Here is a 57,671-nt window from a genome sequence, read left to right as displayed (position 1 = left end):
AATTCGGCCAGCTGAAACCGCCGCCCGGGGATACATCATGAAAACGCTGGCAAAAAGAATAAAGGAAAAAAGTACATGGAAAATATATTCAATGAACGCGATCAATGAGCCGACAGCCAGCTGGCCTTGACCAATCGCCACGGCGCCCTGCCAGATGATGACCCCGGTGATCACATTCAGTACCATCGAGAAACCAGGCTGCGCAAAAGCCATCAGGGTAAACAGTTTGATGGAGCTGTTGGCGTAAGCGTCGTTCACTTCACCAAAGCGGGCTTGTTCAAATTTTTCCCGCACAAAAGCCCGAATCACCCGGATACCCGATAATTGTTCCCGCATCCGGCCGTTGATGCTGTCTAAATTGCCCTGCTGTTTCTCCGAAAGCGGCTTAGACAGGACCGCAATCAGCCATACGCCGAGCAGCAGCAGCGGAATACCGGCAAACACCATCCAGGCCAAGCGCGGACTGGTGCGCACAATTAAAAAGGCACTGGCAATGATCATTAAAGGGGTCATGAAACCGGTGCGCAGAATCATCTGCAAGAAGTTCATGATCTGGAAGGCATCATTCGTCGTCCGGGTAATCAATGACGCCGTCCCCACGGCATTGTGCTCTTCATGGGAAAAACGAATCGTGCGGGCAAAAATATCGTCCCGCATATCTCGAACGACATTGGTGGTGATCCGGCTGGCGAAATAAGCCAGGCCAATCAGCCCAATCAAGCCGATCAAGGCCACCCCGACCATGACCATCCCGTAAAACCAGATTCGATCCGGGCGCCGGGTATTGATTCCCTCATCGATCATCCGTGCCAGCATCGTCGGCAAACCGAGTTCCAAAATAATAAAACCAAATACACAGATAAAGTTCCCCAAAAGCAATCGCTTATATCGAAGAACGTAACGTAACATCAGGCGCAAAAAAACACGCTCCTTTTCTCTAGTCTTTCTTCTCCTGAGCCGCCGCATCTTCCCGCGCGGCCCGCGTAATATCTTGCACGTATTCAATCGTGGCTTGGTTGATCTGGAAAGCCACGGAAAAATGCCGTTCATCCTGCCGCTGCCACACATCCACAATGGCAAAGGGCGGTACATCCATGACCGCGCCCACGATACCCTCCTGTTGGGCCGCTGCGTTGACGGCGTGCTGCAATTCGGTGCGCGCCGTGGCCGCGACAGTCAAAGCCGGACCGGTGTAGGCAAATTCATAGACCATGATCGCTTTGTGACCCCAATCCCGGGTATGGGCAATCGGGGTCAAAGGCAGATGCTTCTCCTGCCACTGACTCGTTGTCCCTTGTAGTTGACGCAGCGCCCGATTAACGACCCGGGCGGTGACCCGGCTGGTGTACGCTCGCATATTTTTCATCGTGCGGCGCCGGCGCCATATCCGAAAACCATAAAAGGCGGCCACGGCCGCCACCCCAATGACGATCAGGGCGAAAATAATCCACTGCATGGGCCCACTCTCTCCAGATTGCATCCAAACGATACTTACTATGGTAACCACTTTAGCAAAACTTGAAGGAAAACACCACAGACACCGGGGAAACGTCATGGCAGTGTAATGTAGACGACTGGACCCTCACTGCCGTGCCAAGTGCTCCGCTGGACATGCCTAAACGGGCGCCAGCCGACAGAGGCAAGGGCAGAGGGACAGCCGGCTTGCGCCCTCTAACTTGGCGCCCCCCTTGTTTTATGCTACAATTTTCTTTAATCGTTGATGTCTTGCATCAACCTCACGTGCGGAATTTAATGAATTCAGAAGGAGATTTATTTTTATGATCTACAAAGTATTGTACCAACCGAACTTGACCCAAACTCCCCGGCGGGAGTCGACTCAGACCCTTTATTTAGAAGCAGACAACCTGGTTGCTGCCCGTCAGCTGGTGGAGAAAAACACCCCCTATAATGTTGAAATGATCCAAGAGCTGACCGGTAATCATTTGGCGTACGAGCAAAAGAGCCCGGACTTCAAATTGACGGAGTTTTAATGTATGGCCATTCATATCAAGAATAATGAAGTTGCCGTTTTTGCCATTGGGGGATTAGGCGAAATCGGTAAAAACATGTATGGCGTGCAATTTCAGGATGAAATTGTGGTCATCGATGCCGGGATCAAGTTCCCCGAAGATGATCTGCTGGGCATTGATTACGTCATTTCTGACTATCAGTATTTGGTCAAAAACCGGTCGAAGATCAAGGCTCTGGTCATTACCCACGGGCACGAAGACCATATCGGCGGGATTCCGTTCCTATTGCAGCAATTACCGGAGATTCCTATTTATGCCGGTCCGCTGGCGCTGGCGCTGATTAAGAGCAAGCTGGAAGAACGCAACTTGTTGCGGAGCACGGAGCTGCATGAATTGAATGAAGACTCGGAGCTGAAATTCCGCAAGCTCAGTGTCACGTTCTTCCGCACCACCCACTCGATTCCCGATACCCTCGGGATCGCAGTGCACACGCCTCAGGGCATTATTGTCCAAACCGGCGACTATAAGTTTGATTTGACCCCAGTGGGCGATCAGCCGGCGCCGAACTTGCAGCGGATGGCGAAACTCGGTTCCGATGGCGTTTTACTATTAATGTCGGACTCCACCAATGCCGAAATCCCCACCTTCACCAAGTCGGAACGGTTTGTCGGCAAGTCGCTGCGCCATATTTTTGAAAAAATCGAAGGCCGGATCATTTTCGCCACTTTCGCCTCAAATATTTCCCGAATCGCTCAGGCCAGTGAAACGGCCATGGCGAATGGCCGAAAAATTGCGGTCTTTGGGCGGAGCATGGAAGCCGCGATCGTTAACGGCCGCGAGTTAGGATATTTGCACATCCCTGATGAAGAAATGGTGGATGTTAACACATTGAATCACCTGCCAGCCAACAAAGTCATGATTCTGTGTACCGGCTCCCAGGGTGAACCGATGGCCGCCCTCTCCCGAATCGCCGCCGGTACCCACCGGCAGATTCACATCCAACCAGGGGACACGGTGGTCTTCTCGTCCAACCCGATTCCTGGGAATACGACATCCGTGAACCACACGATCAACCTGTTGGAAGAAGCTGGCGCGCATGTGATCCACGGTAAGGTCAACAACATCCATACCTCTGGTCACGGCGGTCAGGAAGAGCAAAAACTGATGCTGCGGCTGATGAAGCCGGAGTACTTCATGCCGATCCATGGGGAATACCGGATGCTGCGGATCCATACCGATCTGGCTGAATTGTGCGGTGTACCAAAGGATCATTCATTTATTATGGAAAATGGTGACGTGCTCGCTCTGACCAAGGACTCTGCTCGCATTGCCGGCCATTTCGCCGCTGATGACGTCTACGTTGACGGCAGCGGTGTTGGTGACGTCGGCAGTGTTGTCCTGAAAGATCGCCGGGTATTGTCCGAAGAAGGTTTGGTCGTGGTCGTTGCCACGATCGACTATCAGCACGGCGATATTTTGGCCGGCCCGGATATTCTTTCCCGCGGCTTTGTGTACATGCGGGAATCCGGCGAATTGATCAGTCAAGCGCAGCGCCGGGTCTTCCGGGCGATCCGCGGTACTTTCAAGGGTGATACCCCGCCCAGTGAAGGGGCCATCCGGGATGCAATCACCGATACGTTGCAGGATTTCTTATTTACGAAGACTGAACGCCATCCGATGATTTTACCCATGCTGGTCAATGCCAAGTAAAGCGGACTCGTTCGTTGCCAATCAGCCTTCGTGCTGATTGGCTTTTGTTTGTCATTTTGCCCCCGCTGGGGGTCCAGGGAGAGGTTGACCAAGATTGGCGGATGCGCAACAGCCAACAGCACCAGTGCATTACGCAGTACTGGTGAACACCCATGCCGGCAACGGCAACGCCGGGAAAGTGTGGCCCACGATTTTGAAAATGCTCGAAGCCGCCGGGGTCTCTTTCCACGTTTATGAATCGCAGTACCCCGGCCATACGACCATCTGGGCCCGTTCTTTGACCCGCACCGAACAACCCACCGCTGACCGGCAAATGGTGCTCTTAGTTCTGGGCGGTGACGGTACACTGCATCAAACAGTCAATGGGGTCCAATCCGCGGTCCGGGATAACCCGCACTTGACGCCGCTGCCCATTGCTTATGTCCCATCCGGCTCGGGCAATGATTTTGCCCGAGCCGTGGGCCTGCCCCAAGATCCGGAAAAGGCCCTGCGCGAAGTGCTGGCCGTCACCCGGGCCCGGCCGTTGGACATCGGTCATTACGTAGATCACCGCCAACAGCGCCAGGAGTACTTCACCAACAACGTGGGCATTGGTTTTGACGGTCGGGTCGTATCGACGACCAACGATTCCCGGGTCAAACGGGCGCTGAACCTGATCCATCTGGGCGGTTTGGCCTACCCGGTACATTTCTTCGGCGCTCTCTTCAAACAACGCCCCTTCGCCGTCCGAATTACTACCGACACCGGTACCCAACGCTTCACCAAGGCCTGTCTAGTCACGACCACCAATCACCCCTTCTTCGGCGGCGGCGTGACCGTTTCCCCCACCGCCTCCATGCGGGACGGCAAGCTGGACTTGGTGGTCCTGGAACGCACAAGCGCCCTCCAATTTCTCGGCCTGTTTGCCTTGATGGTCTTGTTCCACAACCATTTGAAACGCAAACGCGCCCACCATTTCGTCACCAAGCAATTAGACTTAACCTTTGGCGAACCAGAATACGGCCAAGAAGACGGCGAAATCATGGGCCAGCAAATCTACGACTTTTCCTTCGACGTCTGCCAGCAACCCTTCTGGCTCCCGTTGGACAACTATGATCAACTATGAAAAAATCGTCTCCAGAGAAAATTCTGGGGACGATTTTTTAGATTGAAAAATAGTTTGAAGTATGACGGTGGTAGTGCCAATGCGTAGCAAGCGGAGCATTGGCACGGCAAGCAGAGATGTTGTTTTGTCCCGACGCTACATCAGAAGTAGTCCGAAAAATAAGGCGTCTGCTGCGGAATAACCTGCTCCAACTGCTTAATAGCCGCCTTTGACGCCGTCAACCGTTCAATCTGCGCTAAGTAAGAAGGCCGTTTGTAACTCATCAGCATCGTGGTCAGCGTCTGCACATCGCAGGTCACGCTTTCCCCCACCGGTCGCCGAGTCACGTGCACCCGACCATCCTTTTCCCAATAAATACCAAAGACCCCGTTGTTCCAATCCGCCAACGGATCACTGATATTAAAATGGAGCGGCGTCGTCCCCGGCTCAAAGGGAAACTGCTTCAAGAATTGCTCAACGTCCACAATGCGCCCCATGAAGTAAGGCTTGATTGTCTCCTTGATATCACCATCATCCAGTAAGAACGCCAGCGGCTCATCCTTATAGATATTGCCCCGCACATGGGTGATCATCGAAAAATGGGCGCCAATGAAATTCCATAACCCCATCCGCGCTTCCTGATTCAGGTAAATCATTTCTTTCACGTGGAAAACTTCATCGGCAATCCAATACATCACATAGCCGGTAGGCCGCTCCTGAGCATCATAATAAATACCCACGAAGCGTTCTTCTTCGTTCTCCCAACGCCAGTATTCGTCCCAATTCAGCTGATTACGGATCATTGCTCCGTGCGTCTGATGGGCAAAACGGTCATAGGTCTTGAACACATCGGGATCATCAATGTCGCCCCGTTCCACGTGTCCGGGCACCACTTCTTGTTTGGGCAATTGGGTGTCGCGGACGTCAAAAGTCAGATGATCAGAGATGATCTCCCAGCCCTTTTCGCGATAAAACGGAATGGAATACGGGTAAAGAAAAGAGATCCACTGCTCGTGCGCCCGCATATGGTTTAGTCCCACTTTGATCAGATCATGCATCAACCCGTGTCCGGAATATTCCGGGTAGGTACCCACTCCGGTCAACCCGGCCATGGCGTACAATACCCCGTGAATATTCACGGTACAGGGGTAAATGGCCATGGAACTTACCAGCTCTTTGTCCTTAAACCAGCCGATCACATCAGATTCCTTGATTACGGGCAATTTAGCCCGGACGATTTCCCCCGATTCATAACCGCTGTCCACCAGCTCCTGATCGGTGACTTGAAACACATACCGTAAAAGATCATTATACTGATCCACTTCGTGTACTGTGACGGGGCGTATCTCCAGTTGATTGCGTATCTCGTCCATGAGTTATCCTTCCTTATCTTCTGTTGCGTTAAGAAAATCCTGGGGCGTAATGCCCGTCATGCCAATCATCGGATCGATACGATGCTGCAGGATCATCTGATACGTCAAAGGCGGCTCTGGCAATTCGGCCGCAACTGCTTCATTAACGTCCGGCGCTGACTGAGCAGCCCGCTGAGCAGGTACCGTCTTGAACTGCGTTTGCAGCCGCTGGGGCAGCGTGGTCGCTCGGCGCGCCCCTGGCCGGTGAATTGCTTGGGTCACCGCTGATTCCTCCCCGACCATGATCAGCAGCTTTTCAGCCCGGGTGATGGCGGTATACAGCAGATTGCGTTCCAGCATCCGACCATATTCATGGACCACCGGCAAAATGACCAGCGGGAACTCGCTCCCCTGGGCCTTATGGATGGTCGTGCAATAAGCTCGCGTGATACTGTTAAAGTCCCCCCGCCCATACGTGACCTCCGTTTCATCGAAGGCCACGGTCAGCCGGTCCCGGTGATCGGTATCCTGCTTGGCCGGCGTCAGCGCGGTGACCCGGCCGATTTCGCCGTTAAAGACGTTATGCTCCGGATCGTTCACCAATTGCAGTACCTTATCGCCAATACGGTAATGGGTAGTACCCACTACGATCTCCTTGGGATTATCCGGGGCAGCCGGATTCAAAACTTCTTGGAGCACATCATTCAAATGAGTGACCCCAGCCGGACCGCGGTACATGGGCGCCAAGACCTGGATGTCCAGCGGACTGAACCCCTTATCCCGGGCGCGGGCCACAACTTGGCCGACCACTGCCGGCACTTGGTCGGCAGAAACAGCAAAAAAACTGCGGTCAGCCTGATTATTGAACAGGTCCGGCGGGATAATACCGTCATTGATGGCATGAGCCATTTGGACGATCGATGATCCGGCCGCTTGACGGTGGATCTTAGTCAAGTAGGACGCCGGCAAACTCCCGCTGGCGAGCAGATCCGCAAAGACCTGGCCAGGGCCCACGGAGGGCAGCTGATCCTTATCCCCCACCAGTACCAATTGCGTGCCGGGGGTGATGGCTCGAATCAGTTGACGAAACAAGAACATATCAACCATCGACATTTCGTCAATGATCACGAGTTGGGCACTGATTGGGCCGGGTTCCTTGAATAATTCGCCGGGATCACGCCCGGTCAAGCCCAGCAACCGGTGAATGGTGCCCGCCGGCAATCCGGTCAGCTCGCTCATCCGCTTCGCCGCACGCCCAGTGGGGGCAGCGAGTTGAATGGGAAACGGAGTGTCCGTGTAATCCCCCGGGTCCAGGGAAACGTCATGCAGATCCGCATAGGCATCGATCAACCCCCGGATGACCGTTGTTTTACCCGTGCCCGGACCGCCAGTCAAGAGAAAGACCGGTCGGGTCAGCGCAGTGGTTAGGGCTTCAACTTGACTCTCATCGTATGTCACCTGTAATTTCTTAGCCACTGTCGTGACTGCCGCATGGACCTTTTTCTGCGACCAGTCCGCGTCAATGTCGGCCTCATGGAGCTTTTTCAAGCCGCTGGCAATTTGCCATTCGGCTTCATAATATGTCGCTAAATACAGGCGGCCGTCTTCACTGATGACTGTTCTTTCCCGCACCATATCCTTCAACACGTCGCTCAGCACTGCCATGGGGGGCGTTGGATGCAAGACCCCTTGGGCCAGCACATTCACTGCGGTGTGCAGCAGTACCGGGGCCTGGGTGTAAATCGCCCCTTCGTCATTGTTGAGGCGATTGAACGCTGCCGAAATGGCGCTGCGCAGTCGTCGCGGATCGGTCGCCAGCACCTGCAGTGATTGGGCAATTTCGTCCGCTCGGCGGAAACCAACGCCAGTGACATCGGTCACCAAACGGTAAGGATCTTCCTCCAACTTGGTGAGGGTTTCCTCTTGATAGCGCTGGTAGATCATACTGGCCAAGTTGCTGGGGATCCCCCAAGTATTCAGTTGAAGCATCACCCGCTCCATCCCGTAGGTTTGCTTCAGCGTCGCGACGAATCCGTCCTGCACTTTCTGGGTGAGCCCTACCCCGGCCAAACTGCGGGGATCTTTGATGATCTTCGTAATGGCATCCAAACCCAAGCGGTCCACGATCCGCTCCGCGGTTTTGGGACCGATCCCTTTAAACTGCTTATCTGAAAGATAGGCAATCAAGCCGCTCTTAGACGTTGGGGTTTCCTGTTCGTAGCGGTCTGCCGCGAACTGCCGGCCATATTTAGGATGATTCACTAAATGACCGATGCAAGTCAATGTATCGTCTTCTTTGACCGTACCGAACGTTCCGGTGACCACGATCTCGCTTTCTGTCCAAGGCACCGAGATATGATCCACGTGCAGCAGCATGATCTTGAAGAAATTCGTGGGGTTTTGGAAGAAAATACTCATCACCTGCCCGGTGACTTCAGCTTCTTCCCCTTTATTGCGAGTCGCTGCCATGATCGGCTGCCCCCTTCTGACGCTGCATCAACCGGCCAATATCACTGAATAGGGTCAGCTGATGCTGGAAACGGGCCGGATCGATCTTTTCCGCCTGGGCCAACACTGCCTGGGCTTCATCCACCTGGCCCTGCCCCAGCAAGGCGACGCCCAAATCAAAATGCGGCTTGAATCCCTTGGGCGCCAGACTGGCGGCCTGTTGCAATGCAGGCACCGCCAAGGTCCAATTCTCCAGCGCACTGAGAATATCCCCATAGAGCAGCTGATATTGCGCATCGGCCCCATTGTGATCCACTGCCGTCAAAGCAAAGGCCAGTGCTCGGGGATATTGCTGCTGTTTGTAATAAATTTGGCCAGTCGTATAAGCCTTGTCGGCCGCCAAGACCGGATCGGTGACCTGGGCCAGCAATTTCTGAGCAATCGAATACTGACCCTGAGCCGTCGCCACCACGGCTAAATTGTATTGCAGCAAATCATCATCTGGGAACAGCCCCAGAGCCTTGGTCAGCAGCGTGCTAGCCTGATCCAGATCGTTTTGGGTCACTAACAGGTGGGCCAGCTCGATCATTGCCTTTTTATCCCGCGGATCACGGTCAATTTGGGCCACCAGCGTATGCACCCGCGCTGCAATGCGGTCCTTGGCAGTGGGTGCCGGTACAGAATCCTCGGCCACAAAATCGCGCTCCTTTCGCAACACCTAAATCGTATCGGTCTTCGTTAACTTCTTATGCAGATAATCAGTTTCGTTCCATTTCACTAACTGGAACGTTTTTCCTTGATCCTTGGTCGAGATGATCGTGGTCGATGTATTCGTCAAACCACCCTGCTTGCGAATATCCGCCAACGGCGTACCGAGCAAAGATTGAATTAAAGCAGTCAGCGCCGCGCCGTGGCTGACAAACAGCACCCGGGCTTGACCAGTACGGTCCCGCTTGACCGCTTTGGCGACAACGCCGCGCATCCGGTCGATCACCTCTGGAAATGTCTCCCCCTGAATGGGGCGCGGGTCGTACTTGGCCGGGGCCGTGCGAAAGGCGGCGATTTGACTAGGATACAGCCGCTGCACATTTGGGAAGCGCATGCCTTCCATCTTACCCAGATTAAACTCCCGCAAACCGTCGTCGACGTAAATCGGGAAGGTCTGGGCCAGCTGTTCTTGCAGAAAAATAGCGGTCATCTTCGCCCGGGGCAGCGGGCTGGTATACAGCGCTTGATAACGATGCGCCGCTAAAAATTTGGCTAATTGTTCAATATCGGCGTAACTCTCCGGCAACAGCGGCGAATCCCCATGACCGCCCTGGTAGCGCCCTTCCAAGTTCCACTTAGTTTTTCCGTGACGAATAAAATATAGTTCTGTCATTGACCAACAATACTCCTTCTCGTGAGTTGCTTTGCTTCCCATTATAACAGACATCCTGCCCAGGAAAACGAACAATCCCGCCAGCGGCAAGGATTCTGCCGGCGGCGGGACATGTTAACTCAAACTAGACGTACTGCAGCTTTTTTGTGTTGGCATAAGCGTGATCAATGGTCGCACCGCCCAAGCACTCGGCGCCATCGTATAAGACGACTGCCTGCCCCGGCGTGATTGCCCGGACCGGCTCGTCGAAGTCCACGACCATGCCGCCGTCATCCTGTAAATGGACGGTGACACTGACATCCGGCTGGCGGTAACGGAACTTCGCCGTGCAGCGGAAGTCATTGCCGCGGGTATTGGGGGCGATAAAGGTCGTCCCCGTCGCGGTCAGGGATGTGGCGTACAGATGCGGGTTATGGAAGCCCTGATCAACATACAGCACATTCTTGGTTAAGTCCTTACCAACGACAAACCAAGGCTCATTGGAAGTGCCGTTGCCGCCCAGGCCTAAGCCGGAACGCTGGCCGATGGTGTAATACATCAAGCCAGTGTGCTCACCTAATACGGTGCCGTCCGGCGTCTCCATCTTACCTGGCTGGGCGGGCAGAAATTCGCTGAGGAAGTGGCGGAAATTCCGCTCGCCAATGAAGCAGATTCCGGTGGAGTCCTTCTTGTGGGCTGTCGCTAAACCAGCCTCTTCAGCGATCCGCCGGACCTCCGGCTTCTCCAGATCACCGATGGGGAAAATGGCCTTGGCCAGCTGCTGCTGACTGATCTGGGACAGGAAGTAGGTCTGATCCTTATTTCCGTCCGCCCCCCGCAGCATATGGGCGGTACCATCTGCATCGACGGTCTTCTGCGCATAGTGGCCCATGGCAATATAATCCGCGTCCAGCTCCTCGGCATACTCCAAGAAGGCCTTGAATTTGATCTCCTTGTTGCACATCACGTCGGGGTTCGGCGTGCGGCCGGCCTTGTATTCCGTTAAGAAATATTGGAATACCCGATCCCAATATTCCTTCTCAAAGTTCACGGAATAATAGGGAATACCGATCTTAGCGGCCACCTTGGCCACATCTTCATAATCCTGGGTGGCGGTACAGACGCCATCGTCATCGCTGTCGTCCCAGTTCTTCATGAAGACACCCACGACGTCATACCCCTGCTGCTTCAATAACAAAGCACTGACAGAGGAATCAACCCCGCCGGACATCCCCACGACGATCCGGGTCTGTGCGTTTGGTTTTGTCATTCGTTCACCATCTTTTCTAGAAATACGTTACATTTCCACGATTTGAAGGTCGCAAAACGTTACGCTTGATTACTGCTCAACGGCGGCTAAAATGTCCCGTTGAATCAAATTATCAATAATAAAGTGATACTGTTCCACTGCGCCTTGGGTTTCCTGCTTTTGGAAAATGTTCACGGAACGCAGGCCCGAGACATCGGTGACGGTCATTTGCAGACCGGAAAAATCTTTAGCGATCGTAATTTTTAAGCGGAATGACGGGGAATAGGGTCCCTCCGTGCTCAGGGAACGATCAAATTGAAAGTTCCCGTTGCGGGTTTCTTGGAAGCCCACATCCATTAATGCATACCGTTTAATTTCTTTTGCCAGTTTATAGCTGACGGAATCGCCAGTGACTTTTGCAATTGGTTTAATTGCCATGATCAAACACGCCTTTCTCCATCGTTTATCCCTTTAAGGATACCATGGAATACCATCGGCGTGTTAGCGGCACCAAGCTTACCGGGCCGGGACAGCCTTAGCTTGGGTGCGTTGGGCGATCTTGGCTAAGGCGGCCGCAAAGGCCTCAATTTGAGTTGTCGTATTCACACTGCCAAAGCTGATTCGCACCGACTCGCGGATCCGAGGGCTGTCCGCACCGAACATAGCGGTCAGCACGTGGGACGGTTCCAAGCTGCCAGCGGTACACGCCGAACCCCCGGATACCGCGAAACCGGCCAAGTCCAGGTTGACCAACAGGGCATCCGTTGGCACGCCAGGCAGCCACAGGTTCAACACGTGCTGCAGCTCGGTGGGGGCCAGGGAACCATTCACCGCATACTGCACGTCCGCCGCCTGCAGCGCAGCAATGATGATTTGCTTGAAGTGAGCAAACGATTTTTGTCGGGCAGCCTTCACGGCTGGCGTCAACGCCTTGACCGCGGTGGCAAATCCGACCACCCCAGGGACGTTCTCCGTCCCAGCACGGCGCTTGCGTTCCTGATCGCCGCCCTTGATCAGCGGCCGAAAGTGTACGTTATCCGATTCATAGAGAAACCCCATGAATTTTGGCCCATTGATCTTATGCGCCGACGTGGATAACAAGTCGATATGATCGGCGGCCACATCAATATCAGTCAAACCGTAAGCCTGCACCGCATCTGTATGGAACCACGCCTGATGATCCTTCAACAAGTCACCGATTTCATGAATCGGTTGGCGGCTGCCTACCTCGTTGTTGCCTGCCATGATCGAGACCAGGATGGTATCGTCCCGCAGCGCATTGGCCACGTCAGCAACAGCCACATGCCCGGTCTCGTCCACGGGCAAATAGGTCACGTCAAAACCCAGAGTCTCCAAATACTGCATCGACTCCAGTACCGCCTTGTGCTCAATTTGATCGGTGATAATGTGCTTGCCCAAATTCTGCCGAGCCAGCGCCGTCTCCACGATAGCCGTATTGTCGCTCTCACTGCCGCCGCTGGTAATCACGATCTGCCCCGGCTGGGCATTGATCGAATCGGCCAGAACGATTCGGGCGTTCTCCAACGCTTGTTTAGCATGGCGGCCAAAGGCATGGGTGGAGCTGGCATTGCCCCAAGTATCCTGTTCTGCTTGAGCAATGGCCTGAATCACAGCCGGTGATGGCGGGGTCGTGCCCGCATTATCCAAATAAATTGGTTGCGTCATTTCAAAACTCCTTTCATTAGAGATAAAAATATCGTTAGCAAAAGTTGCTAACGAAAAATAAGTGTATCACGCGTTCGGTAAAAAGAAAACCGTCAAACCAGTTATACGCCCTGCTGTTCTAAGAAACGCAGGAAAGTGCTGGCCGATTGCCGCCCAGCGGCGACGATAAATTCATCGAAACTGGTGTCGGCCTCTTCGTTACCATTATCGCTCATCGCCCGAATCACCACAAACGGAGTCTGAAATTCGTGTGCTGTCTGCGCCACAGCGGCACCTTCCATTTCCACCGCCAAGGCTGCCGGATACATCGCCTTGATCCGCTTGATTTGGGCCTGGGAGGCGATGAATTGATCACCGCTGACGATCAAACCCATGTGCACTGTATGACCTTCCGCTTTTGCGGCCTGCGCAAAAGCGGAAGAATAATGGGCGTCGCTGGTAAAAATCTGGGGCATTTGCGGCAATTGCCCCGGCAAATAACCTGCTGGCGTCAAGTCCACATCATGGTAAGCCACCCCGGTGGAAATCACCACATCCCCCACCGCCAAGCCATCGCCGATACCGCCGGCTGAGCCCGTGTTGACGACCAAGTCCGGCTGAAAGTGCGCCAGCAGCAATGCCGCGTTGATACTCGCCTGGACTTTGCCGATACCGCTTTCGATCAGCACTACTGCGGTACCGTGGATCGTACCCGTATCAAAGGTACTCGTGCCGATCGTTTCTTGCTGAGCATTATCTAAATGCTCCCGCAAGGTTCGAATCTCTTCTTCCATGGCGCATAAAACACCAATTTTCATAAAAAAAGCTCCATTCTTTTCAAATTAATTAGTCAACAAACCACAATACCAGAAAAACCGCAATTAGGGCCAGGACTAAGGCCAAAATGGTCCAATTCAGCCGCCGTTTCAACCGCTGGCTGTGGGCTTCGGCCAGGTCCCCAGTCAGTGCCCGGGCTTCCTGGCGCTGCTTTTTTGCATACGCTTTTTCCACTGCGATACGTTTGGCGTCCCGGGCCTTGAACGCATCCCGCGGTCCAGGGGCCCCCTGGGGCTGGCTCGGCTTTTTCTTACCCCACATCAGGCGTCATCCTTCCTGTAGCGGCCTGCAGCGCCCACCAATAAATTGCCGTGATCGTTTTGGCATCCACGATCCGACCATCAGCCACGGCTGCTTGGGCATCAGCTAAGCTCAGCCAAGCGACTTGCAGAAACTCATCTGCATCCAGCGGCCGTTTATCGGCCACTGGGGCAATATGCGGGCCGAAATACAAATGGAGTTTCTCCATTGAATAACCCACACTGGAATAAAATGTCGTGATTGGTTCTAGCGGCGTCGTCGGTGCATAACCAATCTCCTCATTCAATTCCCGCCGAGCCGCCTCATCCGGATCATTTTCCCCCGGATCCAGCTTCCCCGCCGGAATCTCCACTGACAACCGCTGCAGCGGCTCCCGCCACTGCGTCACAAATGCGCCCTGACCAGCGTCGTTCAAAACCAGCATGGCCACTGCCCCATGGTGATGGATAATCTCCCGCTCCGCCACCGCCCCATTCGGCAACCGTACCTGCTCCACATGCAGTGATAAAATACGACCGTCATAAATGGTTTTATCCGATATTTTTGTTTCCTTAAATTTAGCGATTTCATCATCCGAAAACATGAATCAGCCTGCTTTCTTGCTATAATAAGTACAATGTACCCGATTTCATTGAATTGAAAGAGAATCTGGAAGGGAATCTTCATGCTCCGGCGTATCGAGTGCCAATGCGTAGTGATCGGAGGCTGATGGGGCTCAGCCATGGGAACAACACGGCGGCTCTGCCGCCGATGTTGTTAGGCGACTTTGAGACTGCGCAGCAGGCTCAAAGCGCCGTCATGGCTAGCTACGCCTTCGGCTTCGCACTTGCTGCGCGTCGCCAGCCCCATCAGTCGGAGATCACGGAGCATTGGCACGGCGTCCAAAGCACTTTTCCCCAACCATGCTGTTCCATTCTATCGTGGATCACCCAAACAGACAATGGACCAAGACGGAGGCCAAAATCCTTCTTTAGCCTGACCCCGCCCCCATTACTTCTATGCTAGACTGACTTTGATGAATCAGATAGGAGGCTTTGTCAATGAGCCACAAAAAACGCAGCTGGGGCTGGCTCAGCATCGTGCTGCTCATCCTCGCTGGCAGCACCCTCATCGCCGGCACAGGTCGTATGTGTGCCGGCATCCCTCATCACCCGATGTTCGGAATAGGAGTGATCATGTTAATTATGGCTTTCTTATTTAGAAAAAAACGCCGGCCGCCGGAACCCACCAGCGGTCAAATTCCGCCACTTTCCAACCGCATGCAGGCCCACTATCGCAAATTAGGAATGCAGGATGAAGATATTACTTTCTTCCGGGCCCAAATGGCTGAGGCGCGGGAAAAGATCGACCACTTGCAAGCCAATGTGGAAAAAAGTCCTAAGTTGAAGGCCGTGGATTTAAATTATGGCATGGTCCGCGTCTCCCAGGCAATGTTCCAAGCCATTGTGGATGACCCTATGCATTTAGCCAATGCCGGTGATTTTCTTTATCGCCATCTGCCCAGTTTGGTTAATTTAACGGATAAATATATTGAAATTTCGCACCATGTGGTGAAGACTAAGGATACGTGGACAGTACTCGCCAAAAGTATCGAAGTGATCACTCAGCTCAGCCAAACCATTCAGGCCGATTACACTGCTTTCGTGCATTCCGACCTGACCGATATGGACGCTGAGATGACCACCGCTGAGCGAGCGATTCACGAAAAAGACAGTCAGCCTCAGGATAACGACCAGGCAGCGGCTGATGGGAAGGATGATCACGCGTGACAGATGAGCCAAAGAAGCAAGATAAAACCGCATCGCCCGCAACGGATGATATGTTGGAGGGACTGCTCGCCGATCCTTTCAGTCAGCAAATGCAGGCCCCTGCCGCAACCGGCGGCCCTGACGAAAAAGACGCCGCGGTCGCCTTGATCGACAAATTACCAGAACAGGAACAAGCCAAAGCCCACGAATTGGCCAATCAGATTGATATTCATAATCAGGAGGCCGTCATGAATTACGGCGCTGCGGCGCAAAAGCAGCTGGGCCAGTTTTCTCAGAGTATGCTGAATCAAATTCAAAGCAAGGACACCGGCGCGATTGGCGATGCCCTGACGGATCTGATGTACCGCTTGAAAGAGGCCAATCCAGACGATCTGCGGGCCGAGGACAATAACGTCTTCCGCCGGTTGTTCGGTAAGATCAAACAATCGATTTATGAAACAACAGCGAAGTACCAAAAAATCGGGGCCCAAATCGACGGCATTGCTGGCAAGTTAGGTAGTGAAAAGAACGGTCTGCTCGCCGATAACCGGGTATTGGAAGAATTGTATCAAAAGAACAAAACGTATTTTGATGCCCTGAATATTTACATTGCCGCTGGTCAGTTGAAGATCAAAGAATTAAACGACACGATCATCCCGGAAATGCAAAAAAAGGCGGAAGACGGCGGCGACCAAATGCTGCTGCAAGAAGTCAATGACATGAACCAGTTCAAAGTCCGACTGGAAAAGCGGACCTATGACTTGCAGCTCGCCCGCCAAATCACGTTGCAGCAGGCGCCTCAGATCCGGCTGATTCAAAATACGAATCAGGCGCTAGCCGAGAAAATCCAAGCATCAGTCAACACGGCAATTCCCTTGTGGAAAAACCAAGTGGCCATCGCCCTCACCCTTCTGCGCCAGCAAAACGCTGTCACCGCTCAACGCCAAGTCTCGCAAACCACCAATGATTTGTTGAAGAAGAATAGTGAGATGCTGAAGATGTCGTCTATCGAAACGGCCAAGGAGAACGAACGCGGCGTGGTCGATATCGAAACACTGCAAAAGACGCAGAACGATTTGGTCGAAACCCTCAATCAAACTCTCCAGATCCAGCAAGAGGGCCGCGAAAAGCGCAAAAATGCCGAACGCGAACTCGACACCATGGAACAAGACCTCAAGAACCGGCTCCTCAACTACACCCACGGCCACCAATCCGACAACACCCACGGCACCAACCGCCGCGAAGTCTAACCCCCAGCCGCCAGTACACAAAAGTAAGCGGTCGTTAAACGGGTATATGGTTCGCGCCGTAGCCTCCTTGTATGCTTGAGTCATCAAGTGCACAAGGAGGCTTTTTATGGTTCAAATTAAAGATATTGTGCCGGTTCAAATGACAGATCGGACACCCAGCACTGGTGGGAAGCCCCAGATAGCTGCTCGAATCAAGCTCAAAGATGCCGAAGTGATTTTTTATAATGGTGCTGATCGGAGCACTCTGCACATCGTCTTACAGGAGTTGACTGGTAATGTTCCCCAATATCCAAGAACTTAACATCTACATCATCTGTGGCAAGACTGACCTCCGCAAAGGAATTGACGGTTTAGCTGCCTCACTGCGGGAACTCTATGGTGAGAACGAAGTCCCGTACGACCACTCACTATTCCTATTTTGCGGCAGTCAGCGGGACCGGTTCAAGGCCCTTTACTGGGATCGCAGCGGCTTCGTCCTCTATTACAAGCGGTTCGAGAACGGCCACCTGCAATGGCCCCGCAACCGGTCCGACGTACAACGACTAAGCCATTACCAGTTAAAACGATTGATCACTGGTCTAAGTATTATTGAGAGGCGTACCATTCATGACCGCAGGGTCGGATATACCAATTAAATGTGGAAGAGGATGCCAAATGAAATTTGGTATTACCTCTTCCTTTTTATGATCTATAAATGATATAATCCAATAATCAATAATTCAGGAGGGCCACACATTGGTCGACCCAAAAAATAGCATTGCACTCGCAGATGCCACCCCCGAGCAATTACGGACTATCGTCCAAAATTTACTCCACGAAAACCAACAGATGCAGGAGCAGCTGGCCGTATTGAAACGTGTTCTCTATGGTCGTCGCCGCGAATCCAGCCAAAATTTGCCAGATGGGCAAACCAACCTCTTCAACGAACACGTGCTCACCCAGGAAGAACAAGCAGCGGTCGCCAAGGCGAGTGGCGAAGACGAGCCAGTCAAGAAACGCCCTAAGAAAGTGGTTCACCGAAAATCGATGGACCTGAGTCAATTACCACAAAACACTCGCGACTATACTTTAGACACTGAAGATCAGATTTGCCCAGGATGTGGGAAGATGATGGCCGATATTGGGCGGACAGCCGTACGTAAAGAGGTCGACTTTGTCCCCGTTAAGTTGTTGGCCACCACTGTTTACCAGCACACTTACGTCTGCACTAACGAGCAGTGTTTACAAGACCACGGTAAGGTAATCACCAAGAAAGCAGACGTACCGAAGCCCGTGATCTCCCACAGTATGGCTTCAAATGCGGTCGTGACCGAATCAATCTTGACCAAATTTATCTATAAAGTGCCGGATTACCGGCAAGAAAAGCTCTGGCATAATCGTGGCGCAGATTTTACCCGGCAAGCCCTGTCTGGTTGGCCTATCAAGGCAGCCGAAGAATATCTGCGGCCGCTCTACAATTTGATGCATCAAGAACTGCTGGCCCAGGATATCATTCACGCCGATGAGACGCCCTACCGGGTGCTCGCCATCAAGAAGGCCAAGACCTATTACTGGGTTTACACCTCAGGCAAGTTTGCGGAGCATCAAATTATCCTGTATGACCACGGCGACACCCGCGGGTACGGCGAAGCTGAGCGCTTCCTTAAGGGATATACGAAATACCTGCAGACCGATGGCTATGCTGTGTATCCCCGGTTGCCGGATCTGACCAATGTTTATTGCTGGGCGCACGTCCGGCGGAAGTTCGACGAAGCGGTTACCGGTGGTGATACCGGATTGGCACCCATTGGTCGGCAATACTGTAATGAGATGTTCCACTTGGAACAGGGATGGCGTGGCCTGCCCGCAACTGAGCGACTTGCGCAGCGTAAAGAACACCTCCAGCCGCAGATGGATGCCTTCTTCAAATGGTTGTTTGAATTGGGTGACAGTTACTTACCGAAATCCAAACTTGGTCGCGCAGTTGAATACGCACTGGGCCATGAAGTAGGATTACGGGCGGTTCTCCAAGACGGCCGGTTGGAGTTATCCAATAACCGGGCCGAACGAGCCGTCAAAGAGCTGGTGATGGGCCGCAAAAATTGGCTCTTCTCACAGAGCAAACGCGGCGCCGTAGCGACGGGCATCTTATTAAGTGTGCTCAAAACTGCAGAGATAAATCACCTCGACCTTCGTCAATACTTGAACTATTTGTTTGCGGCATTACCTAATTTGCCGGTGCCCGGGGACTTGACGGTCCTACAGGACTATTTACCCTGGTCACCGAAAGTGCAGGAGATCTGCCACGAATAAATAATTCGAGTACAGCAGTGGCGCAATCCTTATGTTAGAGGGTTGCGCCACTTTTTCATATACGCCCGTTTAACGACCTCTTACACACAAAAGGCTCCCGAATCCAAATTAGGATTCAGGAGCCCTTTATTTATCTTGTTTTCATGTGGTGAAACGCATCTCCCAGTGTACCGAGTGCCAAGTGCGTAGCAAGCGGAGGCAAAATGGGCTCAGTGGTGGAAACCACACGGCGGCTTTGCCGCCGATGTGGTTAAGCGACTTGGAGACCGCGCAGCGGGCTCCAAGCGCCGTCACCACGTTCCAGCCCATTTTGCCGCAGCTTGCGGAGCACTTGGCACGGCAGGCAAAGCCCAGTTAAACCGTCGGCGCGGCCTTTTCATCATCCGTCATCACCGACACCTCTGCCGCCTGGGGACCATTCTTACCCTCCACAACGACGAACTGCACCTTCTGCCCCGTATGCAATGTCTTGTACCCCGCATCCACGATCCCCGTGAAATGCACAAAGACATCACCCTCCGTGGGCGACGTGATGAAACCAAACCCGTGGTGCTCATCAAAACTCTTAACGACGCCATACAACATCGTATTCCCTACTTTCTCTTATGCCTCTAAACCAGTCTGCTCAGTTTCCGGAAAAGCAGCTGCGACGATCTTCGCGCACCGCCCGCACAATTCCGGATAGTGCGGATCAACGCCGATATCTTCCCGTGTCATCCGGCAACGCGGGCAAACTTCACCCGGCGCGTGGGTGACCACAATAGCCGCATTCTCGTACGTATCCGCTTCATCCGGCTTAGCTGCATCCGGAGCCGCAATCGTCAACTTAGAAACGATCAGCAACTGCCGGACATTCGTGTTCAAGTCAGTCAGCAGTTTAGCCAGATGCGCATCCGGATAAACTGTCACCGCCGCTTCAAAGGACTTGCCGATGACCTTGTTATTCCGGGCCTCTTCCAAAGATTTCAAGACATTAGTCCGGAACTGCATAAATTCATGCCATTGGGCCAAGGTATTCTCGCTATCGGGATACTGCTGCACCACCGGCATATCGGCTAACGCCGCATAGTCGGTGTCTTCCTTCAAGAAAGTCCAGATTTCTTCCATGGTGTACGGCAGAATCGGGGTCAATAAGCGGGTCAGCGCATTCAAGGCGGCATACATCACCGTTTGCATCGCCCGCCGCTTAGGATCGTTCGCTGCTTCAATATAAACGACATCCTTGGCAAAGTCCAAGTAGAAGGCGGATAAATCGTTGGTCAAGAAGGCATTAACGGTCTTGAACACTTTAGCGAAATCATAGGCTTTGTAGGCATCCAGGGATGTCTGCACGACTTGATTCAACCGCAGCATCAGATATTGATCCACGGTCCCCAATTCGCCAAAAGGCAACGTGTCGTGTTTAGGATCGAAGTCCGTCGTGTTGGCCAGCATGAAGCGCATCGTGTTCCGAATCTTTCGGTAGCTCTCAGCCGTCTGCTGGAGAATACCCATGGATACCGGCACGTCAGCACTGGCATCCACTGAAGCAACCCAGAGCCGAATAATGTCAGCCCCCATCTTATTGGCCACATCCGTGGGTGAAATGCCGTTACCGGCCGACTTGCTCATCTTGTGGCCCTTGTCATCCATAACGAATCCCTGGGACACCAGTTGGCGATAGGGCGCATGACCAGTCACCGCCACGCCAATAATGATACTGGCGTTGAACCAGCCTCGATATTGATCAGAACCTTCCAGATACAGATCCGCCGGGAAGGATAATTCCGGTCGCTGATTCAGCACCGCTTGGCTGGACGAACCAGAATCGAACCAGACATCCATGATGTCCTTTTCCTTGGTAAATTTGCCATTGGGCGAGCCGGCGTATGTGAAACCGGCCGGCAGCAAGTCCTTTGCCTCGCGCTGGAACCAGATATTAGAACCGTACTGGCCGAAGAGATCTGCCACATGCTTAATGGTTTCCGGAGTGATGATTGGATCGCCGTTTTCGGCGTAGAAAATCGGCAGCGGCACGCCCCAAGCCCGTTGCCGGGAAATGACCCAGTCGCCCCGGTCTTTGATCATGTTATACAACCGAGTCTTGCCCCAATCCGGCAAATAAGTGATCTTGTCGATTTCATCGAGAATCTGTTGCCGAATCGGATCAATGGAGGCAAACCACTGGGTGGTCGCCCGGAAGATGACCGGCTTCTTCGTCCGCCAGTCATGGGGATAGCTATGGGTGAAGAAGCTAAGCTTCAACAGACTGCCATTGGCCTTCATCTTGTCGGTAATGACCTTGTTGGCATCATCGTAGAACATCCCTTCAAAGCCGGGGGCTTCCTTTGTGTAACGACCCTGAGCGTCCACTGGCGATAGGATCGGCAGGTGATATTTCATGCCGACGTTGAAGTCGTCGGTCCCATGACCCGGAGCAGTATGGACCAGTCCGGTCCCTTCATCCAGCGTGACGTGGTTGCCCAGAATCAGCAAGGACGTCCGATCGTAGAACGGATGCTTGGCCGTCATATATTCCAGCTGAGAGCCCTTAAAAGTCTTCAGGATCGAAACATCTTGCCACCCCAACTGTTCCTTCACAAAGTCCAACCGGCCAGCGGCGACAACATACTTTTTGCCGTCTGCATCAACTTGGACATAATCAAACCGAGGATTGGCGGCGATCGCTTCGTTTGCCGGAATCGTCCAAGGGGTAGTAGTCCAAATGATGAAACGGGTATCCTTGTCCAACAAGCCCTTGCCGTCAACGACATTAAAGGCCACAAAAATCGACGGTGATTTCACGTCGTGATACTCTACTTCAGCTTCCGCCAGCGTGGATTCAGAAGAGGGAGACCAGAAGACCGGCTTCTTGCCCTTATAAATCAACCCTTTGGCAAACATCTCGCCAAAAACCCGAATTTCTTCAGCTTCATAGGCGGGATGCAAGGTAACGTAGGGATGATCCCAGTCGCCTAACACGCCCAAGCGTTTGAAGCCAGTGCGCTGCAGTTCAATTTGGCTCTTAGCAAACTTGGCACAGAGCTCCCGGTAGGCGGCCAGATCCATGGTCTTCCGGTCGACGCCCTGCTTCGTCAATTGCTGCTCGATCGGCAAACCATGGGTATCCCAACCGGGTACATAGGGTGAGCGTTTCCCGTTCATTGCGTTGAAACGAACGATAATGTCCTTACTGATTTTGTTCAGGGCGTGTCCCATGTGGATCTCGCCGTTGGCGAAGGGGGGGCCGTCATGGAGAATAAAGGTTGGCTTGCCTTCGTTTTTCTTTTGGATCTGCTCATACAGATGGTTGTCTTCCCATCCCTTTTCCCATTCTTTTTCCCGCACGGGCAAATTGCCGCGCATGGGGAACTTGGTCTTGCCCAAATTCAATGTATCTTTGATCCGCATACTGTCGCGTCCTTTCTGAAATAAAAAAAGACCTTACGTCTAGGACGAAGATCTCGTGGTACCACCTATGATTCGGGAGGTCACCCTCCCCTCAAGTTGATGGATAATGGCATCGCCCGATATCGGTGACTGATCGCATGCGGGGCAGAGCCGGTTGACCTTCCACCAATCGTCAACTCGCTGTGCGGATGCCCCTTGCATGTGCTGGTTCACATCATTTATCACAAAAACTATTTACTTTGGCCGCCGATGGGTGATCTCGCCACCATCTGGAAATTCGATAACCGGCCCGTTATAGGTGCCGTCAGCGGTGAAATAATCCGGATCCATGGCCTGATTGTCGGCGTCTGGCTGCGCGGCTTGCGGGTCCGCGCTGCCTTTTGGGGTGGCATTCGCCGCCGGCTCTGATTGGTCTGGATCACCACTGGATGCTGCCGGGGCAGCACTGTCCGGCGCGGCTGACGCATCAGCAGTGGGCGCTGGCATCGGTTGCGGGGTCGCCGGAATCGGGCCCGCGCCATATTGGTTGTCGCCGCCGCTGGGTGTTCCATAATCCGGTGCGCCGGATTGACTCTCATCGAAGTTTAAACTACTCAGTTGGGGATTGTCAACCGTGTGCGGCGCATTGCCGGGTAATGCTTGGGGGGCCGGTGCCCCATTATCATCCGCTAAAAGATCATGCCACTCCGGGCTCTTGACGATTTCTAATTGGGATTCGAGCATCACTTGCAACCGTTGCCGGAATATGCGCGTCTGCTTCTTCAGTTCGCCCGTCTCTTGGGTGATCTGGCGCGCTTTTTCAGATGCTTCTTGGAGAATATGATTGGCCTTGTCCGTGGAGTCGTCAACCATGTTCCGGGCCTGCTTTTCTGCTTCGCTTTGAATAATATTTGCCTCGCGCTGGGCGTTGCTCTTCACCCGATCTGCCGCATCTTGGGCGACAATGATCGACTGGTTCAAAGCGTCTTTCAAGTCCGTGAAGTATTGGACCTTTTCATTCGCATCTTGCAGCTCTTTTTCCAGGTCCGCATTCCGTTTCAACACATCTTGATAATCGCTGATGACTTGATCCAAAAACGCGTTGACTTCATCAGTATCATATCCCCGCAGTTTTTTGCCAAACTTCTTATTATGAATGTCCAACGGTGTTAGTGCCACAGTGATCCCCTCTTCATTTCCATTTATTTCCGCAATACGTTAACCGCCAACTTGATGCGGCCTTTCTTGGTCTGACCGGCCAGATCCGTGATTTGGATGCGGCCAAACCCGCGGACCGACACCACGTCCATCAAGCCGACTGTAAAGTCAGGTTTGGCGAACGTTTCCCAGTTCAGCTTAACCTTGTCACCCTCGATCAGTCCTTTGGCCCGTTGCCGAGACATGTGGTACACCTCACTGATCAAGGTATCCAGCCGCAAAGACGACACCGTGGCCGACTCTGGCGCCCAGGCATCCTTGGGTGTAATCAGCGCAGTGTAGTCTGCCGGTTCCAACTGGACGTTGATCTTCCCTACCTTGGTGATTTCGTTTTGCACATAATCCGCCAAACTGGCTTCCGTGAAGAATTGCCAGTTAACGCCGTCAGTCATAATGTCGCCGAAAGCGTCCCGCTTCAAGCCAGAATTCACTAATGTCCCCAGAATCTGGGAATGACGCAGGGTAGCAAACTTTTGTGGATATTTAATATTAAACAATTGAACAGCAAAGTCGTCCTGCTCCGGGGTGAAATATTCCGGCGCAATGATCCCCCGCCGCCGTTCCGCAGCGCCATAACCGCCGTTGAAGAAATAGTGGACAATCCCGTGTTTGCCCACGATATCTTCGACAATGAACTGCTGGCGCGGATCCAGAAAATCGGTCAATATCGGCCGGTATTCCATATTGGCCCGCTCCATCCACTCGGATACATTATCGATGAATGGGGCCTCTTCCTTGCGGAAATGCTGATAAACAGTCGCATCCATGATTTTTCTTTACACTCCTCGCGTGCTTAGTAACCCACTGCTAGTTGCAAAATCCACCTAAAAATGATGTTCAATCCCCGGCCGAACAGGACTAGGCCGAGCAAAGCAAACAATGGCGCCATGGAGATCCCGAAGATGGGCGGGATGAACCGGTTGAAAAAGTTCAAGTACGGTTCCACGACCCGGGCAATCAGATTACCCACGCGCGTATTGAACACACTGGGAATCCAAGTGAGCAGCGCGTAGATAATAATCAAAGCAGAATACGCATCAATGGCATATCCGACAATCGTGGAAATAATGTTAAGAACATTGATGAGCTGAACCAAAGGCGTCACCTGCTTTCTGTACTGTTAATTATAATCGCTATCAAAATCGGTGTCAGTCCCGGCCACCAGGGAAGCAATATCGCCATCGACCTGGAAGCGCGGCGGGGTGACCAGAAAGATCTTATCGCCGACCCGTTTGATCTCGCCATGAATGGCAAAGGCAACACCAGTCAAGAAATCGACGATGCGGGCAGCGGAGGGTGCATCCACTGAATCGAAATTCACGATTACCGCCCGATTGTTGAGCAAGTGATTGCCAATTGTCTTGGTATCCGAATAAACTCGCGGTGCAAAGAGCACGATCCGGCTGGCAGTCTGCGGCTTAGCACTCAGGGCAATGACATTGCGATCATCACTCCCCGCCGCTGGCGGCGTTGTCCGCTCAGCTGTCTGATCGACGGGGTCATCAGTCTCCTCGTCATCTTCCGAGACACCGAAAAAACGATTCAATTTATCAAAAGCCATGGGGAAAACCTCCTTTCAGGAAAGCAGTACCGCTGCCATTACTGACGGTTGCGGCGTTTGAAGAACGGCGGCGTGTTGTCGTCATCGTCATCGGTATTATTCACATTATTTTCCGGTTGATGAAAAATATCGAAGGCCGGCTTGTCGTCGTTCGTATTCCGGTTAGCCCGCCGGTTCGTATGATTCAGCAGATTCCAATCGGACAAGGGATCTTCCTTCTCATTGACCCGATCAGTGTCATTGGCCGCGGCGGGGGCTGCCGAATCATTTTGCGCTGGCTGTTGCGGTGCGGCGGATGCGTGCTGGGTGTCCGCGGCCGGCGTTTGCGGCCCATGAGCCGCCCGGCTGGCGCGATTGCCGCCCCGCCCCATTTGGGCATCCTCTGCCTTTTCTTTGGCCTGCAATTCCTTATCGTCAATTCCCGTAGCAATGACGGTGACCACGACTTCATCGCCCAAATTCTCGTTGATGGACGTCCCGAAGATGATGTTCACATCACTCGTTGCGGCGTCGGAGACGATGCTGGACGCATCTTGCGCTTCAAACAAGGACAGATCAGGGCCGCCAGTGATGTTCAGCAGTACCTGCTTGGCGCCATCAATGGACACTTCCAATAACGGTGAGGAAATGGCTGCTTTGGTGGCTTCCACAGTCCGGTTTTCGCCGGTGGCTGATCCGATCCCCATCAACGCGGACCCCTGATTCTCCATCACGGTCTTCACATCCGCAAAATCCAAGTTCACATACCCGGGTGACGTGATCAAATCCGAGATCCCCTGGACCCCTTGACGCAAGACGTTGTCCGCATCCCGGAAGGCTTCCAGCAGCGGCGTCTTCTTATCCACTGTTTCCAACAGACGATTATTGGAAATAATCACCAGAGTATCGACACTGGCTTTCAAATTAGCAATCCCTTCAGCGGCATTTCGTCCGCGTTTAGGACCTTCGAAGGTGAAGGGCCGAGTGACCACCCCCACGGTCAGCGCACCGGAATCTTTAGCAATTTTCGCCACAATCGGCGCTGCTCCGGTACCGGTACCGCCGCCCATACCAGCCGTGACAAAGACCATATCCGACCCCTTCAGGGCATCGGCTAAGACTTCTTCACTCTCGGCCGCGGCCTTTTGACCAATCTCCGGATTGGAACCGGCGCCCAAGCCGCGGGTCAGCTTCGGTCCGAGTTGAATCTTGGTTTCTGCCTTAGCGGCACTCAAAGCCTGAGTGTCCGTATTGGCGACAATAAATTCAACCCCTTGCACGCCCTCATCGATCATGCGGTTCACTGCGTTACCGCCGCCACCGCCGACGCCAATGACTTTAATCTTGGCGCTGGGGACTTCAGTATTTTCCATCTTGTAATCCATACGTGTTCCTCCTAATTATCTCGGCGATTAATCGAAAAAGTTGGTGAAGAGGTTTTTGAGCCGCTGACTCGTTTTCTTCTTCTTTTTCTTCGGTTCTGCAGGGGTATGAGCCGCCGGTTGACTCTGGGTTCGGGCCGGCTGGCTGGACGCCGCTGGGCGCTCTGTCGGTACCGGCCGGGATGGTGCCACGGTGGCCGGTCGACTGGGACTGCTCACCGGCCGGGCGTTGGCCGTGACAGGATCCACCACCTGTCGAATCAGCGTATCAATCTCCCCCAAGTGCGCAATATACGAAACAATGCTCAAACCCTGCGCGAAAGACGGATGCCTCAGGCCCATTTGATCCGGGATATACCGCTTCACTGGACGTTGATAAACCTTTTGCACCAGCTCGGTGACCCCGGGTAAAGCAGATACCCCGCCGGTGACGACAATGCCGCCAGGCAGGTTGAACGCGTGGACCTGGCTGAGACCCGTACCCAAACGTGCCAGAATTTGTTCCACTCGGGCTTGGATGATCTCGGCGAGATAGTCTTCGCCCACCATCTGGGGGTTGGTCTGACCAACGATGGCTACTGGAAATTGGTCGTCGCCGGTGACAAGTTCCGCGTCCGCGTTGCCGTATTCCCGTTTTAACCGTTCCGCGTTGGCCAAGGTCGTGTTCAATACGACGGAGATATCCTTCGTAATATAATCGCCTCCCTCGGGGTCTACGTGGGAGAATTTCAATTTATGATCATGAATAACGGCCGCCGTACTTTGACCGCCGCCCAGATCCAGAATGATCGTGCCAAAATCGGCTTCACCATCATCCAAAATCAATTGACCCAAGGCCATGGGATTAATAACCAAGCCAGCCAGCTGCAGCCCGGCTTGGGCCACTGCCTTGCGGGTATTGTGGATCACTGTCTTGGCCGCGGTAAACAGAATACCGTGGAACTCTAACCGCGTCCCAACCATCCCGCGGGGATCCTTGATGCCATCGAACCCGTCAACAATGAACTCTGATGGTAATACATCCACGATCTCCCGTTCTGGCGGAAGATTCCGAATCAGTGCTGAATTGACCACTTGGGCAACGTCTTGGGCCGTGATTTCACGGGATGGTTCCCCTACCGCAAAGATGCCGTCGCATTTCTCAATATTCAGCATGTTGGCCGGAATCCCTGCATAAACGGCATTGATCGGGACATTGGCCTTCTTCTCGGCGTGGGCAACAGCACTCTTGATGGAGGCGGCCGCCTTATCGATGTCGATGATCACGCCCCGGGATAATCCTTGAGACCGCTCACTCCCCACACCGATCACGTTCAATTGATTCTGAATCGATTCCGCCACAATTACCTTGATTGACGTGGTACCAATATCGAGTCCAACGATCACTTTGGACTTGTCCATGAATTGTGGCCTCCTTATTCTCCTTGTTTTTTGCGATTCATTGACTGTGTGTTGAAAGCGGCTTAACGCCCGCTGGACAGAACACACTTACTATATGAAATTCTAACACACCGCGCTGGCGGTAAGAAACCAATACCACTGATATTACGGATTCTTCGTGTCTTTTTCACTGCCCTTGGGGACGGCATAGGCCCCGACCTCCAGATCAACGATGCCGGCACCCTTCAATTGGGCCTTCATCGCCGGATAGTACGCCATCTTTTCCTTCAATGTGTTCAGATCGGCAATGACCTTGTTTTGATCATTCATGTACAGCATCACCCGATTCGGATTGGCCTTATCGCCGATGTCGTGAATCTCAGAAATATCGCCCTGCACGTGGGCGGCCAACGACGCATAAACTTTGACCGCCAATTTGATGTGCTGATTGCTGGTAAAATCAGCATACACCGGGTAATTCCCCACCGGCTTGCTTTGCCCGGCCGTGAGGACCACACCAGTGCTGAGAATCGGATAATAAATCCCGTTCTTGACCGTGTAACCCACCACCGGATGCTCCTTGACCCGCAGGACGATATCATTGATCCCGACACGATCAATGGCCGCGCTGCGCAGCAGGGGCATCCGCTTCAGTAAGCGGCCAGTATAGTCTTGCCGGTGCAGGAACAGATGAACCAGCCCGGCACCGCTGCGAATGCCGCTTTCATCAATGACGGCTTGATCCGCCGCAATGTTGGTCCCGGTGACTGAAATCTCCCGAACCCGGCTGAACGGCGTGAGGAAGTATCCGGCACTAGCCCCCACCGTCAACAGCACGGCCAGCACGATGAGGGTGTTTTTTACCAACCGGCTGAGCCGAGTCCGCTTGAGTTTCGGCAAGGTGGTCGATACATGCAACGGTTTGCGTTCCTGCCGTTGCGCTGTTTTTTGTGCTTTGACCTGCTCTTTGTGCAGATATTCTTCCCAAGGCTTGATCGTTTGCTGCGGATCAACCTGGGCGGGCTTTTTATCTCGGTGCGGCCTCATTGTGCTTACCCCCTTCCGCCGTGGTGGGCTAAATCGCTAATGAATCAAATCTTGCATGATGGCAATGATGTCATCAGACGCCTGGGGATGACCCAGCGCCAGTGTTGCGGTGTGCATCTTCTTTTGCCGATCGTCGTCTCCCATAATCACAGTGATTGCATTTAACAGTGACTTGCCGGTCAAATCTGATTCCGGCAGCAGGACCGCTGCGCCTGTACTCGCCATACTCTGGGCATTCTTGGTTTGATGATTGTGCGTCACATAGGGCGACGGCACTAGGATGCTGGGAATACCCAGCGCTGTGATCTCGGCGATACTCGTGGCGCCAGCCCGGCCCACCAAAAGGGTGATGTCAGGCAGGATGGCTGGCATATTATCAATGTACGGGACCACTTTGACGTTGCCCGGCACTTTGATTGCCGCCAGTTTTGCCGTCACGGCCTCGTAATGGGCATTGCCGGTAACAAACAAAACTTGATAACTTTGGCCGGCAAAATCAGGGACGGCCTCAATAACCGCATTGTTGATCGGGGCGGCGCCGCGACTGCCGCCAAAGACCAAAACCGTCGAGCGGTCCGGACTCAAAGCAAACTCACTCAACCGATCATTGGGCTGCAGCCCCGCCACCTCCTGGGCACGCGGATTGCCGACCAGCGCAATTTTTTGCTGCTGATGCTTGAATTGGCCAGCGGCATCGGGGAAAGCAATCAGAATCTTGTCCACATAGTGGGCGAGAAATTTGTTGGTCACCCCAGCGATGGAATTCTGCTCATGAATCATTGTCGGGACATGGGCGCGCGCCGCCGCGTAAACAATCGCCGAGCTCACATAACCGCCAGTGCCGATCACGATATCCGGTTTGAAATCCCGGACCATCTGTTTAGCCCGGCGCACCGCCTGGATAAACAAAGTCACCGTGTGCACATTGTCCCACGTGAGGCGGCGCCGGAACCCTTGCAGTTCAATGGTCTCAAAGGGAATCCCGGCGGCGGGTACAATGCGGCTTTCCAGTCCCTTAGGTGTGCCGACATACATGACGGCATCCAGCAGCTGCCGTTCTTGCAGCCGTTTGATCAAGGCGAGGGCCGGGTAAATGTGACCGCCCGTACCGCCGCCGGATATCATCACTCTCATGCCGGATTCTCCTTAATGAACTGATTAACGTCAGCGATAAAGCGATCGCCCCGCTCTTCAAAAGTATGGAATTGATCCCAGCTGGCGGCCGCCGGCGAGAAGAGAACGACATCACCGGGCTTGCTCTCTTTCAACGCCACAGGCACCGCTTGATCCAGCGTATCCACGATATGCAGATCCGTGATCCCAGCCTTTTTCGCCACATCGGCCAGGAGCTGTTTCGTTTGGCCGTAAACGACCATCGTGTGCACATGGTCTTTCAGTAAAGGCAGCAATTTTTCAAACGTGAAGCCGCGATCCAAGCCGCCGCCAATCAACACCACCGGCCCGGGGAACGAGCGCAGCGCCACTTCAGTGGAGACAATATTGGTTGCCTTGGAATCGTTATAGATCTTCCGAGACTGCCACGTCTCCACGTATTGCATCCGGTGCTTGACCCCGGGGAAGGTCTTCAGCACATGGGCAATAGCAGCATTATCGGCTTGGCCGGCTAATTTAGCCGCCGCAATGGCCGCCAGGGCATTCTCCACATTATGGGCCCCGGGAATGCGAATCTCGTCCGCCTTAATGATCGGTGTACCGCGGAAATACAACGTGCCGTTTGCTAAGTAAGCCCCGTCCTGGGTCAGATTCTGGCGGGAAAATGGCACCACCTGGGCCTTGGTGCGCTGCGCCAACGCCTGCCATTCTTCCCGGTCCCAATTCACGACGAAATAATCAGCGGCGGTTTGATTGGCGACCATCTTCATTTTTGCATTGATGTAATTGGCCCGAGTCTTGTGGTAATCCAAGTGCGCAGAGTAAATATTCGTGAGCACGGCGATATGCGGGTGCAGCTGAGTCGTACCCGCCAATTGGAAGCTGGACATCTCAACCACCATCGTATCGTCGGGTCCGACCTTCTCTGCCACGGCGCTGGCCGGAATACCGATGTTGCCCGCTAAATAGGCTTTGCCCACCGACCGGTCTGCATTCAGCATCTCAGCGATCAGCGTAGTCGTCGTGGTTTTGCCATTGGTCCCGGTCACTGTGACCCAGGGCGCTTCAGAAATTTCATAGGCCAATTCCGGTTCCGTGATGATTGGAATCCCCAATTTTTCTGCCTTATCAACAAACGGATTGTCGTAAGGAATACCTGGATTCTTGACCATTAACGAGAAATCCTCGTCCAACAGCGCTAACGGCTGTTTGCCAGTGATCACCCGCACGCCCTCATCCAGCAAGGACTGCGCGGCGGGGTTCTGATCAAAAGGCTTAATGTCTGTTACCGTCACAAAAGCGCCCAGCTGCTGCAATAACCGGGCCGCATTGGCGCCGCTCTTGGCCAACCCCATCACTAATACTTTCTTGTTTTGATACTGCGTTACCGTCTTCACGAAATTCGCTCCCTCTGCTACCAAATCATTAAGTATACAATGCCGCCAATGGCCCCCACTGTCCAAAAAGTGAGGACCACACGCCATTCGCTCCACCCCAGCATCTCGAAATGATGGTGGATCGGAGTCATTTTAAACAATCGTTTGCCGGTTAATTTGAAGCTGGCCACTTGGAGAATCACACTGGCCGTTTCTAAGACAAACACGATACCCACTAGGAGCAGCGACCATTCACGATGGAGCATGATCGATACAGCAGCAAGTAAGCCGCCCAAGGCCAAAGAACCGACATCACCCATGAAGATCTTGGCCGGCTTGTGGTTGAAAATCAGAAAAGCGGCCAACGCCCCGATTACGGCCAAGGTAATGTACAGCACATCGAGACGCTGTTCCTGCCAGCTGATCCAAGCATACACTGCGAACGCAATGATGCCCAACCCGCTGACCAGGCCGTCCAGCCCATCCGTCAGGTTGACCGCATTGGAGAAGCCCACGAGCCAAAACAGGCTGAACGCGGCGAAGAAGACGGCACTGCTCACCACCCCCAGAAACGGAACATAGAGGCTGAAGGGCATTTTTTCATTGAAGTAAACCCACAGGAAGACGGCACTGATGATGATTTGTCCCAGGAGTTTTTGCCAGGCCTTCAAACCCATATTCCGTTTATAAAAGAGTTTCAAGCCATCGTCCGCAAAACCGATCAACCCGAACCCCAGCAGAACGAGGAGCAGCACCAGCAAGGTGCGCCGCAGTTGGTGCGTCCAAGCGGCGACACCAATCACGGTGAGGCAGATGGTCACAATAAAGCCGATACCGCCCATTGTGGGGGTGCCGCTCTTTTTGGCGTGCCATTTGGGACCTTCTGCGCGGATCTTCTGACCTTCGTGATGGCGCCGAAAATAGCGGATCAATAACGGTTCCGCTATTGCGGTCAGCCCAAAGCTCACCAGTACTGTCAATAATGCGTTCATGATTCTCTCTCTCCACCTATCGGGGTTGTAATGTCACAGAAACGCGGCTGTTCGTCGTAATCACTGAATTCGCCGGGATGCTCTGTGCAACGGCGTAGCCAGTACCCGTAAAGTTGACCTGGATACCGGTAATTTGCGCCAGTTTCAAAATATCATTTTTCGACCACCCTGTCACACTGGGCATCAACGCGGCACCATCCGTTAAGAGAACCGCTCGCTGACCGGCCAGTACACGACTGTTTGCCTTGGGCAGCTGCTGGACAACTTCAGTGCCGCTGCCCACCAGGACTGGTGTCAAACCAGCGTTGGCCAAAGCCTCTTTGGCTTCCGCAGTCGAATGATTGGTCACATTGGGCATGGTCACTTGTTTCGTGGTCGCCCCGCTGCTGGTCTGACCGTAACTTAAGACTCGGGTCATCAGCGGTTTGAAAATACTCGACAGGATCGTTTCAGCCGGGGCGGTCATCTTTTGGGGCTGCTGCATCGTGATGTACAGGATGTATTGCGGGTCGCTGGCCGGGGCCATCCCGACCACCGAGAAAATGTAATTGCTGTCGCCGGTCAAATAGCCGCCGCCCTTAGGGTTGGCAATTTGGGCCGTCCCAGTTTTCACAGCTAAGTCTACCCCCGGCAGCTGATAAGCTGTCCCGGTCCCAATTTGTTTATTGTTGACGACCTGGCGCATTTGGTCCAAGACGTTAGCCGCCGTGGCGGCAGAAATCGGTCGGCCCACTACTTTGGGCTGATACGTTGTGGTTTTGCCCGTCAGCGGATTCTTGATCTTGCTGACAATTTGCGGCTGGACCATCTTGCCGCCATTAGCAATGGCCGAGAAGGCCTGCATCATTTGCATCGCGGTGACGTTGATGCCCTGGCCGAAGGCAGTGTTAGCCTGATCGATGGCCCGGCTGAACTGATACATGCCGCTCACTTCGCCCGGCAAGGTGATACCGGTCTTTTGGCCCATGTGAAAACGCTCCAGATACTTTTTCCACGTCGCCGCGCCCATCAATTCTTCCAGATGGACCATCCCGACGTTGCTGGACCGGGGCATCACCTGACTAAAGGGAATCGTGCCCCAGCCGGAATAGTTCCAGTCGCGGACGGTGCTGCCGTCCAAAGTGACCGCCCCGGATTGGTAAGTGGCATTGGGATTGTAGTGACCGGAATCAACCGTAGCGGCCATGGAGATAACCTTCATCACCGAACCAGGCTCATAGGCGTCTTCCACGAGGGTGTCCCGCCAGACATTGCCCAGGCCCTGCATCGTCGCGGCGTCAAATGTCGGCCGCTGACTGGCCGCAAGAATCGAGCCCGTCTTGGCGTTCATCAAGACCGCGTTGAGCCCCACCGGTTTGTACTTATCCTGAACGTTTTGCATCAGCGTCTCCAGGTTGTTTTGCAGCCGGGCATCGATCGTCAGGGTCATATTGTCGCCGTCTTTCGCCTTTTTGGTGACGATCTTGGACATGGGCAGTTCATAACCGTTAGCATCCGTTTGGATCTGCTGCCGGCCATTGACGCCGGTAAGCTGGCGGTTGAAGTATTTTTCGATCCCCATAACCCCGGTCAGCTGCGCATTGCTGTCCTTAGCTGTGTCCTTGGCATCTTTCAATTGGGCAATCCCAATGATATGGCTGGCAAACGTGCCATTAGGATACAGCCGTGCTGGTTGGGCGCGGAAGTAAATCCCGGTGAGCTTTTGTTTGTCGATTTGATTTTTGGTGGCTAAATCAATATTTTTGCCGGCATTGCCGAATTCAACCTGAAATGCTTTTTTGGATTTCGGTGATAGAATCTTTTTGATTTGTGCAGCGGAAAGGCTCAAGTATTGACTGAGTACTTGAGCGGTTTTAGCTTTATCCTGAACATAAAGCGGTTTGTCATCAATGCTCACATACTTGCGATCTACCACGGCAAAAATGGTATAGACATTGGAATCTTCGGCAATGACGTCTCCGTTGCTGGCGTAAATTGTGCCGCGTTTAGCCTTCAAAACCGTTTCCTGCGTGTACTTGCGACGCGTCCGATCAGCCAGATTGACCCCATCGATCTGCCCGCTCACCGTGATATAAAAAAAGCGAAAGACGACCAACCCGAAGAAAAGCAGGATCGCAGCCAGCAAAAGGATGCCGACGATTTGTCGATTGCGCCGTGTCTTCGGGTTCGGGGACTTTCGTTGCGGATTCATGGGCTTCATTTACCGATGTTCCTTATATTGCCCTCAATCAGCGTCAGACCGTGGGCTTTGGCAAATTCATTCAACCGTTGTGAACTCGTTAATTCACCGATCTCTTGCTGGAGGTCATTATTTTGACTCTTTTTATTATTGATTGTCGTGGTTAAGTTTTGATATTGGCGCTGGGTGGTGGTAAGACCCACCTGAGTGCTGACGAGGGTGATCATGAAGAACCCGCAAACTGCGGCAATTGTCGTAATCAAGACCCGTTCCAGCCCGCTTAACGGCACCCGTTTCGGGATTACCTGGGGTTGGGCCTGCGGCTGCTGGTGGGGGGTGGGTACTTCTTTTCGTTGGGGTACCGCACTGCCCTGCCCCCAATTGAGATCCTTCTGTTCAATCATCATCAACAACTCCTTACACCAATTTTGACTGGATTAATCCTTTTTTACTTTTTCTGCGATTCGTAAACGGGCGCTGTGAGCCCGCCGATTAGCGGCCAGTTCTGCAGCATTGGGCCGAAACGGTTTGCGGGTGATCATCTTGAGATCCACGTCCGCTGGTGTTCCCAACACCGGCAGGTCAGGCGGCAAATCGCTGGTGGCGTGCCGCTGCATAACGTGCTTCACGATTCGATCTTCCAGCGACTGGAAGGTAATGACGCTTAGGCGGCCGCCCTGCCCCAACACGGCGACTGCCTCTTCCAAGGAATCTTCCAGTGCGCCCAGCTCGTCATTGACGGCGATCCGGATCGCTTGGAAGGTCCGCTTGGCTGGATTGCCGCCCGTTCGCCGGGCAGCTGCCGGAATAGCTTCCTTGATCACGTCCACTAATTCCCCAGTGGTCGTGATCGGCGCACTCTCTCGCCGGGCGACGATGCGTTTGGCAATCGCCCCGGCGAAACGTTCCTCACCATACCGATGAATGATGCGGCTCAATTCCCGCTGCGACCATTCGTTGACAATGGTTTGAGCCGATAGTGCCTGACTCTGATCCATCCGCATATCCAGCGGACTGTCGAAGCGGTAGCTGAAGCCGCGGCTGGGATCGTCGAACTGGGGCGATGAAACCCCCAAATCATAAAGTACGCCAGCAATCGGGGCAGTGGTCACTTGATGGAGCACCCGGGCAAGATGACGAAAATTATCATGCACCAGTACGAGCTGGTTCGCCGCGATTTCTTTGGCAAATCGATCTTTGCCTGCCGCAATAGCGGCTTCGTCTGCGTCAAAGGCAATGACTTGGCCGGTGCCGGCAAGAGTGGCTAACAGCAGTGCGGTATGTCCGCCCCGGCCGAAGGTCGCGTCCACGTAAGTGCCGCCTGCCTGGACGGCCAAGCCGTCGACCGCTTCCTGCCGTAATACGGTGTGATGCACAAAAGTCACAGTCCGTGGCTCCTTTCTCAAAGATCAATATCCATCAGGTCTTCGGCTAATGTATCAAAATTGTCCGCCGATTGGGCCATGTACGCGGTCCAAGTCGGCGCATCCCAAATTTCGATTCGGCTGGAGACGCCAACGAAAACACACTCTTTCGTTAATTTGGCGAACCCCCGCAGGGTATCCGGCACATTGATCCGGCCTTGTTTATCCAGCGTGACTTCCGTCGCGGCGGAATAAAAGAAACGGGTAAATGCGCGGGCGTCCTTTTTATTCGTGGGCAAATGAGCAAGCTGCTCTTGGATTCGCTGCCATTGGGCCAGCGGATAGCCGAACACACATTGGTCTAAGCCCCGGGTGACAACGAAAGACGCGCCGAGTTCCGTCCGGAATTTGGCCGGCACGATCAATCGTCCTTTGGTGTCAATTGTGTGGTGATATTCACCCATCAGCACGCACATCACCCCCAGATAACCCGATGTTTTCAGTTTACCACAATCCCCCACTTGCCACCACAATCCCCCATAAAATCAGGCTTTTTTTCCAATTTCGGAACATTTTACCGTTCATTCGTGTGAACATGCGCACATATGGTCGTTTCCCGAACGATGACGGATTTTTTTCACTCCCTGTGCTGCGCCGATTCGAAGCAATGGCCTGGGAGAAAACTATGACTTCTTGATACCCCTGTATCCGAAAAGAATGCTGCCCCAGTGACAAAAAAAGCCAGCCAGCTGATTGCTCAGCCGACTGGCAAAAAACGTTCTAGATACGGTCAATGATCCACAACACCAGCGCAAAAACATACCACACCGCACTGAGCAGCGCCAGATAGCGCCACAAACCGCGGAAATACTCGCCCAGCAGCAGATCCCGATCACGGATGATGCGAATGACCAAATAAATCAAGCCAAAAGCCACCCCGGTCAAGACACAAATCGGTAACAAACTCATCCCGATGCCACCGGTGGGATAAGTCAATATAAAAACACCGAGAAATTGGGGCAGCACCAGCCAATTGACTAAATGCACGGGCCGCCCCTGCCACCGTGCTGAAAGATAGTTATAACCGCCTCCGCCGACGACCAGCAGCACCGGCAAAAAACCAAGGCTGACCCAATTACCCATGACGTGCCCTCCGAAATTGAATTGAAAGTTCTTTCAATCAATAGTAAACTAAGCCCAGCAAGAAAAACAAGGTGGGATATAAGTTGAAAAAAGAACGCAGCACGTTTGACAAGATTTTACGCGTATTTATTTGGTTGATGCTGCTTTTCTCCGTCGGCTCAGTCGTCATCGGAGCTGTCTACTATTTGGCTAACGCGCCAAGGTAGGCGCGACGACCGCGGTATCGCCAAACCACTTCTTGGCTAGCCGGGTGATCGTGCCATCAGCCGCCGTGGCCCGCAAGGCGGTATTGATTTTGCGCCGCAATTGGGTATCCTGTTTGCGCATCCCCACAGCGAATTCTTCGCTGGGAAAGCCGCTGGTCAGGACCCGGTAAGCCTTGGGATCCGCCGAATGGGCAATGGTATACTCGCCAAAGACGGAGTCTAAGACGAGTCCCTGAATACGGTTTGCTCGTAAGTCAATAAATGCATCATTATAGCTGTCGTACAGGATGGGGGCATTGCCCTTGATCCTGTTTTTTAGTATCTTCGGCTGATCGTCAATATCTTGGGCAGCTGATGAGCCGGTTTGGGCCCCGACGACCTGCCCCTTCAGCTGGGCAATCGAGCGAATACCGCTCTTTTTAGTCACTGCCACCACCTGCTGATTCACGAGATACGGCAACGAAAAGGCCACGTGCTGTTTTCGCTGAGCCGTTTCGGTATAGCCGTTCCAGATGAGGTCGATCGTGTGGTTGCGCAGCTCAGTTTCTTTCATATCCCAATCAATCGGTTGGAACACCATCCGCAAATTAATTTTTTTACCCACCGCCTTGGCCAAATCAATATCAAAACCGGTCAGCTGGCCATCCTTGGCCCGAAACCCCATGGGAACAAACGTTTCATCCAAGCCCACAACGACGGTACCCCGCTGCTCGATCTGCTGGGTAGCGTCTCCCTTAGGAATGCGTCGGGCGCAGCCGCTGAGAGTCCCCAGCAGCATCCCGCCCGTCAGTAAAACCAGCAACCAATTACGCAGAAACTTGGGCATCGTCATCCCTCCCCACTGTGATCACCCGCGGTTGAATCTGATCAATGAACGGCATGTCGTGGGTCACGATCAACTGGGTCATTCCTTGCCGGGCAAATCCCTTAATCAGTTGGGCAACATCGGCAGTCATCGCCGGATCCAGGGCGGAAGTCGGCTCATCGTAGGCCAGCACGGCCGGCTGCAGGGCCAGCGCGCGGGCAATGGCCACCCGCTGCTGCTGACCACCGGATAGTTGATACGGATAGTCCCGGGCGTGGTCGGCTAGGCCTAACTGCGTCAGCAATTTTTCAGCCGCTTGGGTCGCTGCAGCCCGATCGGTATGCTGGGCGTAAACCGGTCCAATCAGGACGTTAGCCAAAACATCCAAGTGCGGAAACAATTGGAAATCTTGGAAGACGACGCCGACTTTACCGGCATCAGCGCGATTACGAAACGGGTCAATGGGTGTCCCATTCAACAGCAGTTCGCCGCTGTCGATTGGTTCTAAACCGGTAATCATCCGCAGCAGGGTCGTTTTGCCTGCCCCGCTAGGTCCGACAATACCCAGTGTGTCGCCATCCTGAATGGTCAAATTAAAGTTTCGGTAGATCACCCGGTTGCCAAATGCTTTGTTGATATTTTTCAATTCCAGCATACGCTTTTCCTCCTTCGTCTTAACGATAATAGGCATAGTGCTTTTCCAAGGACCGCAACCCCCAGGTCAGCAGGGCTGTCAGCGCCAAGTACACGATGCCCACCAACACGAGCGGAATCAAGGTGACATCCCGGGCCGCCGCGATGTTCCCGGCACGAAGCAGGTCACCAATACCCAGGACGTAAACCAGCGAGGAATCCTTGACTAGATTGATTACTTCGTTGCCGACGGCGGGAATAACGGATTTAACCACTTGGGGTAATACGACCAAGCGGAAGGTTTGCAGGGGAGTCAGCTTTAAGACCTTGGCGGCATCGTATTGCCCTTGCGGAATCCCTTGCAGCCCGCCGCGGAAGATCTCGGCAAAATAGGCCGCATAGTTGAGAACGAAGGCTAGAAAAACTGCGCTCATCCGATCAAAATAAATCGAGACCATCGGCAGACCATAGAAGATAAAAATCAATTGAAGCAGCAGCGGTGTGCCCCGCATCAGCCACACATATGCGTTCAACACCCACTGCAACGGCCGCCAGCCGCTGCGCAGGCCAATCGAGACAACGATGCCCAACGGAATCGAAAGCACCAGTGTGGTGATGAAAATGATTAACGTCGTTTGGGTACCGGATAATAATGCCGGTAAAATTGATGCAATATAATGCCAATTCATGATGTGATCCTCCCTTTTCGCTTGTTCACGGAAACAAAAAAACGCCCTTAAGATCAATTCAATTGAATTGATCTTAAGGGCGTTTTGCGCGCTGTCCCACCTTATCTTCTCTGGAAAAAGAAATTTCCAGACTCTGCTCACCGGCTATCACCGGCTTGGTCGTTAACGGGACCGAACGGAGCCTCCTACTAAAATTCAGAGGTCTGAAAACAAGGATGTGGTTCACCCGACCAGCAGATTCCCTTGCACCTAACGGGAACTCTCTGAACTGCTTGCTTGGGTTACTCTTCCTCGCGCACTTTGCTGTCTATGAAATTAAATGCAATCATAACGACTGCGCCGGTGCTTGTCAACCCCGGTGGAAAAGTTTTTGCCAAAAACCGGGTTTCTTGATCGCCAGCGGCAACAGTGGCACGTGGGGATCAACCAGACGATCCGTAATATTCCGAAAACACGTTCCGGCCGGTGATTGCGTATCAAAAACAATCGGTTCGCCCCGATTATCGGCAGTAATAATCGCGTTATCATCTACCACGTAACCCAGCAGCGACAAGGCCAGCCGATGGGCAATCGCGGCGACATCCAGACTGGTGCCCGCAGCAATCATGGCGGCTTGCACGCGATTGACGATCAGGCGCGGCGCGACTGGCATTTTGTACGCTTCAATCAGACCAATCACCCGATCCGCATCGCTCATCGCCGAGATCTCTGGTGTCGTCACCACCAAAGCCCCATCTGCACCGGCCAGAGCATTGCGAAAGCCCTGTTCGATCCCGGCGGGGCAATCGATCAGAATATAATCAAACTCACTGCGCAAAGCCGCCACAATTTGCCGCACAGCGGCCGGCGTCAGGACGTTTTTGTCTGCATTTTGGGCGGCGGGCAGGAGCACTAAGCGGTCTTCAAAGCGGGTATCCTTCACCAAGGCCTGGTGCAATGTTGCCCGGCCCTGGACCACGTCCACCACATCATACAGAATCCGATTACCCAAGCCGATCATAATATCCAAATTACGCAGCCCCAGATCCAAGTCCATGACACAAACCCGCTTCCCCAGCATGGCTAGGGCAGTGCCGATATTAGCCGTCGCAGTGGTCTTCCCCACCCCGCCTTTACCGGATGTAATCACCAATGAAATTGCTGGCACGGATCATTCCTCCATCTGGGCATACAGTCGCGGCCGAATTTGGCGCAAATTAATACATTCTGCATAATCGATCGCGTGCAAGTCATTCACGTACGCAAAGGCGTGCGGCGTCAAATGGGCGTTGCTGCTGTCCACGATGTCGACCATGTCGGCGATCCGTACCTGAGTTGCCTCGGTCAAGTCGCCGACCACGACCGCTTCCGCATCATCCGGATAGCCAGCATAAACGATTCCGCTAACTTCACCGATACAAAAAACACTCCCGCTGGCCTTCAACACACCGCCGTGGTGAATCGCCCCGATAAACAGAATATCACCGTCAAATTCTCGTTCCTGACCACTGCGAATGACACCAATGGATACCGGCACATGGGTCTGGCGCAATAAAGGCGACAAGTCTGCGGTAGTCACCACGTCTGCACGGAACGCCACGATTTCAAAATGGGGATACGCATCCAAAAGCGCCCTGATGGCCGTCTCCTGGTCTTCTGTCAGCAAGCGGTTGCCCGTGGTGATGACAAAATTAGCCTGCTCTTCCTGCAACGCCTGCTGAGCATCATGCACTTGATGCAACAATGCCGTCAAATCAGTCAGATTGTCAGTAAACGATGCCGCGTCGTCCAAATGAATTTCGTAACCGTCTTTGCGTCCTTTTAATGTGGCACTCGCCATAACTTTTCGCCCTTTCCGCTTGCCTACTGGTCACTGCGCCACCCGGCGAGCAGCCGCGCGCACGGTACATACACCGCTCCCGCGACCACCACGTTGGCCAGGATCGTCGGCCAAAGTACCTGACTGACAAACCCGACGAAGCCTTCCCCGCCAACGCCTAAGAAGCGATGTCCGAAGTATACCCCGCTCGTGACGACCACAATACTTATAAAGTATAACAGAACGGCAAACAGTCCGTTAACCGGCAAATAGTCCCGTACCCAACGGATTCCGTAGATTACTGCCGGAAAAGCCAACGCATAAAAACCGATGATGCCCGAATAGTACAAGTCATACAACAAGCCCAGACCCAGGCCCAGCACCAGCATCCGCCAATCCGTGGGCAAAGCGTACACCACGTAGACAAGCCATAATAACAACAAGCTCGGCGCAATCTGCCACCGCGGTGTGATCAATACCCCTTGCAGGGCAAAGGAAAGTGCTCCGTCCAGAAATAACGCGGTTAACCCAATGAGCGCGATCCGCCAAAAAATGCGTCGATCCATATTATTCCCCCTGTACGGCCCGGCTGATGACCGTGACCACAGAGAAATCATTCAGATCGGTGGCCGGCCGAACGTATACCGTCGCTGGCCGCCCATAATCGTCGTCTTTGACGCGGGTCACCTTGCCAACAAACAAGCCCTTCGGCGTTAAGCCGCCCAAACCGGAAGTCACTACGGTGTCCCCTTTTTCAATCGTGTTTTTCGTATTGATCTGGGTCATGAGCAAGGCTTCATCATCCTTGTCGTAGCCAGAGATGATCCCATTGATTCGCTGGGACTTCTTGTTGACGATCTCCACCGCCGTGCGGTCCGCATTGGTATTACTGGTGGAAATTAATTCGACCTTCGCCGAAAAATCATGGATCTCCACGATCCGGCCAATCAAACCGGCCCCGGAAACCACCGGCATGTTCTTCTTCACACCCTGGCGGCTGCCTTTATTGATCATAAAAATGTTTTCCCAGTCTGCCGGTTGCCGCGACACCACACTCGCCGGAATCTGGGTGTAATCAGACAGCGTCGCATTCAGCTTTAGCTGCTTCTTTAACTGCGTGTTCTCCGCCCGCAGCGTATTATTCGTAGCTTGAATCTGCTGCAGCTGGGTCACATTCTTTTTCAGATCCTGATTTTCGTTGTAAGTATTTACCAAATCAACCACTTGGTTATAGCCCGAGTGGACCGCCACCATCGGGGCAGCAATCACTTGGGCCGCCACGTTGCTGATATCATTCGCCATTCGTTGAATAAAAGGCGGCGCTGAACGATTCTCCCGTACACGAAAAGAGAGCGCTACGGTGCTGAGCGTCGCAATTAAAATGATCATCACGATGATCAACTTTTTATTGGCAAAAAATTTGCGCATGCCCGTCCTTCACCCTTCCGCTGCTTGCTCTGGCGGGCGTCTCAAAGCCGTAGCGGACATTACCGAGAACGCCGCTTCATCAATTCGATATGCTTCAATGACTCGCCTGTACCGATTGCGACACATTCCAACGGATCCTGCGCAATAAATACCGGTACCCCGGTGGCATCCGAGATGACACCTGGGAGATTCTTCAATAACGCGCCGCCGCCAGTCAAGACAATTCCGCGATCAATTACGTCCGCCGCGATTTCCGGTGACGTTTCTTCCAGAGTATCCTTGATGGCCTCAATGATGGCTTGGACTACTTCTTGGACCGCTTTGGCCACATCTTCACCTGAGACATCGATCGTTTTAGGTAATCCGGATACTAAATCGCGGCCCCGAACAGACATCGGACCTAAGTCCTTAGCCCCTTCGACAGAAGCCGAACCAATTTCCATCTTGATCTGTTCAGCAGTCCGTTCACCAATCAGCAGATTGAACTCTTGGCGCACATAAGAAATGATTGCCTCGTCCATCTTATCGCCGGCCATCCGAATCGACCGGGCGGACACGATCCCGCCCAGCGAAATCGTCGCCACGTCCGTCGTCCCGCCGCCGATATCCACCACCATACTGCCGGTGGGATCCATAACCGGTAAACCGGCCCCAATCGCCGCCGCATAAGGCTCTTCGATCACGTAGGCATCCTTCGCCCCGGCAACCCGGGTAGCATCGGTCACTGCCCGCTTCTCGACTTCGGTAACGCCGGAAGGAACACAAACCATGACGTACGGTTTACCCGTCGCACCCGACTTTTGCAAGAAGTACTTCATCATTGCAACCGTTGTATCATAGTCAGCAATGACCCCATCCTTCATGGGTCGAATGGCCTTGATGCTGGCTGGCGTCCGGCCAATCATGTCGCGGGCCTCAGAGCCCACTGCTAATACTTCACCTGTGCCGGTATCCTTAGCGACTACCGACGGTTCATTTAGGACAATCCCCTTGCCCTCTACGTATACCAATGTATTGGCCGTGCCCAGGTCAATACCAATATTTTTCGCACCAAATCCAAACACGAAAGTTTCTCTCCTTCAAAGCGCATCCGCGGATACTTAATATCGACAATTATAACATAGAAGCCTTGTCGCCACTATGCTTGCGGGACCATGTCCCGACTTGCGTGCCAATGGTCTGAACATCGATATTCACCATAACACATTCTACCATTAGGAACAGGGAAAATACGGACGGCTTTAGAAAAGTATAAGAGCCCTTACCACGGAGTTTCGCTGCGAATGGAAACAAATTCTTCCCGGCCGATGATCAAATGATCGATCACCGCAATACCGATGACCTGGCCCGCACTGACTAGCCGTTCGGTCAGCAGGCGGTCTTGCTCCGACGGATCCGGATCGCCGCTGGGGTGGTTGTGGGCGACCAGCACACTGGCAGCAGCATAGCGCAGGGCCCCGGCAAACACTTCCCGGGGGTGAGCGATGGACGCCGTCAGGGTCCCTTTAAACAACACGTCCTGGGCAATCACCGCATTTTTCGCATCCAAATAAATCGCTACAAATTCTTCCTGGGTCACCCCCGCAAAATAATCCATCAAGAAATGGGCCGCTTCGGTCACTGAATTGATCGTCCCGAAGCGCTGGCCCAACTGGTGGGCGCACCGCCGGCCAAGTTCGATGCTGGCCGCGATCAGCAGCGCCCGCGCCGGACCGATTCCCGAGTGCTGACTGAGATCCGCCACACTGGCCTGTTGCAGGCTGGGTAAAAATTGATATTGCTGAATCACGGATTCGGCAATTTGAAAGACACTGCGCTGCTTCGAGCCGGAACCAATCAGCAGCGCCAGCAGTTCTCGATCGGTCAGGGCCCCCACCCCGTAGAGACTGGCTTTTTCCCGGGGGAGCATCGTTACGGTCGGTTCAATCATGGTCATCGTCCTTTCTGTGTTCATTCATACATTATGCAAAAACACCCCGATCCGGCGGGATCGGGGTGCAAGTCGATTACTTAAACAAATTGGCCACATGGGTCAAGGTGGGGGCCACGAGGACTGGTTGGGGAATATCCATCAAGATTTCCTCAGCCGTCCGCAGATCCGGCACCAACACCGGTGTCATCTTGGCAGTCAACGCCGCTTGGATGCCGTTGGCGGAATCTTCCACCACCAATGCCCGCGCCGGCGGGATGGCCAGCGCCTGGGCGGCAGCGAGGAAGATGTCGGGTGCCGGTTTGCCCGCATGAACGTCATCACTGGTAATGATATGGGCAAACTCGTCTTCAATTCCGACCTTCGCCAAAAACTCATGCACGGTGCGGCCATAATTACTGGAACCCACCGCCATGGGAATATTTGCTTCGTGCAGAATTCGCAGCAGCGGCTTGACCCCCGGCTTAATCGCCAGCTCGCCGGCGGCCACGTATTGATCCACCAACGCGTAGGTGTCGTTAAGAAATTCCTGCGCTTTTTCACCTGGAAAATACTTCTGAAAGAACGCATTGGCCGTGGCATTGGATGCGCCAGCCAAAGGCGCATAATCTTCAGCGGTCAATGTTAGCCCCTGCTGGCGGCCGGCGACCATGTTAGCCCGCAGATACATTCGTTCCGAATCCACCAGAACACCGTCCATGTCAAAAATCACACCATCAAATTTCACGGTCATCCTCCTTGAGTAACGTATTGCGCACCGTCGAGACAAAGTGCAGCGACCCGGCAAACAGGATCAGATCATCGGCTGAAGCGGCCTGCAGCGCAACTGCCAGGGCCTCTTGCCAATTCGCCACATGATTGATTGGGACCGTCGTCTCCGGCCAGTCCGTCACCGGCAGAATACGGGCATCCGGAAACTCCGTGGCCGTGATCAGCCAGCCCGCCCGTTGGTACAAGCGCACCATATCGGTGGCATCTTTGTCTTTGAGAAAGGCCGCGATCAGGTGCACGGTAACCCCTGGAAAGGCCGCTTTGATGCTCTTGATCAGAGCCTGCGCCGCGGGCACGTTATGCGCGCCGTCAAGCATCAGATAGGGCTGTTCATGGAGCAGCTCCATGCGCGCCGGCCAGCGAAAGGCCATTAACCCCGCCTGCGCGGTAGCTTGATCCAATGTTTTACCCCGGCCGTGCAGATACAGCTGGGCCACAGTGATGGCCACTGCCGCATTGCGTACTTCATAAGCAGAAATGCTCGGCAGGCGCAGCTTGGTCCAATCCTGGTCGCCCCGATGGTAATCAAACTGCCAGGCATGGTCGGCCGGGTGCAGGTGCGCATGGTCCACTGTGAAGTCGCGGCCCAGTTGGGCCACCGGTGCTGCCAGGGCTTGGGCCGCGGCCGTAATGATCTGAGTTTGCTCAGCGGCAATGTCGCCGAGCACGACCGGCGTTTGCGGTTTGATCACGCCGGCTTTCTCCCGGGCGACGTCGGCCAAGGTGGGGCCGATCAATTCCAAGTGATCAGCCCCGACAGTGGTGATGGCACTGACGTCGGGCTGAATCACGTTGGTTTTATCATGGGCGCCGCCAATCCCCACTTCGATCACGGCGACATCCACTTGCTGCTGGGCGAACCAATAGAAACCCAAGGCCGTATCGAACTCAAACTCCGTCAAGGCAAAGTCCGGATTCGCGGCCTGCATCCCCGCCAGCACATCGGCTAGATGGGTCGTGGCGGCGGCCAGATCGGTGTCGCTGATATCTTTCCCATCCACCTGAATGCGTTCGTTAAACCGCGTGATGTAGGGTGAAATGAAACGCCCCACATGCAACCCGGCCGCCAGCAGCATGTCCGTGACCATGGTCGCCACCGATCCCTTGCCGTTGGTGCCGGTAATATGGATAAAGCGGCCTTGCTGTTCGGGATGACCAATAGCCGCGAGAAAAGTCTTGATCCAGGTCAGTTCATGACCCCAATGCAGCCGCGGCCGGCTGTGGATGAACGTCAGGGCTTCTGCATAATTCATTGGGCGCTGTCCTGCAAATCAGCGAGCCGGCTGGTCAGTGTCGTTAATTGTTCCTGATACGCGGCCCGTTTCTTTTCCACTTCAGCAACCACCGCCGCGGGGGCTTTATCCGTAAAGCCCTTATTCGCCAGCTTCTTGTCGGCGCGTTGAACCTCGGTCTGCAGCCGCGTCTGTTCCTTAGTCAACCGGTCCAGTTCCGCCTGCATATCAACCAATTCATTCAGCGGCACGATGACTTCCCCACCTGGTACGACGGCCGTCATCATCTTAGCCGACGCCTCTGGCTGTTCACCGGTCAAGGCATCCATCCGGCTGGCATTCACGAACCGTTGAATGAATGGCTTGTTGTGGTCAAAGACTGGTACCAGATGCGCATCGGCCATGAAGACTTGCAGATGGATCTGCTTGCTCATCGGCGCGTTGGCCTGACTGCGAATATTCCGCGTAGCTCGGACCACAGCGATGATCCAGTTCATATCTGCCGCGGCTGGCGCGTCCGCAAATTCCTCATGGGCCACCGGATACTTAGCCAGCATAATGGTATCGCCAATGTGGGGCATGGTCTGCCAAATCTTTTCGGTGACAAACGGCATCGTCGGGTGCAGCATGCGCAGTGTCATATCCAGGACCCAAAGCAGGTTCTTGCGCTTGGCCGCCTTCTTCGCCTCATCCGTGCCGTACAGCACTTCTTTGCTCATTTCCACGTACCAATCCGCAAAGTCGTTCCAGGTGAAATTATACAAGGCCCGGCCGGCTTCTCCGAACTCGAAGCGTTCAGACAAGCGGGTGACTTTGGTGATGGTTTCATTCAGTTCGTGGAAAATCCAGCGATCGGCTAAATCAAACGTGGCCGGATCCGGCGGCGTGTCGCTAGCCGGCGTGTCAGCCAAGTTCATCAGGACGAACCGGGAAATGTTCCAGATCTTATTAATGAAGTTCCACGCTGCTTCCAGCTTTTGTTCACTGAAGTTGGCATCTTGTCCCGGGGTTGAACTGGTGGATAAATACCAGCGCAGGGCATCCGCGCCATATTTCTGAATAATGTCCATCGGATCGATCCCGTTGCCTAGCGACTTAGACATCTTTCGGCCTTGGGAATCACGCATCAAGCCATGGATCAGGGCAAATTCAAACGGCCGTTTGCCAGTGAAGTGTTCGCTCTGGAAAATCATCCGGGCAACCCAGAACGGAATAATGTCGTAACCGGTGACCAACGTGTTGGTCGGGAAGTACCGCTTGTAATCCGGTGCATCCGTATTCGGCCAGCCCAGGGTCGAAAACGGCCACAACGCACTGGAGAACCAGGTATCCAAAACATCAGGATCCTGCGTCCAGTTTTCGGCATCCTTGGGCGGTTCCATGCCAACGTATATTTCACCGGTATCCTTCTGATACCAGGCCGGAATCCGGTGACCCCACCAGAGCTGACGGGAGATGACCCAGTCGTGGATGTTTTCCATCCAATTGATCAAATTGTGTTCGAACCGGTCCGGTACGAAATGAACTTTCTGATCCGTCTTCTGTTGGGCCAAGACTTGTTCGGCCAACGGCTTCATCTTGACAAACCATTGGGTGGACAGGCGCGGTTCGACCTGGACGCCGGAACGTTCAGAGTGGCCGACACTGTGGACGATGGGTTCGATCGACAGCAGGTAGCCTTCCTTCTTCAGGTCAGCCACAATCGCCTTGCGCGCCTCGAAACGATCAAGGCCCTGATACTTGCCGCCATTTTCATTGATGGTGGCATCGTCATTCATGATGTTGATCCGTTCCAGGTTATGCCGATTGCCGACCTCAAAGTCGTTAGGGTCGTGGGCCGGAGTGATTTTCACCGCACCGGTCCCAAACTGCATGTCAACGTAATGGTCGGCAATGATGGGGATTTCCCGACCAACCAAGGGCAGAATCACCTTTTTACCCACCACGTCTTTATACCGGTCATCGTTGGGATGGACTGCGATCGCAGTATCACCCAGCATCGTTTCCGGCCGGGTCGTGGCAATTTCAATATAGCCGCTGCCGTCCGTGTAGGGATATTTCACGTGATAGAACGCGCCCTGGTCGTCCTTGTGGATAACTTCAATGTCGGACAGTGCTGTCCGCAGTTCCGGATCCCAGTTGATGATGTATTGGCCGCGATAAATCAGGCCCTGCTTGTACAGATCGACAAAGACGGTCCGTACGGCTTTATTCAAGCCGTCATCCAGCGTGAAGCGTTCACGGGAGTAATCCAGCGATAGGCCCAGTTTAGCCCACTGTTCGTGGATCGTCTTGGCGTACTCGTCTTTCCATTCCCAGACTTGGTCAATAAACTTCTTTCGGCCCAAGTCGTAACGGGAAATTCCCTGCCCGCGCAACTTAGCCTCTACCTTAGCCTGGGTCGCGATCCCGGCATGGTCCATTCCTGGCAGCCACAGCGTATCAAAGCCCTGCATCCGCTTCTGGCGAATGATCATGTCCTGGAATGTGGTATCCCAGGCATGACCCATGTGCAGCTTGCCCGTCACATTGGGCGGCGGAATAACAATGCTGTACGGTTTAGCCTTTTTATCGCCGCTGGGTTTAAAATATCCCGCGTCGCGCCACTTTTTATACATGCCCGTTTCAACGGCGGTCGGATCATACTTGGTCGACATATCTGATTCACTCATGTAAATCACTCCCTAACGAATTATTTGATCGGATTAAAAAATCGCCCTAAAGATTAGGACGATTGCTCGCGGTACCACCTAAGTTGGGCCCTGACGCAAAAATCAGAGTCCCTCTCAAAACCGATAACGGCGGCTTCCGGATACCACTTCACAGTGTGTCGCAGTATCCACTCCCGAGCTACCATGGCCGACATTCGCCCGGTTCACACCACCCACCGGTTCGCTGAAATTCCCTGTCCTGTCATGCTCTCGATCAAAGTGTTATCTGCATTATAGCCTACTTACTCCGGCTCCGCAAAGGTAGCAATTGCTTCTTCCATATTATTCTGTGTGTTTTCTGCATCGGCAAAATACATCAGCGTCTGAATCTCGCTGGTCAGGTCAATATACTTCACGTGGACGCCTTCGGGCACCTTCAAGCGAGCAGGCGCAAAGTTCAAAATGGACCGTACCCCGGCTTCAGTCAGCTGGGCCACCGCCTCTTGGGCATGCACACTGGGCACCGTGGAAATCGCCGTTGTGATGCCCTGTTCGCGTATTTTTTCGGCAAGTTGATCCATATGATAGATTGGTACACCATTGATGATCGTGCCAATTTCTGGGCATTGATTATCAAAACCGCAGGTAATGCGGAGGTTGTCATTCCGCCGAAAATTATTTTGAATCAGCGCTCTGCCCAGATTGCCCACCCCTAAAAGGGCAATCTTGTGCAATTCGTCGACCCGAAGCATCCGGGCAAAGGTATCAATCAAGTGGCTCACATCATAACCATAGCCGCTCTTCCCTAATTCCCCGAAGCAGGAGAAATCTCGGCGGATCGTCGCCGCGGGGATGTGAATGCTTTTACTTAGTTCATGGGACTTGATCCGCGTGACCCCCTCCGCCCGATACATACATAAGTATCGATAGTACAAAGGAATCCGCTTAGCTGTCGCCCGGGGTAAGGTGACCACGTGTTGTTCTGTCATTACATTTCACCGTCCTATTTGTTTGCCATTTCACACAATAATATACCATGATTGAGACCGTTTGCGCAATGGCGAACAAAAGAAAATATCAGAGGGCGTAGGCGACCGGTTAGAAGCGTAAGCACAAGGACCAGGGACCATAAAACCCGCACTTAGGTTTTATGGTCCCTGGTCCTTGTGCTCTAGCTTCTGGTCGCCGAAGCCCGTTTACGCGGAGCAGACTGTGCTCTGATACGCCGCCGCAATCTTCTGTACACCGAAAAATCGATGAGCAAAAAAAGAACCCCAAAATCCGTTCACCGGATTTCAGAGTTTCCCTCCCAATCAATACAGACTACAGCAGCGCTGCTGTCTCCTCTTGATGGGCATTCATAAATTCATCTTGGGGATGGATCGTGGTGATTTTGATGCCGGCAATGGCCCGAGCCATCATTGGTTCGCCGTCCAGCACCGCCTCATACTGACGGGCACGATCCAGATTGGGTTTAGTCTTAGGGCGCGGCGGAGCGAATATTGTACAGCAATCTTCAAAAGGCATGATGGAGAGATCGAATGTATCAATTTTCTCTGCCAGAGCGATGATTTCTGTTTTATCCATCGTCACCACCGGCCGCAGAACAGGCGTCGTCGTCACGTCGTTGATTGCCGTCATACTCTCCAACGTCTGGGAAGCCACTTGACCCACTGATTCGCCGTTAAAAATTGCTAAGCCGCCGCGCTGGGCCCGAATCCGATCGGCCAGCCGCAGCATAAACCGCCGCTGGACCGTCATCAGATAGCCTTCGGGGACATGGGCTTTCACTTCTTCTTGAATTTCCGTGAACGGCACCTCAATAAAGGTGATGGCGCCAGCATAGGGCGCTAACTTAGCCGTTAACTCCTTCGACTTATTCAGCGCATCCACGCTGGTATACGGCGGGCTGAAGAAGTGGACCATTTCAATGTCCACGCCTCGTTTCATCGCCAGGTACCCAGCCACCGGGCTGTCGATCCCGCCAGAGAGCATCAAGACCGCTTTTCCTGCAGAACCGACAGGCAAACCGCCGGCACCCTTGATCGTCTCAGTGGACAGATAAATTCCATCCCGGCGTACTTCCACCCGCAAGGTGACATCCGGATGTTTCATTTGTACTTTAATATCTGGGAAGGCAGTAGTGATCAAATCGCCTAAATCCAAGTTCATTTGGTTCGTATCCAGCGCAAAAGTATGATCGCTGCGCCGGGTATTGACCTTAAAACTCGCCGTGGGACTCGGCAGCGTGTCCCGGACCAGGTCAATGGCGGTCTGGTGGACCACGTCCATATTTTTAGCAATCTTGATGGCTGGACTATAGTTCTGAATGCCAAAAATGCGGCTCAAAATCGCCATGACTGGTTCCGCTGGCGTGCCGTTCAATTGAATGTGCATCCGATCCCGCTTCGGGTGAATACTGAGTTCAGGAAAGTTCTTCAAGGCTTTGGTGACGTTTCCCGTCAAGCGGCCAATGAAGTTCCGGCGGTTTTTACCCTTTGTAGATAATTCGCCGTAGCGGACCATAATTTCTGTATATTGCATGCGATCTCCTTTAATTTTGCTTAACGAGCGGCGGCCACTGAGGTGCGCAGCTTAGCAAACTTCTTGTATAACTCGTCGAAAACCTGGTTGAACGTATCAGCCTCAGCCAATGTGTTGTGCTCGTCGAGGGATACCCGCACCGCACTCGTAGCGATCCGTTCCGGTACTTGCATGGCCTTCAGCGTGCTGGATTCGGTCCCCTTCTTTGACGAGCAGGCACTCGTGGTCGAAATGTAGATATCATGATCCTCAAAAGCGTGGACGATTGTCTCACCCCGCACACCAGGCAATGCAAAGCACAGAATATGCGGTGCAAAACGATTGCTGATTGGGGAGAAAATCGTCACGTCCGGATACTGCTGCAAATGGGTGATGATCCGTTCCCGAACCGCCTCCTGCTTGGCAACGTTGGCGTCTTCGTTCGTTAATAATAACCGCAGTGCCTTGGCCATCGCACCAATAGCCGGTGTATTCTCCGTCCCGGACCGCCAATCATTTTCCTGGCCGCCGCCAGTCAGCAGCGGTGCAATCTTGCGACCGCGCTTCACGTAGATGAACCCGGTCCCCCGGGGCGCATGGAACTTATGCCCAGAGAATGTTGCGAAGTCCACCCGCGGTTCGCGAATCAGATCTCGCAGGCCCTTGCCCACAGCCTGAACAGCATCGACGTGGAAGTGGATCGTCGGATGATCGGCCAAGACCTTAGCAATCTCATGAATTGGCTGAATCGCACCGATTTCGTTATTCACGACCATAGTCGACACCAGAATCGTCTGATCCGTGATGGCATTGGCCAGCATTTGCGGATCGATAAAGCCGTCCTTGTCCACCGGCAGATACGTCACTTTGAAGCCCAGCTTTTCCAGCTGCTTCATTGTATTGATCACGGCTGGATGCTCAATGGCCGTCGTGATCAAGTGGTTGCCAAATTCTCGCTTCTCAATGGCCGTTCCTTTGATGATCCAGTTATCGCCTTCGGTACCGCCGCTGGTGAAAAAGATTTCATCCGGTGCCGCCCCGATCAGTTCCGCAATCTGCCCCCGGGCTGATTGCAGCATATCATTAGCCTTCGTCCCCACCGCATGCAGCGACGACGGATTGCCAAAGAAATTATTGCTGATGGCATCATAAGTGGCCAAGACCGCCGGATCAATCTTGGTCGTGGCACTGTTATCAAAATAAATCAATTAATGGACACTCCTCATATAACTACCCTAGTGGCGATTACGCCATTGCTTGGAAAATGTAAGTAACAAGAGTATAGAAAAAAATGAAGAAAAACGCAAGAGGGCAGAGGGCGCAGGCCGACGGTTAGCGGCGTAGGCATAAGGACCAGGATGCAGAAAACCCGCACTTAGGTTTTATGCATCCTGGTCCTTATGCCCTAGCCGCTGTCGGCCGGAGCCCGTTTCAAAGGGCGGCAAAGCTTGTCTAGCTTCTGGTCGGCTGAGCCCGTTTAAGCAAAGTGGCCTAGCTTCTGTCGGCCTGAGCCCGTTTCAGAGAGCGGCAAAGCTTTTTCTAACTTCTACCCGTTTAAGCAAAGAACGCCCCCTACAGCTTCCCCTTCCGCTCCTTATAAACCGCCTCGATCCGCTGATAAGCCCCCGGTTCTGCCGCTTCCACGGCCGTTGCAATCGTATCCAATGCCTGGGGATAATCATACGTCGTATTGAAGATCTGCGTCGCGCTCACGCTGGCCTTAGCCACCGTCTCGTTATCCTGCTTCAATGCATTGGCGTATTGCAGGATTTCCTGAGTCAGAGCCGCCGCGTCGATCAAATCGGCGGAGCGTTGTTTCAGCGTCTTCAAATCTTCCTGGGTCATGATCAACTGTTTAGTAATATCTTCCAAATTAATTTTGACCTGATTCAAGTCATGATCCAGTTTGCCGATCTCCTGGCGTACGATCTCTGCAAACTCCCGATATGATTTAGGCAATCCAGGTAAATTCTGCTGCAGCATCTCGCGCCGGGTTTCCCGATATTCCATCATGAAGCGGGCTAAGTTCTGGCGGGCGATCTCCTCGCCGGTACGCAAGCCGCTGAGGTCTTTATCGATCGCGACCTGTTTCTTTTCAATCTCCGCCAGCTGCGCGTTGATTTTGGTCAAATCTTCGTGTACCAAGGTAAAGACGGCTTCCTGGTCATGAATTTTCTGTTCATCCTGGGTAAACCGTTCCTGAGCTTCCGCAATCTGCCGGCCAAAGTGCGCCGTTGTTTGGACTTCGTCATTAGTCAGCACGTAACTCTCGTCCAGATGCCGTACTTCATCCTGAAGCGTCTTATTCTGAACCGAGGCATGGGTCAAAAACGCCGGCAGAGCATTGCGCAGCTTTTCAACCGCCTCTTTGGCATCCATTTCCTTTTGCATCACATCGTATAAGTGATCAATGTTCGCGGCCAGCGCTTTGTTGGCAGCTTGCAGGCCCGGCACATCTTCTTTGCGCAGCAGCGCCTCCGCCGCATGAATGTCATCATCCAGCTTCGTCAGTTCCTGGGGAATGTTAATATCAAAGAAACGATACCCGGTGGTGCGCAGCCGGTGATACCCCGCAACGAGTTCCTCCAGCTGGCCTGGAAAGATATTGGTCAATTCATTGACTCGCGGCGGAATATCCGTCACAGCCTTCTCCAACTGATCTAACTGCTTGGTAATATCCGCCAAAGCCGTCCGGGCTTGGATATGATCCCCATTGCTGGCCAAGACATCCACTTGCTGAAACGCCTCATTGATTGCTGTCAGGGTGCTTTGCAGCGCGGTGATCGCACTGCCGAAGGAGAAGCTTTGCACCAGGATCGTTTTGCGTAATTGTTTATATCGTTCCTGGGCCGCCTGTTTGGCCTCTTGATTTTGATGAGCAACATCCGCAATTTTATCCAGCGCCTCGGCAATATCTTGGGCCGTGCGCTCTTCATCGGTGATCAGCTCCGTGACGGCGACGATGTGCTGGCGGGCCTGGACCACATGGTAGCCGTCATTCGCTGTTGCGGCAGCGTGCAGCTGCGCAGCGGCTTTAGGAAATTGCTCTTGGGTCAAGCGGGTGTATTGATGCTGCCACTTGTGAAACGACTGCAGACTTTCTCCGCTGAGGGTAGTTTGCGCCAATTTAGCGACTTGCGCCGCCAAGGGCCGATCGGCCAATTGCCGCTGGCGCTGCTGTAACGTTTCTAACGCTGTCCTATTCTGAAATTGACGTAATAAAACCACGCCCGCAATCACTGCGATCACGATTAATACGCCAATGACGATGATCCCCCATAGTGGCACACTATCCACATCCTTAACTGCTTACTGACAACTTGCATCACCGGGCACGCCGGCATACAATACATACAAATTATACCAGAATCACCCGGGGGTCTACACCGACCGTCGGAACTTTATCAGAAACGAGGAATTTGCCATGGCAGATACCGATCTTTTAGTCGACCAGCTGATCAGCTTGCTGGCTGGCGAAACCAACCCCGTCACCATTCTGGCCAATGCCAGCGCCCTGCTGAATGATACGTTGGCCAACATCAACTGGGCTGGGTTCTATTTATATAATGAAGAAACCCGTCAGCTGGACCTGGGTCCCTTCCAAGGAAAAGTGGCCTGTATGCACATTGCCCCAGGCCGCGGGGTCTGCGGTACCGCCTACGCTACTGGCCAAGTCCAGCGGGTCGCCGATGTGCATCAATTTCCAGGGCACATTGCTTGCGACAGCGCCAGCAACTCAGAAATTGTCGTCCCCCTGCCTGGTTTCGGTGTCTTGGATATTGATTCACCGTTAACGGATCGCTTCAGTGCGGCCGACGAGACCGTCCTCACCGCCTTTGGCCGGGCCGTCCAGAAACAGCTTGACGCCACCCCTGCTCATTCGGTACAATAGCCGTTGTGCGTAAAATAAGCAGCAGCAAGCGGCAAAGCCGTCAACAAATGACGACGTCCAACAATAGTTCAATCGTGTAACCTCAGGCTGCAAAGGTGAAAATTGTAACGTCATTTGAACGATTGCTGAACTTGCCCGGTTATTTTACAAACCAAATAAAATAATTGGAGGAACTTCAATGTCTCGTTATACTGGTCCCCGCTGGAAACTTTCCCGGCGTTTAGGTCTGTCACTGTCTGGCAGTGGTAAAGAACTCGCTCGTCGCCCCTATGCTCCTGGTGAACACGGTGCGAATAATCGCCGTAAGGTTTCTGATTACGGTTCTCAATTACTCGAAAAGCAAAAGCTGCGTTTAATGTACGGTTTGAACGAACGTCAATTCATGAACTTGTTCGTTCGTGCCGGCAAGATTCGCGAAGGCAAGCACGGTGTTAACTTCATGGTGCTGCTGGAATCCCGTTTGGATAACTTGGTTTACCGTTTAGGCTATGCGACTACTCGGCCGCAAGCCCGTCAGCTGGTCAACCACGGCCACATTACCGTGGACGGCAAGCGCGTTGACATTCCTTCTTACGAAGTTAAGCCGGGTCAAGTCATTGGCTTGAAGGAAAAGTCCAAGGATCTGCAAATCGTTAAGGACGCTTTGGACAACACCGTTGCCCGTCCCCCGTTTGTGACTTGGGACGACAACGCCTTGACTGGGACTTATGTCCGTCAGCCGGAGCGGGAAGAAATGGAACCGGAAATCGACGAATCCTTAGTCGTTGAATTCTACAACCAAAAGCTGTAATTCTTTACAGTCATTGGTTTCAAGCAGTCTGGCCGCTAGCGGCTGGACTGTTTTTTTATCGAAAGGACTCTAACCCGCGCTTCTGTCGGCAGAAACTCATTGAGCAACGGCGGTGAAACTTGTTTGCCTGGCTTTTCTCCCATGGACCCTATGGTATACTAAAAGTAATAGACTTTGTGGGAGGCGACACAATATGGCAAGTGACGATGTCAATCAGCGGATTGAAGAAAGTGCGGTCGGCGGTCGGCAGACGAATCCAGATGAACGCCGGCAGTATATGGGCTCCTTACGGGAACGGGTCTTTGTTGCGATTACCGTGGGTGAATTGCCGAAACCGGAAATTTTAGCAGCTTTCAAGGCGCATCTGACCGATTATCAAGGCTATAGTGCCTTGATCAATGGTACAGTTGATAATGCAATCACTGGCGGCTATATCCGGGCCTTAAGCAGTGCGAATATTCCATTCACCCTAGTGAACGATACCACCACCCCTCGGGACGATGCCGCTATGGGCTTACTGATCGTGGCGAAAGAGGCCATCAATAGCCAAACGGTGGCCATCACCGCCAAGTATCCTGAGGCCGCCCCGGGAAAGACGGATAAACCCAAGAAAAAGGGCTTTTTTGAATCGTTATTTTAACTTTACGTGAATGACAGGATTGGTACAAAACTCTGATTTCAAACGTGCCTAGTGCCAATGCGCAGCAAGCGGAGGCTGAGGGGGCTCAGTGGTGGAAACCACACGACGGCTTTGCCGTCGATGTGGTTAGGCGACTTGAAGACCGCGGTTTTCGCGGTCTTCAAGCGCCGTCACCACGTTCCAGCCCCCTCAGCCGGAGCTTGCGGAGCATTGGCACGACGTATCAGAAAAGGAGTTTTGTCCCAGTCTTTTTCTTTGAGAAAGGACAATGATCGATGGTAGAACCGCTTGCTTACCGGATGCGGCCGACCAACTTGGATGAAGTGGTCGGTCAGCAGGATTTAGTCGGCCCAG

56 protein-coding genes and 2 pseudogenes (2 of these 58 only partly in view) are annotated in these 57,671 nt (G+C 53.4%); 13 read left to right on the top strand and 45 right to left on the bottom strand.

Annotation, left to right across the window (positions count from 1 at the left end):
* Both FMM01_RS03750 and FMM01_RS03745 read right to left on the bottom strand, forming a co-directional pair.
* A protein-coding gene (locus FMM01_RS03750; RefSeq protein WP_027827341.1) for an ABC transporter ATP-binding protein crosses the window boundary here: on the bottom strand, positions 1-918 show its 5' portion. Its footprint begins 813 nt before the window's first position; only the first 918 of its 1,731 coding nucleotides appear in the window; its start codon is at positions 916-918; the stop codon falls past the left edge of the window.
* 19 nt (positions 919-937) lie between these two features.
* The gene (locus FMM01_RS03745; protein ID WP_063515171.1) at positions 938-1,456 is read right to left on the bottom strand and encodes a hypothetical protein; all 519 of its coding nucleotides are present in this window, start codon (positions 1,454-1,456) and stop codon (positions 938-940) included.
* Between the two features lie 322 nt (positions 1,457-1,778).
* Between FMM01_RS03745 and FMM01_RS03740 the strand changes: the two genes are divergently transcribed.
* The 3 genes from FMM01_RS03740 to FMM01_RS03730 all read left to right on the top strand — a co-directional run bounded on the left by FMM01_RS03740 (position 1,779) and on the right by FMM01_RS03730 (position 4,785).
* Complete coding sequence (locus FMM01_RS03740) at positions 1,779-1,991, top strand: DNA-directed RNA polymerase subunit epsilon (protein ID WP_027827339.1); 213 nt, start codon at positions 1,779-1,781, stop codon at positions 1,989-1,991.
* Positions 1,992-1,994: 3 nt separating this feature from the next.
* Complete coding sequence (rnjA, locus tag FMM01_RS03735) at positions 1,995-3,680, top strand: ribonuclease J1 (RefSeq protein ID WP_027827338.1); 1,686 nt, start codon at positions 1,995-1,997, stop codon at positions 3,678-3,680.
* A 94-nt stretch (positions 3,681-3,774) separates the two neighbouring features.
* On the top strand, positions 3,775-4,785 hold the full coding sequence (locus FMM01_RS03730) for a diacylglycerol/lipid kinase family protein (protein WP_150391694.1): 1,011 nt from the start codon (positions 3,775-3,777) through the stop codon (positions 4,783-4,785).
* Positions 4,786-4,925: 140 nt separating this feature from the next.
* On the opposite strand, the gene FMM01_RS03725 is transcribed toward FMM01_RS03730, so the two are convergent.
* The 10 genes from FMM01_RS03725 to FMM01_RS03680 all read right to left on the bottom strand — a co-directional run bounded on the left by FMM01_RS03725 (position 4,926) and on the right by FMM01_RS03680 (position 14,519).
* Positions 4,926-6,137: a GNAT family N-acetyltransferase gene (locus FMM01_RS03725; RefSeq protein ID WP_027827336.1), complete on the bottom strand. Its 1,212-nt coding sequence runs from the start codon at positions 6,135-6,137 to the stop codon at positions 4,926-4,928.
* Between the two features lie 3 nt (positions 6,138-6,140).
* Complete coding sequence (recD2, locus tag FMM01_RS03720; RefSeq protein ID WP_063515170.1) at positions 6,141-8,585, bottom strand: SF1B family DNA helicase RecD2; 2,445 nt, start codon at positions 8,583-8,585, stop codon at positions 6,141-6,143.
* Positions 8,566-9,258 (bottom strand): tetratricopeptide repeat protein, encoded by a 693-nt coding sequence (locus FMM01_RS03715; protein WP_190973448.1) that lies wholly within the window; start codon positions 9,256-9,258, stop codon positions 8,566-8,568. Before FMM01_RS03715 ends, recD2 begins: the two co-directional genes overlap by 20 nt.
* A gap of 24 nt (positions 9,259-9,282) precedes the next feature.
* Positions 9,283-9,945, bottom strand: a complete 663-nt coding sequence (locus tag FMM01_RS03710; RefSeq protein WP_150391692.1) for a histidine phosphatase family protein — start codon at positions 9,943-9,945, stop codon at positions 9,283-9,285.
* 124 nt (positions 9,946-10,069) lie between these two features.
* On the bottom strand, positions 10,070-11,194 hold the full coding sequence (gene mnmA, locus FMM01_RS03705; protein ID WP_150391691.1) for a tRNA 2-thiouridine(34) synthase MnmA: 1,125 nt from the start codon (positions 11,192-11,194) through the stop codon (positions 10,070-10,072).
* Between the two features lie 69 nt (positions 11,195-11,263).
* Complete coding sequence (locus tag FMM01_RS03700; protein ID WP_027827332.1) at positions 11,264-11,611, bottom strand: DUF1831 domain-containing protein; 348 nt, start codon at positions 11,609-11,611, stop codon at positions 11,264-11,266.
* A 78-nt stretch (positions 11,612-11,689) separates the two neighbouring features.
* Entirely contained in the window at positions 11,690-12,859 is a 1,170-nt protein-coding gene (locus tag FMM01_RS03695; protein WP_027827331.1) for a cysteine desulfurase family protein, read from the bottom strand.
* A 101-nt stretch (positions 12,860-12,960) separates the two neighbouring features.
* Positions 12,961-13,656, bottom strand: coding sequence for a 5'-methylthioadenosine/adenosylhomocysteine nucleosidase (locus FMM01_RS03690; RefSeq protein WP_150391690.1), 696 nt, complete (start codon positions 13,654-13,656; stop codon positions 12,961-12,963).
* Between the two features lie 28 nt (positions 13,657-13,684).
* A complete protein-coding gene (locus FMM01_RS03685) occupies positions 13,685-13,936 on the bottom strand; it encodes a hypothetical protein (protein WP_051225042.1) in 252 nt (83 codons plus the stop codon).
* On the bottom strand, positions 13,926-14,519 hold the full coding sequence (locus tag FMM01_RS03680) for an NUDIX domain-containing protein (RefSeq protein WP_150391689.1): 594 nt from the start codon (positions 14,517-14,519) through the stop codon (positions 13,926-13,928). Before FMM01_RS03680 ends, FMM01_RS03685 begins: the two co-directional genes overlap by 11 nt.
* 457 nt (positions 14,520-14,976) lie before the next feature.
* Between FMM01_RS03680 and FMM01_RS03675 the strand changes: the two genes are divergently transcribed.
* From FMM01_RS03675 to tnpC, 5 genes are all read left to right on the top strand, one after another.
* Positions 14,977-15,705 (top strand): 5-bromo-4-chloroindolyl phosphate hydrolysis family protein, encoded by a 729-nt coding sequence (locus FMM01_RS03675; RefSeq protein ID WP_150391688.1) that lies wholly within the window; start codon positions 14,977-14,979, stop codon positions 15,703-15,705.
* Positions 15,702-16,934 carry a toxic anion resistance protein gene (locus FMM01_RS03670; RefSeq protein ID WP_419555008.1) on the top strand — a complete coding sequence of 411 codons (1,233 nt, stop codon included), beginning with the start codon at positions 15,702-15,704 and terminating at the stop codon, positions 16,932-16,934. The genes FMM01_RS03675 and FMM01_RS03670 overlap by 4 nt, the downstream gene beginning before the upstream one ends.
* Before the next feature lie 106 nt (positions 16,935-17,040).
* Positions 17,041-17,235, top strand: coding sequence for a hypothetical protein (locus FMM01_RS03665; RefSeq protein WP_146995692.1), 195 nt, complete (start codon positions 17,041-17,043; stop codon positions 17,233-17,235).
* Positions 17,210-17,569, top strand: a complete 360-nt coding sequence (tnpB, locus tag FMM01_RS03660; protein WP_057824131.1) for an IS66 family insertion sequence element accessory protein TnpB — start codon at positions 17,210-17,212, stop codon at positions 17,567-17,569. Before FMM01_RS03665 ends, tnpB begins: the two co-directional genes overlap by 26 nt.
* Positions 17,570-17,669: 100 nt before the next feature.
* Positions 17,670-19,226, top strand: a complete 1,557-nt coding sequence (gene tnpC / locus FMM01_RS03655) for an IS66 family transposase (protein WP_150391513.1) — start codon at positions 17,670-17,672, stop codon at positions 19,224-19,226.
* A 354-nt stretch (positions 19,227-19,580) separates the two neighbouring features.
* Here tnpC and FMM01_RS03650 read toward each other — a convergent pair whose 3' ends face one another.
* The 17 genes and pseudogenes from FMM01_RS03650 to FMM01_RS03570 form a co-directional block, all read right to left on the bottom strand.
* The gene (locus tag FMM01_RS03650) at positions 19,581-19,811 is read right to left on the bottom strand and encodes a cold-shock protein (RefSeq protein WP_027827328.1); all 231 of its coding nucleotides are present in this window, start codon (positions 19,809-19,811) and stop codon (positions 19,581-19,583) included.
* Positions 19,812-19,829: 18 nt separating this feature from the next.
* Entirely contained in the window at positions 19,830-22,616 is a 2,787-nt protein-coding gene (ileS, locus tag FMM01_RS03645; RefSeq protein ID WP_150391687.1) for an isoleucine--tRNA ligase, read from the bottom strand.
* A 669-nt stretch (positions 22,617-23,285) separates the two neighbouring features.
* A pseudogene (locus tag FMM01_RS16415) lies at positions 23,286-23,774 on the bottom strand (DivIVA domain-containing protein); the annotation flags it as partial.
* A gap of 23 nt (positions 23,775-23,797) precedes the next feature.
* Positions 23,798-24,580, bottom strand: a complete 783-nt coding sequence (locus FMM01_RS03635) for a YlmH family RNA-binding protein (RefSeq protein ID WP_027827326.1) — start codon at positions 24,578-24,580, stop codon at positions 23,798-23,800.
* A 26-nt stretch (positions 24,581-24,606) separates the two neighbouring features.
* Positions 24,607-24,909, bottom strand: coding sequence for a YggT family protein (locus FMM01_RS03630; RefSeq protein WP_063515163.1), 303 nt, complete (start codon positions 24,907-24,909; stop codon positions 24,607-24,609).
* A gap of 24 nt (positions 24,910-24,933) precedes the next feature.
* Positions 24,934-25,374, bottom strand: a complete 441-nt coding sequence (locus FMM01_RS03625) for a cell division protein SepF (RefSeq protein WP_051225038.1) — start codon at positions 25,372-25,374, stop codon at positions 24,934-24,936.
* A 412-nt stretch (positions 25,375-25,786) separates the two neighbouring features.
* Positions 25,787-26,738, bottom strand: a pseudogene (ftsZ, locus tag FMM01_RS03620) (cell division protein FtsZ); the annotation flags it as partial.
* A gap of 27 nt (positions 26,739-26,765) precedes the next feature.
* Positions 26,766-28,136, bottom strand: a complete 1,371-nt coding sequence (gene ftsA / locus FMM01_RS03615) for a cell division protein FtsA (protein WP_150391685.1) — start codon at positions 28,134-28,136, stop codon at positions 26,766-26,768.
* Positions 28,137-28,280: 144 nt separating this feature from the next.
* A complete protein-coding gene (locus tag FMM01_RS03610) occupies positions 28,281-29,162 on the bottom strand; it encodes a cell division protein FtsQ/DivIB (protein ID WP_063515161.1) in 882 nt (293 codons plus the stop codon).
* A 36-nt stretch (positions 29,163-29,198) separates the two neighbouring features.
* A complete protein-coding gene (gene murG, locus FMM01_RS03605; RefSeq protein WP_027827321.1) occupies positions 29,199-30,296 on the bottom strand; it encodes an undecaprenyldiphospho-muramoylpentapeptide beta-N-acetylglucosaminyltransferase in 1,098 nt (365 codons plus the stop codon).
* On the bottom strand, positions 30,293-31,672 hold the full coding sequence (gene murD, locus FMM01_RS03600) for a UDP-N-acetylmuramoyl-L-alanine--D-glutamate ligase (protein WP_027827320.1): 1,380 nt from the start codon (positions 31,670-31,672) through the stop codon (positions 30,293-30,295). Before murD ends, murG begins: the two co-directional genes overlap by 4 nt.
* A 17-nt stretch (positions 31,673-31,689) precedes the next feature.
* Positions 31,690-32,643: a phospho-N-acetylmuramoyl-pentapeptide-transferase gene (gene mraY, locus FMM01_RS03595; RefSeq protein WP_027827319.1), complete on the bottom strand. Its 954-nt coding sequence runs from the start codon at positions 32,641-32,643 to the stop codon at positions 31,690-31,692.
* 16 nt (positions 32,644-32,659) lie between these two features.
* Entirely contained in the window at positions 32,660-34,843 is a 2,184-nt protein-coding gene (locus FMM01_RS03590) for a penicillin-binding protein (RefSeq protein WP_027827318.1), read from the bottom strand.
* A complete protein-coding gene (ftsL, locus tag FMM01_RS03585) occupies positions 34,840-35,229 on the bottom strand; it encodes a cell division protein FtsL (protein WP_150391684.1) in 390 nt (129 codons plus the stop codon). Before ftsL ends, FMM01_RS03590 begins: the two co-directional genes overlap by 4 nt.
* A gap of 30 nt (positions 35,230-35,259) precedes the next feature.
* A complete protein-coding gene (gene rsmH, locus FMM01_RS03580) occupies positions 35,260-36,207 on the bottom strand; it encodes a 16S rRNA (cytosine(1402)-N(4))-methyltransferase RsmH (RefSeq protein WP_150391683.1) in 948 nt (315 codons plus the stop codon).
* Positions 36,208-36,224: 17 nt separating this feature from the next.
* Positions 36,225-36,656, bottom strand: a complete 432-nt coding sequence (gene mraZ / locus FMM01_RS03575; protein WP_027827316.1) for a division/cell wall cluster transcriptional repressor MraZ — start codon at positions 36,654-36,656, stop codon at positions 36,225-36,227.
* A gap of 310 nt (positions 36,657-36,966) precedes the next feature.
* On the bottom strand, positions 36,967-37,329 hold the full coding sequence (locus tag FMM01_RS03570) for a DUF3397 family protein (RefSeq protein WP_027827315.1): 363 nt from the start codon (positions 37,327-37,329) through the stop codon (positions 36,967-36,969).
* Between the two features lie 71 nt (positions 37,330-37,400).
* Between FMM01_RS03570 and FMM01_RS03565 the strand changes: the two genes are divergently transcribed.
* Complete coding sequence (locus tag FMM01_RS03565) at positions 37,401-37,535, top strand: DUF4044 domain-containing protein (RefSeq protein WP_081674526.1); 135 nt, start codon at positions 37,401-37,403, stop codon at positions 37,533-37,535.
* Here the strand turns inward: FMM01_RS03565 and FMM01_RS03560 are convergent.
* The 16 genes from FMM01_RS03560 to FMM01_RS03485 all read right to left on the bottom strand — a co-directional run bounded on the left by FMM01_RS03560 (position 37,519) and on the right by FMM01_RS03485 (position 55,292).
* The gene (locus tag FMM01_RS03560) at positions 37,519-38,361 is read right to left on the bottom strand and encodes an amino acid ABC transporter substrate-binding protein (RefSeq protein WP_150391682.1); all 843 of its coding nucleotides are present in this window, start codon (positions 38,359-38,361) and stop codon (positions 37,519-37,521) included. The two genes, FMM01_RS03565 and FMM01_RS03560, sit on opposite strands and share 17 nt — an antisense overlap.
* A complete protein-coding gene (locus FMM01_RS03555; RefSeq protein ID WP_027827313.1) occupies positions 38,342-38,995 on the bottom strand; it encodes an amino acid ABC transporter ATP-binding protein in 654 nt (217 codons plus the stop codon). Before FMM01_RS03555 ends, FMM01_RS03560 begins: the two co-directional genes overlap by 20 nt.
* 19 nt (positions 38,996-39,014) lie before the next feature.
* The gene (locus FMM01_RS03550; protein ID WP_063515154.1) at positions 39,015-39,662 is read right to left on the bottom strand and encodes an amino acid ABC transporter permease; all 648 of its coding nucleotides are present in this window, start codon (positions 39,660-39,662) and stop codon (positions 39,015-39,017) included.
* A gap of 349 nt (positions 39,663-40,011) precedes the next feature.
* A complete protein-coding gene (gene minD, locus FMM01_RS03545) occupies positions 40,012-40,809 on the bottom strand; it encodes a septum site-determining protein MinD (RefSeq protein ID WP_150391681.1) in 798 nt (265 codons plus the stop codon).
* Positions 40,810-40,812: 3 nt separating this feature from the next.
* A complete protein-coding gene (locus FMM01_RS03540; RefSeq protein WP_150391680.1) occupies positions 40,813-41,481 on the bottom strand; it encodes a septum site-determining protein MinC in 669 nt (222 codons plus the stop codon).
* A gap of 23 nt (positions 41,482-41,504) precedes the next feature.
* Positions 41,505-42,026, bottom strand: coding sequence for a rod shape-determining protein MreD (gene mreD / locus FMM01_RS03535; RefSeq protein WP_063515152.1), 522 nt, complete (start codon positions 42,024-42,026; stop codon positions 41,505-41,507).
* 1 nt (position 42,027) lies between these two features.
* Positions 42,028-42,888, bottom strand: coding sequence for a rod shape-determining protein MreC (gene mreC, locus FMM01_RS03530; protein ID WP_063517004.1), 861 nt, complete (start codon positions 42,886-42,888; stop codon positions 42,028-42,030).
* 59 nt (positions 42,889-42,947) lie between these two features.
* Positions 42,948-43,952: a rod shape-determining protein gene (locus FMM01_RS03525; RefSeq protein ID WP_027827307.1), complete on the bottom strand. Its 1,005-nt coding sequence runs from the start codon at positions 43,950-43,952 to the stop codon at positions 42,948-42,950.
* Positions 43,953-44,149: 197 nt separating this feature from the next.
* Positions 44,150-44,818 carry a RadC family protein gene (radC, locus tag FMM01_RS03520; RefSeq protein WP_063515151.1) on the bottom strand — a complete coding sequence of 223 codons (669 nt, stop codon included), beginning with the start codon at positions 44,816-44,818 and terminating at the stop codon, positions 44,150-44,152.
* Positions 44,819-44,894: 76 nt separating this feature from the next.
* A complete protein-coding gene (locus tag FMM01_RS03515; protein WP_190973447.1) occupies positions 44,895-45,545 on the bottom strand; it encodes an HAD family hydrolase in 651 nt (216 codons plus the stop codon).
* Positions 45,535-46,842 (bottom strand): bifunctional folylpolyglutamate synthase/dihydrofolate synthase, encoded by a 1,308-nt coding sequence (locus FMM01_RS03510; RefSeq protein WP_150391678.1) that lies wholly within the window; start codon positions 46,840-46,842, stop codon positions 45,535-45,537. The genes FMM01_RS03515 and FMM01_RS03510 overlap by 11 nt, the downstream gene beginning before the upstream one ends.
* Entirely contained in the window at positions 46,839-49,493 is a 2,655-nt protein-coding gene (locus tag FMM01_RS03505) for a valine--tRNA ligase (RefSeq protein ID WP_063515148.1), read from the bottom strand. Before FMM01_RS03505 ends, FMM01_RS03510 begins: the two co-directional genes overlap by 4 nt.
* A 281-nt stretch (positions 49,494-49,774) precedes the next feature.
* Positions 49,775-50,461, bottom strand: a complete 687-nt coding sequence (locus tag FMM01_RS03500; protein WP_027827303.1) for a redox-sensing transcriptional repressor Rex — start codon at positions 50,459-50,461, stop codon at positions 49,775-49,777.
* A 334-nt stretch (positions 50,462-50,795) separates the two neighbouring features.
* Positions 50,796-52,016, bottom strand: coding sequence for a tRNA uracil 4-sulfurtransferase ThiI (thiI, locus tag FMM01_RS03495; protein WP_150391677.1), 1,221 nt, complete (start codon positions 52,014-52,016; stop codon positions 50,796-50,798).
* Between the two features lie 20 nt (positions 52,017-52,036).
* Positions 52,037-53,203, bottom strand: coding sequence for a cysteine desulfurase family protein (locus tag FMM01_RS03490; RefSeq protein WP_027827301.1), 1,167 nt, complete (start codon positions 53,201-53,203; stop codon positions 52,037-52,039).
* 364 nt (positions 53,204-53,567) lie between these two features.
* Positions 53,568-55,292 (bottom strand): septation ring formation regulator EzrA, encoded by a 1,725-nt coding sequence (locus tag FMM01_RS03485; RefSeq protein WP_081674523.1) that lies wholly within the window; start codon positions 55,290-55,292, stop codon positions 53,568-53,570.
* Between the two features lie 127 nt (positions 55,293-55,419).
* Here FMM01_RS03485 and FMM01_RS03480 point away from each other — a divergent pair, with 127 nt between their 5' ends.
* The 4 genes from FMM01_RS03480 to FMM01_RS03465 all read left to right on the top strand — a co-directional run.
* Complete coding sequence (locus tag FMM01_RS03480) at positions 55,420-55,887, top strand: GAF domain-containing protein (protein WP_150391676.1); 468 nt, start codon at positions 55,420-55,422, stop codon at positions 55,885-55,887.
* A gap of 178 nt (positions 55,888-56,065) precedes the next feature.
* Positions 56,066-56,677, top strand: a complete 612-nt coding sequence (gene rpsD / locus FMM01_RS03475; RefSeq protein ID WP_027827298.1) for a 30S ribosomal protein S4 — start codon at positions 56,066-56,068, stop codon at positions 56,675-56,677.
* Between the two features lie 193 nt (positions 56,678-56,870).
* Entirely contained in the window at positions 56,871-57,317 is a 447-nt protein-coding gene (locus tag FMM01_RS03470) for a YueI family protein (protein ID WP_150391675.1), read from the top strand.
* A 275-nt stretch (positions 57,318-57,592) separates the two neighbouring features.
* Positions 57,593-57,671: the beginning of a replication-associated recombination protein A gene (locus FMM01_RS03465; RefSeq protein WP_150391674.1), read on the top strand. It continues 1,208 nt past the right edge of the window; only the first 79 of its 1,287 coding nucleotides appear in the window; it begins with the start codon at positions 57,593-57,595; the stop codon falls past the right edge of the window.

The sequence above is a fragment of the Schleiferilactobacillus harbinensis genome (assembly GCF_008694105.1).
GTDB classification, from domain to species: domain Bacteria; phylum Bacillota; class Bacilli; order Lactobacillales; family Lactobacillaceae; genus Schleiferilactobacillus; species Schleiferilactobacillus harbinensis.
The sequence above is the reverse complement of the archived record's forward strand: the minus strand, read 5'-3'. Positions and strand labels throughout refer to the sequence as shown.

Coding starts and splice junctions, on each gene's coding strand:
- FMM01_RS03470 (WP_150391675.1), top strand. CDS start 56,871: ATGGCAAGTGACGATGTCAATCAGCGGATTGAAGAAAGTGCGGTCGGC.
- ftsL (WP_150391684.1), bottom strand. CDS start 35,229: ATGATGATTGAACAGAAGGATCTCAATTGGGGGCAGGGCAGTGCGGTA.
- FMM01_RS03675 (WP_150391688.1), top strand. CDS start 14,977: ATGAGCCACAAAAAACGCAGCTGGGGCTGGCTCAGCATCGTGCTGCTC.
- FMM01_RS03505 (WP_063515148.1), bottom strand. CDS start 49,493: ATGAGTGAATCAGATATGTCGACCAAGTATGATCCGACCGCCGTTGAA.
- FMM01_RS03690 (WP_150391690.1), bottom strand. CDS start 13,656: ATGAAAATTGGTGTTTTATGCGCCATGGAAGAAGAGATTCGAACCTTG.
- FMM01_RS03665 (WP_146995692.1), top strand. CDS start 17,041: ATGGTTCAAATTAAAGATATTGTGCCGGTTCAAATGACAGATCGGACA.
- FMM01_RS03570 (WP_027827315.1), bottom strand. CDS start 37,329: ATGGGTAATTGGGTCAGCCTTGGTTTTTTGCCGGTGCTGCTGGTCGTC.
- mraY (WP_027827319.1), bottom strand. CDS start 32,643: ATGAACGCATTATTGACAGTACTGGTGAGCTTTGGGCTGACCGCAATA.
- FMM01_RS03695 (WP_027827331.1), bottom strand. CDS start 12,859: ATGACGCAACCAATTTATTTGGATAATGCGGGCACGACCCCGCCATCA.
- FMM01_RS03590 (WP_027827318.1), bottom strand. CDS start 34,843: ATGAAGCCCATGAATCCGCAACGAAAGTCCCCGAACCCGAAGACACGG.
- mreD (WP_063515152.1), bottom strand. CDS start 42,026: ATGGATCGACGCATTTTTTGGCGGATCGCGCTCATTGGGTTAACCGCG.
- FMM01_RS03625 (WP_051225038.1), bottom strand. CDS start 25,374: ATGGCTTTTGATAAATTGAATCGTTTTTTCGGTGTCTCGGAAGATGAC.
- tnpB (WP_057824131.1), top strand. CDS start 17,210: ATGTTCCCCAATATCCAAGAACTTAACATCTACATCATCTGTGGCAAG.
- FMM01_RS03710 (WP_150391692.1), bottom strand. CDS start 9,945: ATGACAGAACTATATTTTATTCGTCACGGAAAAACTAAGTGGAACTTG.
- FMM01_RS03610 (WP_063515161.1), bottom strand. CDS start 29,162: ATGAGGCCGCACCGAGATAAAAAGCCCGCCCAGGTTGATCCGCAGCAA.
- FMM01_RS03560 (WP_150391682.1), bottom strand. CDS start 38,361: ATGCCCAAGTTTCTGCGTAATTGGTTGCTGGTTTTACTGACGGGCGGG.
- FMM01_RS03725 (WP_027827336.1), bottom strand. CDS start 6,137: ATGGACGAGATACGCAATCAACTGGAGATACGCCCCGTCACAGTACAC.
- FMM01_RS03680 (WP_150391689.1), bottom strand. CDS start 14,519: ATGTTTTCGGATGATGAAATCGCTAAATTTAAGGAAACAAAAATATCG.
- FMM01_RS03635 (WP_027827326.1), bottom strand. CDS start 24,580: ATGGATGCGACTGTTTATCAGCATTTCCGCAAGGAAGAGGCCCCATTC.
- radC (WP_063515151.1), bottom strand. CDS start 44,818: ATGATTGAACCGACCGTAACGATGCTCCCCCGGGAAAAAGCCAGTCTC.
- FMM01_RS03540 (WP_150391680.1), bottom strand. CDS start 41,481: ATGGCGAGTGCCACATTAAAAGGACGCAAAGACGGTTACGAAATTCAT.
- ileS (WP_150391687.1), bottom strand. CDS start 22,616: ATGCGGATCAAAGATACATTGAATTTGGGCAAGACCAAGTTCCCCATG.
- FMM01_RS03650 (WP_027827328.1), bottom strand. CDS start 19,811: ATGTTGTATGGCGTCGTTAAGAGTTTTGATGAGCACCACGGGTTTGGT.
- murG (WP_027827321.1), bottom strand. CDS start 30,296: ATGAGAGTGATGATATCCGGCGGCGGTACGGGCGGTCACATTTACCCG.
- rpsD (WP_027827298.1), top strand. CDS start 56,066: ATGTCTCGTTATACTGGTCCCCGCTGGAAACTTTCCCGGCGTTTAGGT.
- FMM01_RS03700 (WP_027827332.1), bottom strand. CDS start 11,611: ATGGCAATTAAACCAATTGCAAAAGTCACTGGCGATTCCGTCAGCTAT.
- FMM01_RS03745 (WP_063515171.1), bottom strand. CDS start 1,456: ATGCAGTGGATTATTTTCGCCCTGATCGTCATTGGGGTGGCGGCCGTG.
- thiI (WP_150391677.1), bottom strand. CDS start 52,016: ATGCAATATACAGAAATTATGGTCCGCTACGGCGAATTATCTACAAAG.
- mnmA (WP_150391691.1), bottom strand. CDS start 11,194: ATGACAAAACCAAACGCACAGACCCGGATCGTCGTGGGGATGTCCGGC.
- FMM01_RS03480 (WP_150391676.1), top strand. CDS start 55,420: ATGGCAGATACCGATCTTTTAGTCGACCAGCTGATCAGCTTGCTGGCT.
- ftsA (WP_150391685.1), bottom strand. CDS start 28,136: ATGGACAAGTCCAAAGTGATCGTTGGACTCGATATTGGTACCACGTCA.
- FMM01_RS03555 (WP_027827313.1), bottom strand. CDS start 38,995: ATGCTGGAATTGAAAAATATCAACAAAGCATTTGGCAACCGGGTGATC.
- FMM01_RS03510 (WP_150391678.1), bottom strand. CDS start 46,842: ATGAATTATGCAGAAGCCCTGACGTTCATCCACAGCCGGCCGCGGCTG.
- rnjA (WP_027827338.1), top strand. CDS start 1,995: ATGGCCATTCATATCAAGAATAATGAAGTTGCCGTTTTTGCCATTGGG.
- FMM01_RS03685 (WP_051225042.1), bottom strand. CDS start 13,936: ATGTGGGGTAAGAAAAAGCCGAGCCAGCCCCAGGGGGCCCCTGGACCG.
- FMM01_RS03740 (WP_027827339.1), top strand. CDS start 1,779: ATGATCTACAAAGTATTGTACCAACCGAACTTGACCCAAACTCCCCGG.
- FMM01_RS03550 (WP_063515154.1), bottom strand. CDS start 39,662: ATGAATTGGCATTATATTGCATCAATTTTACCGGCATTATTATCCGGT.
- recD2 (WP_063515170.1), bottom strand. CDS start 8,585: ATGGCAGCGACTCGCAATAAAGGGGAAGAAGCTGAAGTCACCGGGCAG.
- FMM01_RS03500 (WP_027827303.1), bottom strand. CDS start 50,461: ATGACAGAACAACACGTGGTCACCTTACCCCGGGCGACAGCTAAGCGG.
- mreC (WP_063517004.1), bottom strand. CDS start 42,888: ATGCGCAAATTTTTTGCCAATAAAAAGTTGATCATCGTGATGATCATT.